The following is a 55,948-nucleotide window of genomic DNA, read 5'->3' as shown; positions in this document are numbered from 1 at the left end:
AGGCCCTCGCCCTGCCGGTCCGGGGAGACCGCGATGAGCAGCAGATACTCGTGCTCCCTGTCGTGCGGATGGATCTCGCCGGTCAGCCGGCCGATGAGCTCGGTGCGCTCGTTGTCCGGGTCCGCGATCTCCCGCATCCGGGCCGGGGTGTCGTCCTCCTCGTCGGGCGCACCGGCGGGCACATGGAGCCAGAGCGCCGCGGCCGTGCCGTCCTCGGCCATGTCGACCCGGCCCTCGGCGAGCGCGATGTCGAGAAAGACGCCCATGAAGATGCCGTGCACCTTGCGGCGATGCCCCTCGTCGGGGAAGACCCAACTGCTCACCGGGTCGTCCATGAACGCCTCGTCGAGCAGCCGCGCCACCGTGTCGCGGTCGTCCGCCCCCGCCTGCCGTATTTGTACGCCCATGCCCGGACCTCTCTCGGATCTCGCCAACTGGTCGTGGTGATCCTAGAGTTGGGTCCTGGGCTGTCGCTCCACGGGGCGTGCTGCTGCTTCGGGCGCCGGGCGCACCTGCGGTCACACGCTCAGCGCGTCCGGCGTGTGACGAACTCCGCCAAGGACAGCAGGTCCCCGGCCGCCGTCAGATCCGGCACCGCGAGGGACAGCTGCTGGACCGCCCGCGCCATCCGGTCCGCCGCCTGGAGCTGTGCCCAGTCCCGGCCGCCCGCGCGGTCGACGGCCTCGGCCGCGCGGCGGACGGTGTGGGCGTCCATCGGCCGTGCGTACAGCTCGGCCAGCTCCGCCCCTGCGGCGGTGCCCGAGCTCAGCGCCGCGACGACCGGGAGCGACTTCTTGTGCGCGACCAGATCGGCACCGGCCGGCTTGCCCGTACGGTCCGGGTCGCCCCAGATCCCGATCAGATCGTCGATGAGCTGGAAGGCCAGTCCGGCCTCCCGCCCGAAGGCGTCCATCGCGGCGACCTCGTCCTCGCCCGCGCCCGCGTAGAGCGCGCCGAGGGCGCAGGCGCACCCGAGGAGTGCGCCGGTCTTCGCCGTCGCCATGGCGACGCACTCGTCGAGCGTGACCTCGTGAGGGTCGCGCTGCTCGAAGGAGCAGTCCGCCTGCTGCCCGGCGCAGAGCTCGATGACGCAGGCGGCGAGCCGGGCGGAGGCTGCGGCGGACACCGGATGGCGGTCCTCGGCGATCAGCCGGAGGGCGAGGGCGAGCATGGCGTCGCCCGCGATGATTGCTGCCGGGGTGCCGAACACCGTCCACGCGGTGGGCCGGTGCCTGCGCGTCGGATCCTCGTCGATCACATCGTCGTGCAGCAGCGTGAAGTTGTGCGCCAGCTCGACCGCGGCCGCGGCGCGCACGGCCTGCTGCGGATCCCCGCCCAGCGCCCGGGCGGTCGCGAGCACCAGGGCGGGCCGGATCGCCTTGCCCGCCGACCCGGCGGCCGGGGTGCCGTCGGCGTGCTCCCAGCCGAAGTGGTACATGGCGACACGGCGTATGGAACCGGGCAGCGACTCGACGGTGTCTCGCAGCCGGGGGTTGACGGCGGTACGGGTGCGCTCCAGGAGTGCCGCGGCCTCGTGGCCGTCGGGGGCGGCATCCGTGCTGGTCATGGTCACGGTCTCTTCCTCTGCGGAGGGATGGGGCGGGGGCGGGCGGCACGAGCGGCGCCGCCCCCGCCGGTTCAGAGGGTCGGTACGCCTGTCGGCCGACCGGTCAGCGCCAGCGGCTCACTTCGACGTTCTCCAGCACACCGAGCGCGTCGGGGACGAGAACCGCCGCCGAGTAGTAGGCCGTGACCAGGTACGAGATGATCGCCTGCTCGTCGATGCCCATGAAGCGGACCGACAGGCTGGGCTCGATCTCGTCGGGGATACCGCTCTGCCGCAGTCCGATGACGCCCTGGTCGTCCTCGCCCGTACGCATGCACAGGATGGACGTGGTCCTGGCCTCCGAGATCGGGATCTTGTTGCAGGGGAAGATCGGCACTCCGCGCCAGGTGGGGATGCGGTTCCCGCCGATGTCCACACTCTCCGGGACGAGGCCGCGCCGATTGCACTCGCGCCCGAATGCGGCGATGGCGCGCGGATGGGCGAGGAAGAGCCTGGAGCCGCGCCGCCGGGAGAGCAGCTCGTCCATGTCGTCCGGACTGGGCACACCGTCGTGCGGCTGCAGCCGCTGCCCGTAGTCGCAGTTGGCCAGGAGCCCGAACTCCCGGTTGTTGATCAGCTCGTCCTCCTGGCGCTCGCGCAGCGCCTCGACCGTGAGCCGCAACTGCTGCTCGGTCTGGTTCATCGGCTGGTTGTAGAGGTCCGCCACCCGGCTGTGGACCTTCAGCACGGTCTGGGCAACGCTCAGTTCGTACTCCCGCGGAGCCGCTTCGTAGTCCACGTACGTGTGCGGAACGATCGCTTCGCCGACATGTCCGGCGGAGAGATCGATGGCGGCCTCGCCGTACTTGTTGGTCCGCTGATGGGGGATCGACAGCACCGAGAGGAGATGGGCACCGAGCGACTCCGCCCGCTCGGCGAGGTTCAGCACGTCCTGCCGGGTCAGCTCCAGCACGACGCAGCCCGTGGCCGCGCGGGCCGTCGAGTCCCATACGGCGTCTCCGTCGATCAGCGAGCGGTCCCCGAAGTACGCCCCGTCGGCGAGGACTCCGAGCACGGCCTCGTCGCCGTAGGGACCCGTGCCGATCTGCTCCACACGGCCGTGCGCGAGCAGGAAGACCCGGTCCGCCGCCTCGCCCTCGGCGGCCAGCACATCGCCGGGGGCGAACTCCCGCTGCCGGCAGCGCTGAGCCAGCTCGGCCAGCACCGCCTCGTCGTCGAAGCCCCGCAGCGGAGGCAGTTCTCCGAGCTCCGCCGGGATGACCTGGACCTGGCCCGCGGTCTGGACGAAGGTGACGCGCCCGTCGCCCACCGAATAGCTGAGCCGTCGGTTCACCCGGTACGTACCACCCTGTACCTGGACCCACGGCAGCATCCGCAGCAGCCACCTGGAGGTGATCTCCTGCATCTGCGGCGCCGACTTGGTGGTGGTCGCCAGGTTCCGCGCGGCGGCAGTACCGAGACTCTGCTGCGGCACCGTCTGGTCCTGGCCGCCCTCGCGCAGCTCGTCACCAACCGAGCCAACCGAACCAACCGACATGAGACTCCCTCGCAATCATGGGTTGACCTGCGAGGAAGAGCCTTCCATCACGGAGAGTCGACTCGCCATTACACAAATGAGTGGGACTAGGCGGAGACGGGCGGGGCATGCCGCACGCTTTCCACCAGCCCGGCCCAACCACCGGATCGGCCGCCGGACCCCGTCGTCCGGACCGGCTGTCCGGATCGGCTCGTCTGCCGTGCGAATCGCGTACCCCACCAACAGCGTTGGGGTAATGGCACGTTGCAAGCGCGGTACGAGTGACTCGTTCCGCTCACCCTCGCTCCCCCACGAAAAGGAGGCGGCCATGGCCCCACCCATGTCCGCGAGCAGCTTCCTCGACGCCCTGCGCGACGAGGGCCTCACGGTCGTCCAGGTCGGCGACTGGCGTCACCACAACCGCAACCACAAGGGCCCCTGGGGACCCGTGCACGGCGTGATGATCCATCACACGGTCACCAAGGGCACCGCGAACACGGTCCGCATCTGCCGTGACGGCTACGAGTCCCTCCCCGGGCCGCTCTGCCACGGCGTCATCGCCAAGGACGGCAAGGTCCATCTGGTCGGCTACGGCCGTGCCAACCACGCCGGGCTCGGCGACGACGACGTCCTGCGCGCCGTCATCGCCGAGAGGGCGCTGCCGCCGGACAACGAGGCCAACACCGACGGGAACCGGCACTTCTACGGATTCGAGTGCGAGAACCTCGGCGACGGCAAGGACCCGTGGCCCGCGGTCCAGCTGGAGGCCATGGAGAAGGCCGCTGCAGCCGTCTGCCGCCGTCACGGCTGGACGGCCCGTTCGGTGATCGGCCATCTGGAGTGGCAGCCGGGCAAGGTCGATCCGCGTGGCTTCACCATGAAGTCGATGCGCGCCCGTATCGAGGAACGGCTGAAGTGAGAACCCCGTACGGCCGCCCTTGAGCGGCCGGAGTGACGCGGGCGGCCGCCGCCGGAGAGCGCCCTGCCTGACCTCGCGCGTGACAATGGCCGGGTGAACGCGTTCGACCTCAGTGCCCTGCACCCCCGGCTCCCCTCCCCCCTGGAGCCGGTCGAGGACGAGCGCTTCACCCGGCACGGCGTCCGGCTGCTTCTGAAGCGCGACGATCTCATCCACCCCGATCTGCCCGGCAACAAATGGCGCAAGCTCGCCCCGAACGTGCTCGCGGCAGCCGGCAGGCCGGTCCTGACGTTCGGCGGGGCCTACTCCAACCATCTGCGCGCCACCGCCGCTGCGGGCCGGCTGCTGGGCTTTCGCACCATCGGAGTCGTCCGGGGCGACGAACTCGCGGGCCGCCCTCTCAACCCCTCGCTGGCGCAGTGCGCCGCGGACGGGATGCGGCTCCACTTCGTGGACCGCACGACATACCGCCGCAAGACCGAGCCGGAGGTGCTGGCCGCCCTCCTGACCGAGTACGGCGACTGCTGTGTGGTCCCGGAAGGGGGCAGCAACGCCCTTGCCGCGCACGGCTGTACGGACCTCGGGCGCGAGCTGCGCGGCGTGGCCGACGTGGCCGTCGTGGCGTGCGGGACGGGCGGGACGCTCGCGGGACTGGCCGCCGGGCTCGCACCGGGGCAGCGGGCGCTCGGCATCCCTGTGCTCAAAGGGGGCTTCCTCGGCGACGGAACGCGCGCCCTGCAGAAAGACGCCTTCGGCGGCCCCGCGGGCGACTGGACGCTGGACGAGCGCTTCCACTTCGGCGGTTACGCCCGGACCACCCCGGCGCTGGTCGCCTTTGCCGAGGACTTCGAGGCACGGCACGAACTGCCCGTCGAACGTCTCTATGTCGCCAAGATGCTGTACGCGCTCGTCGCTCTCGCCGAAGAGGGCGCCTTCGCTCCGGGAACGACCGTTGCGGCCGTGATCACAGGCAGCCCTCAGTCCTCCGCGCCCTCCCGGTAGGCGGCCGCCTCCTCCAGATCCAGCCGCCGCAGCAGCGTACGCATCATCTCGTCGTCGATCCGCCGCTCGTCACGCAGCCGGACGAAGACCTCCCGCTCGGCCTCGATGGCCTCGCGCGTGAGCCGCCGGTAGGTGTCGTCCGCGGACTCCCCGGTGATGGGATTGGCCGCCCCCAGTCGTTCCCAGACGGCGTTCCTCCGCCGCTCCACCACCCTGCGCAGCCGGTCGGCGAGCGGTCCCGGCAGAGCATTGCGCTCGTCCGCGAGCAGCGCTTCCAGAAGCTCCTCCGCCGCCCGGGACGCCTCGCTCTGGGCCTGTGCCTCGGCCAGGGTTTCCGCCTGCGCGTCGGGCTGCGGCAGCTTCAGCACCCGGATCAGCATGGGCAGGGTCAGCCCCTGCACGACGAGCGTCCCGATCACGGTGGTGAAGGTCAGGAACAGCACCAGGTTGCGGGCCGGGAAGGGCTCCCCTCCCTCCATCGTGAGCGGGATGGAGAAGGCGATCGCCAGCGAGACGACACCGCGTATTCCGGCCCAGCCGACGATCAGGGGGGTCCTCCACGTCACACCCGGCTCGCGTTCCCTGATCCGGCGCGACAGCACTCGTGGCAGGAAGGCGGAGGGGAAGACCCAGACGAAGCGCACCACGACGACGGCGACGAAGACTCCGAGGGCGTACAGCGCCGACTCCCGCACCCCGTAGGCGCCGAGCCCCTGGACGACGTACGGCAGCTGCAGCCCGATCAGCGCGAAGACGGACGACTCCAGAATGAAGGCGACCATCCTCCAGACGGCCGCCTCCTGGAGGCGGGTCGCGAAATCGACCTGCCAGGCACGGTGGCCGAGGAAGAGGGCGACGACGACGACCGCCAGAACACCGGAGGCGTGGAAACGCTCGGCGGCCGCGTAGGCGACGAAGGGGATGAGCAGGGACAGGGTGTTCTGCAGCAGCGCTTCCTTCAGATGTGTGCGCAGCCAGTGGATCGGCACCATCAGGACCAGCCCGACGGCGACACCGCCCACCGCCGCCAGGGCGAACTCCCCGATGCTGCCCGCCCAGGTCACCCCCTCGCCGAGGGCCGCGGCCACCGCCACCCGGTAGGCGGTGATCGCCGTGGCGTCGTTCACCAGGGACTCGCCCTGGAGGATCGTGGTGATGCGGTGCGGCAGACCGAGTCGGCGGGCGATGGCGGTGGCCGCCACGGCGTCCGGCGGAGCGACGACGGCGCCGAGCACCAGCGCGGCGGTCAGCGGCAGGTCCGGCACCAGCTGGTACGCGATCCAGCCGACGGCGAAGGTCGCGAAGAGCACGTAGCCGACAGAGAGCAGCGCGACGGGCCGGATGTTGGCCCTCAGGTCGAGGTACGAGCTGTCGAGGGCGGCCGTGTGCAGCAGCGGGGGCAGGATCAGGGGGAGCACGATGTGCGGGTCGAGGGCATAGTCGGGCATGCCCGGTACGTACGAGGCGATCAGCCCCGCGGCCACCAGCATCAGCGGCGCCGGAACCGGCGTCCTGCGGGCAACCCCGGCGATCGCGGCGCTCGCCGCGATCAGCGCAACCACCTGCAGCACGTCCATGCCTCATCGCCCTCACGTGCGTCGGCCTCGTCGTAACCTGGCAATCATGAGCGAGTGCCCGCATGTTCTCGACCTGCCGCACCCCGAGCCCGCACCATTGAGTCATACGTGTCCCGAATGTCTGACGGACGGGACCCATCCGGTGCAGCTCCGGATCTGCCTGAGCTGCGGGCACGTGGGATGTTGCGACTCTTCGGCGGGTCGGCACGCCTTCCAGCACTCCGAGGAGACGGGGCACCCGGTGATGCGGACCATGGAACCCGGAGAGAGCTGGCGGTGGTGCTTCGCGGACGGTTCGATCGTCTGACTCCTGGGTACGTCAACCCTCCGCCGGTTTCTCTCAATTGGGCCCCGCACACCCCTAGCCACTGTGCGTGCCCATGGGCTTACCATGAGTGACAGCGCCGGGTAGGGGTCCCGGCGACACGGCACCATGGATCGCGATAGCGTCGCCAGTCCAGGTACCGGCTGCGCACCGATGCGCAGCACTCGGCTCCGGGATCGTCCTCCTGGGGCCTCGATCGACCTTGTGCCACCTTGGAGGTGAGGGTGTCCCAGATCGCAGGCGAGCCCGGGACTCAGGACTTCGTGGAAGTCCGGCTGCCCGCTGCGGGTGCCTACCTGTCCGTGCTGCGTACGGCCACGGCCGGACTCGCGGCGCGCTTGGACTTCACCCTCGACGAGATCGAGGACCTGCGCATCGCGGTCGACGAGGCCTGCGCGATCCTGCTGCAGCAGGCCGTCCCGGGATCCGTCCTCAGCTGCGTCTTCCGGCTCGTCGACGACTCCCTGGAGGTCACGGTCTCGGCTCCGACGACCGACGGACGTGCGCCGGAGCGTGACACCTTCGCCTGGACGGTGCTCTCGGCACTGGCCGGCAAGGTCGACTCCTCCGTCGCCGACGACCGTACGGTCGCCATCAGTCTGTACAAACAGCGCGGCGCGGGACCCGGGCCGGCGTGAGGGACGAGGACGGTCCGGTGCGGGACGAGGAGCGCGGGCGTGCTGCTCCGGCGGAGCCGGTGTACGCACCGGCGGGCATCCCGGAGCAGCAGGCCAGGCCGCATCCGGTGGTGGATGGACGTGATGGCCTATCGGCCTCGGCGGAGCAGGCGCAGGCAGAGCGGGCGGCCCATATGAGCGAGCAGCACGAGCACCACGATGCGAATGACCGGAGCGAGGCGCGGTCGATGTTCATCGAGCTGCGCAAACTCCCGGAGGGGTCGCCGGAGCGCGCCGAGCTGCGCAATCGGCTGGTGCGGATGCATCTGCCGCTGGTCGAGCACCTGGCGCGGCGGTTCCGGAACCGCGGGGAGCCGCTGGACGACCTCACGCAGGTCGCGACGATCGGTCTGATCAAGTCGGTGGACCGGTTCGACCCGGAGCGCGGCGTCGAGTTCTCGACGTATGCGACGCCCACGGTCGTCGGCGAGATCAAGCGCCACTTCCGCGACAAGGGCTGGGCGGTGCGGGTGCCGCGGCGGCTCCAGGAGCTGCGGCTCGCGCTGACGACGGCGACGGCGGAGCTCTCCCAGCAGCACGGCCGCTCACCGACGGTGCACGAGCTGGCGGAGCGCCTCGGGATCTCCGAGGAGGAGGTCCTGGAGGGCCTGGAGTCGGCGAACGCGTATTCGACGCTCTCGCTGGACGTCCCCGACACTGACGACGAGTCCCCCGCGGTCGCGGACACGCTGGGCGCGGAGGACGAGGCCCTGGAGGGCGTCGAGTACCGGGAGTCGCTGAAGCCGCTGCTGGAGGACCTCCCGCCGCGGGAGAAACGGATCCTGCTGCTGCGCTTCTTCGGGAACATGACCCAGTCGCAGATCGCACAGGAGGTCGGCATCTCCCAGATGCACGTCTCCCGCCTCCTGGCCCGCACCCTGGCACAGCTCCGCGAGAAGCTGCTGGTGGAGGAGTAGGGGCGGTGCGGATGCCCCAGCAGGCTACTGGCGGGTGCGGATGCCCAGCGCCCGGGTCGTCGCCGGGTTGAGCAGGAGCACGAGGCCCGTCACCGCCACCACCGCGAGGGCGATCCCGGCCGGGATCAGGAGGGCGCCGGAGGAGCGCAGGAGGGTCCAGGCGACCGGGACGGCCATGATCTGGGTGATGATCGCCGGCCCCCGGCTCCAGCCGCGGCGCAGGAGCAGCCCGCGCGCCGCCAGCAGCGGGATGACACCGAGCGCGATGAGCGTGACGCCGCCCGTTTCGGCCTGGGAGGTGCTCTCCGGGTTGCCCGTGAGACCGCTCACCAGCATGTAGATGCCACCGGCGACCAGGGCCAGCGCCTCCAGCCCGCAGACGGCCGCCGCCGCGGTCAGACGAGCCGGACGGGACTGCGGGGACTCAGGGGTCTGCTCAGCACTGCTCACCCCAGCAGGGTAGCCGCGGCCGAGGTCCGCACTCCGGCCCGGGGCTGGGCGCGGTACTTCCCGGTAGGTACGCTGGCGCCCATGCGCGCACTCCTCGTGGTCAACCCGGCAGCAACCACCACCAGTGCTCGCACCCGGGACGTCCTCATCCACGCCCTCGCCAGCGAGATGAAGCTGGAGGCCGTGACGACCGAGTACCGCGGCCACGCCCGCGACCTCGCCCGGCGCGCGGCCGATTCCGACGAGATAGACCTCGTCGTCGCCCTCGGCGGCGACGGCACCGTCAACGAGGTCGTGAACGGCCTGCTGCACACGGGCCCTGCCCCCGAGGCCCTCCCCCGCCTCGCGGTCGTCCCCGGCGGCTCCACGAATGTCTTCGCCCGCGCGCTCGGGCTCCCGAACGACGCGGTGGAGGCGACCGGCGCGATCCTGGACGCGCTGAGCCAGCGCACCGAACGGACGGTCAGTCTTGGACTGGCGTCCGGCACGCCAGGCACGGACGACGAGGCGGCCCCGCCCCGCTGGTTCACCTTCTGCGCCGGATTCGGTTTCGACGCGGGCGTGGTCGGCCGGGTCGAACAGCAGCGGGAGCGCGGCAGGAGATCGACACACTCCCTTTACATACGCCAGGCGGCCCGTCAGTTCCTCGACGACCCGAACCGCCGGCGCGGCGCGATCACGCTGGAGCGCCCCGGCGCGGAGCCGGTCAAGGATCTTGTGATGTCGATCGTCTGCAACACCTCTCCCTGGACCTACCTGGGCAATCGTCCGATGTACGCGTCCCCCGACGCCTCCTTCGACACCGCCCTGGACGTCATGGCCCTGAGCCGGCTCTCGACGCCCGCACTGGTCCGTTACGCGACCCAGCTGCTCACCTCGACCCCCGAGCGCGGCCCGCGCGGCAAGCACGTCGCGTCGCTTCACGACCTGACGGACTTCACCTTGCATTCGAAGGTCCCACTGCCGTTCCAGATGGACGGAGACCACCTCGGACTGCGTACGAGCGTGACGTTCACAGGCGTACGCCGTGCACTGCGTGTGATTGTGTGAGCGGAACGGGCAAAAGTCCTTCCACTCGAACGTTTAGGCGCGGGTCCACCCCATGGAAGTACGGCTGTGACCTAGTCGACACCGAGGAATCAAAAAAAACTTTCCGGAAGGGGTTGTATCCGCCGCCGAGGTTTGCGAATCTCTACATGGCGATCGGGACGGCCCGCAGAACCGGCATCCCTGAGAGCCAGAACCCCTCCTCAATCTTGGACCGCAGCCAGTTCGTCTGGGCGTTGGCCCTTCCCTTGCGGGGGGATTCGTGAAAGCGTTCACATTCACAAGCAACCTGCACGTAATACCAAGAGAGGTAGCAGCCATGGACTGGCGTCACAACGCCGTTTGCCGCGAGGAAGACCCCGAGCTGTTCTTCCCCATCGGCAACACCGGTCCTGCGCTGCTGCAGATCGAGGAAGCCAAGGCCGTCTGCCGCCGCTGCCCCGTCATGGAGCAGTGTCTGCAGTGGGCGCTCGAGTCCGGCCAGGACTCCGGCGTCTGGGGTGGCCTCAGCGAGGACGAGCGCCGCGCCATGAAGCGTCGCGCCGCTCGCAACCGGGCGCGCAACGCCAGCGCCTGACGCCACCTGTTACGAGCCTGAGCCCGGCGGCGCGTACGGCGAGTACGCACTCACCGCCCCCGAGCCGCAGCGCGCAGCAGTAACTCACAGCGTTCGAGCCCCGGACCGTGTCGAAACGGTCCGGGGCTCGCTGCTGTGTCCGGCTTCCGGCCGCGCCCTCGGGACCGACCGGGGGCTGCTCAAGGGGTGCTCGTGGGCTACTTCTGGCTTTGCACGGGGATGTCGAGAACGACCCGCGTGCCGCGCTCGACACCCGGCACCATGTCGAAGGTGCCGCCCAACTCCCCCTCGACGAGCGTCCTGACGATCTGAAGACCCAGATTGCCGGCCCGCTGCGGATCGAAGCCTTCCGGCAGACCGCGGCCGTCGTCCTGGACCGTGATCAGCAGCCGCTCCTGGCCACGCGGCCCGCCACGCATCGCCGCGACCTCGACCGTGCCGTGCTCCCCCGGGGCGAAGGCATGCTCCAGGGCATTCTGCAGGATCTCGGTCAGGACCATCGAGAGCGGGGTCGCAACCTCGGCGTCCAGGATTCCGCAGCGCCCGGTACGGCGGCACACGACCTTGCCCGGCGAGATCTCCGCGACCATCGCGACAACCCGGTCGGCGATCTCGTCGAACTCCACGCGCTCGTCGAGGTTCTGAGAGAGCGTCTCGTGGACGATCGCGATGGAGCCGACGCGGCGTACGGCCTCGTTGAGCGCCTCGCGGCCGCGTACCGAATCCATCCGGCGGGCCTGCAGCCGCAGGAGCGCGGCGACCGTCTGGAGATTGTTCTTCACTCGGTGGTGGATCTCCCGGATGGTGGCGTCCTTGGTGATCAACTCGCGTTCGCGGCGCCGGAGTTCGGTGACGTCCCGGAGCAGGATGAGCGAGCCGATCCGGGTGCCCTTGGGCTTGAGCGGGATGGCGCGCAGCTGGATCACCCCGCCGCTGCCCTCCACCTCGGTCTCGCGGGGCGCGTATCCGCTGGCGAGCTTGACCAGGGCCTCGTCGACCGGGCCACGGGACGGGGCGAGTTCCGCGGTGATCTGGCCGAGGTGCTGTCCGACGAGGTCGGCGGCGAGGCCGAGACGGTGGTACGCGGAGAGCGCGTTCGGGGACGCGTACTGGACGATTCCGTCGGCGTCGAGGCGGATCAGTCCGTCGCCGGCGCGCGGGGACGCGTCCATGTCGACCTGCTGCCCGGGGAAGGGGAAGGCTCCGGCGGCGATCATCTGCGCGAGATCCGATGCCGACTGGAGGTACGTGAGCTCCAGCCGGCTGGGGGTGCGCACGGTCAGCAGATTGGTGTTGCGGGCGATGACTCCGAGGACGCGGCCCTCGCGGCGTACGGGGATGGACTCGACCCGCACCGGCACCTCCTCGCGCCACTCGGGGTCGCCCTCGCGCACGATCCGGCCCTCGTCCAGTGCCGCGTCGAGCAGCGGGCGGCGGCCACGGGGAACCAAATGGCCGACCATGTCGTCCTGATAGGAGGTGGGGCCGGTGTTCGGCCGCATCTGGGCGACGGAGACATAGCGCGTGCCGTCGAGGGTGGGGACCCAGAGGACGAGGTCGGCGAAGGAGAGGTCGGAGAGCAGCTGCCACTCCGAGACCAGCAGGTGCAGCCACTCGAGGTCGGACTCACTCAGAGCGGTGTGCTGGCGTACGAGGTCGTTCATGGAGGGCACGCTGCGAGCGTACCTTCGGTATGAACCTGACGGGACGGGGCTCCGTGGTGGAGGATGGTCCCCAAAGCGGTCCGAACGTATGGATGGACAGACAAGAATGGTCTAGTCCACAATGACTCAACAACTTCCGCCCTCCCCGCACAGGAGGACGGACCGAGGCACCCGGCGCTCTCTGCCCTGACTGCGCCGCTGCCTCCCCACGGCCGCGTGGGACCGCACACCCACCGGCCGAGCAACTCCGGGCTGCGGTGCCGGACGGGCTGAGGGTCCCGTCCCGGCGCCGCGGCCCGTGGGTTTTTCCGAGGGTGGTGCCGCCGGACCGGCCGGATCAGCGGGTCTCGGTGACCTTGGCGAGAGCGCGCGGCGCGTCCGGGTCCTGGCCGCGGGCGATGGTGACCTCGTACGCCAGCAGCTGGAGGGGGAGGATCTCCAGAACGGGCTGGACCTCCTCCGCCACGCCCTCCGTGGGCAGCACGAAGCCCGCGGACGCGGCATCGACCTGGCGCTTGGGACCGACCACGAAGAGGTCGGCCCCACGGCCGCGGAGGCGGTCGAGGACCGGCTGGAGCGCCTCACCGCCGCGGCCGTCCGTGACGACGGCGATCACCGGCGAGATGTTGTCGACCATGGCCAGCGGACCGTGCAGCAGATCGGCCCCGGAGTAGGACAGAGCCGGGATGTAGCTCGTCTCCATCAGCTTGAGGGCCGCCTCCTTGGCGGTCGGATAGCCGTAACCCCGGGACGTGATCACCATGCGCTCGGCGAAGCGGTAGCGCGCGGCCAGGGACCTGACCTCGTCCTGGCGGGCGAGGATCTGCTCGGCGAGCCCCGGCAGGACCCGCGCCGCCGAGCCGTCCCCACCCCGCAGCCCCTCGACGAAGAGGTACAGGGACAGCAGGGACGCGGTGTACGTCTTGGTCGCGGGGAGCGCCTTCTCCGGGCCGGCGAGGATGTCGACGTGGTACTCGGAGACCGCGGCGAGCGGCGAGTCCGGGTTGTTCGTCACCGCCAGGGTGACCGCACCCGCGTTCCTGGCGGCCTGCGTGGAGGCCACCAGGTCGGGCGAGCCGCCGGACTGGCTGACGGTGATGACGAGGACGTCGGTGAGGTTCGGCTTCGCGCCGTACGCCGTCGTCGTCGACATGGACGTGAGCCCGCAGGGCAACCCGAGCTGGATCTCCAGCAGGTACTTGGCGTAGAGGGCGGCGTTGTCGGATGTGCCGCGTGCGGTGAGGAGCACGAAACGGGGCTTGCGCTCGGCGATCGCGGCGGCGACCTCGCGGATCCGCGGCGCCCCCTGGTCGAGGATCCGGCGCAGCACCGCGGGCTGCTCCGCCATCTCCCCGGACATGATCCGTCCCGGCTGCTCGCTGTGTTCGGCGGACGTCGTGGCGGACATGCTGGGTGCCTCCCAAACGTGTGATGGCCGGCGTCGCCGTCAGGCTCAGTCGACCACGGAGGACCTCACCCCCGCCAGCCGGCATCCACCGTGGCGCCACCCGATTCTGCTAGATTGGTCTATACCACATACCATCGACCGATCGGCAGGCCCAGCGTGGAAGTTGTCATCGTCCCGGACGCCCATGCCGGCGGGGAACTCATCGCCGAGGGCATCGCCCACCTGCTCCGCCGCAAGCCCGACGCGCTGCTCGGCGTGGCCACCGGATCGACCCCGCTGCCGGTCTACGAAGCCCTCTCGGCGAAGGTCCGGTCGGGCGAGGTGGACGCGTCGCACGCGCGGATCGCCCAGCTGGACGAGTACGTGGGCCTGCCCCCCGGGCACCCCGAGTCGTACCGCTCGGTCGTCCTGCGCGAGGTCGTCGAGCCGCTCGGGCTCGACGCGGAGGCGTTCCTGGGCCCTGACGGGTCCGCGGAGGACGTGCAGGGCGCGTGCGAGGCCTACGACGCCGCGCTGGCCGCGGCGGGCGGGGTGGACCTCCAGCTGCTCGGCATCGGGACGGACGGGCACATCGGGTTCAACGAGCCGTGCTCGTCGCTCGCCTCGCGCACGCGGATCAAGACGCTGACCGAGCAGACGCGGGTGGACAACGCCCGCTTCTTCGACGGCGACATCGGCCAGGTGCCGCATCACGTGATCACTCAGGGGATCGGGACGATCCTGGACGCCCGGCACCTGGTGCTGCTGGCCACGGGCGAGGGCAAGGCGGAGGCGGTCGCGGCCACCGTCGAGGGGCCGGTTGCGGCCGTGTGCCCCGCCTCGGCGCTGCAACTGCATCGGCATGCGACGGTGGTCGTGGACGAGGCCGCCGCGTCGAAGCTGAAGCTTGCGGACTACTTCCGGCACACGTACGCGAACAAGCCGGTCTGGCAGGGCCTGTAGGCCTCTGCCGCGCCGCGTACCCCGGACGACGGAAGCCGGGCCGCCCCCGCGAGGGGACGGCCCGGCTTCTGTGGCTGTACGGCCGCGGGCCGCCCGCCGTCCCCCGAGCTTCACCTGGAGGGGACCCCCCATCGCCCTAGGGGAGCGAACGCCCACAGACCACTTCGGCGGCCGCGATGCCGCAGACCCGTGCCGCGCCCAGGGTGGCGACGTGGAGTGCGCCCCGCGGTGGGGCCTGGTTGAGGCCCATCTCGACGACGATCGTGTCGGGGCGGGCCGCGAGGAGGGCGTCCAGGGACTGGGCCATCCACGTGTGCCGGTGGGCGTCGCGCACGACCGCGACGATCCGGCGGTCCCCCGCGGCCAGGAGGACGTCGTCGACCGCGGCGCCCGCGTACTTTCCCGTCTCCGTGCCCGGGAGCAGTCGGGCCAGTTCCGCCGCGACGCCCCAAGGGGTCTCGTCGCCGACGGCGATGTTGGCGACCGCGGTGAACGCGGCGACGTACGGCGCCGAGGTCAGGGGCTCGAAGGGCCGCTTCCCCGCGGTGACCCGCACCGCCCGCCGCGCCGCGACGAGGCCGATGTCGGTGCTGGTGCCGGTGCTGCCGGTGCCGGGCGCGGTCCCCTCCTGTGAAGCCGCGCCCGGCTCCGATGCCGCCCCCCTGGCCCCCCGGGTCCAGTCCGCGAGCGCGCGCACGCGTGCGGCCGCGTCGGCCAGTCGTTCCTCGGGCAGCTCGCCCTCGCGCACCGCGGTGACCAGCGCATCGCGCAGCCGCAGCACGGTGTCCTCGTCGGCCAGGCCGCCACCGACACAGATCGCGTCGGCACCGGCGGCGATCGCGAGGACACTGCCGCGCTCGATTCCGTGTGTCGCGGCGATGGCCTGCATCTCCATGCCATCCGTGACGATGAGTCCGTCGAAGCCCAACTCCTTGCGCAGCAGACCGGTGAGGATCTGCGGGCTCAGGGTCGCCGGGCGGTCCGGGTCGAGCGCAGGCAGCAGGATATGCGCGCTCATGACCGACTTGGAACCCGCTGCGATGGCTGCGCGGAAAGGCAGCAGCTCACGGGCGTGCAAAGTGGCCAAGTCCACATCGATGCGGGGCATTGCGTCATGCGAGTCGACGGCGGTGTCGCCGTGCCCCGGGAAGTGCTTGGCGCATGCAGCCACTCCCGCGGACTGCATTCCCTCGACGTATGCGGCGGTGTGCCGGGCCACCAGCAGGGGATCGGCCCCGAAGGAACGCACGCCGATGACGGGATTGTTCGGATTCGAGTTCACATCAGCAGAAGGGGCCCAGTTCAGATCGACCCCGCATGCGGCGAGCCGGCGGCCCAGCTCCGCGGCCACGCCCCGGGTCAGCTCGACATCGTCGACGGACCCGAGGGCGAGGTTGCCGGGGAAGGAGGAGCCGGTACGGACTTCCAGGCGGGTGACGTCCCCGCCCTCCTCGTCGATGGCGACGAGTACGTCGTCCCGCTCGGCCCGCAACTGCGCGGTGAGGGCGGTGAGCTGCTCGGGCGAGGCGATGTTGCGGCCGAACAGGCCCACGGACGAGAGCCCTTCGCCGATCCGGCGCAGCAGCCACTCGGGCGCGGCGATGCCGACGAAGCCGGGCTGGAGGACGGCGAGTGCGTCACGCGTGAGCGTGTCGGTGCGGTGTGCGAGCGTCGTCACGGTGGCGTTATCCCTTCACCGCGCCGGCGGTCATGCCGCCGACGGCCCTGCGCTGGAGGAAGACGAAGACGATGAGCACGGGCAGGGCGAAGAGCGTGGAAGCGGCCATGGTGGCGCCCCAGTCGTCGCCGAAGGCGGTCTGGAACTGCGTCAGCCACAGCGTCAGGGTCTGTGCCTCCTTCTCCTTGTTGAGGATCAGGACCATGGCGAACTCGTTCCATGCGGTGATGAAGCCGAAGAGCGAGGTCGCCATCAGACCGGGGGCGAGGAGCGGGAAGATCACCTTGACGAAGGCCTGGCCGCGGTTGCAGCCGTCGATGAGCGCGGCCTCCTCGAGTTCCACCGGCACGGCGGCGATGAAGCCGCGCAGCGTCCAGATGGTGAAGGGCAGCACCATGACGAAGTAGATCGCCGTGAGCAGCGGGATGCTGTTCAGCATGTCCTGGTCGCGGGCGATCATGTACATCACGATGACCATGACCTCCCACGGCGCCATCTGGGCCATCATCACGGCGAGGACCAGGCCCCTTCGGCCCCGGAACCTCATCCGGGCGATCGCGAAGCTCGCGGCCAGGGCGATGACCAGGGCGATCAGCACGGCGCCGACGGTCACGGTGAGGCTGTTGACGACGTACGTCCAGAACAGGTCGACGCCGGTGGCGGTCGTGTAGTTCTCGGTCGTCGGGGTGAAGACGAAGACCGGGTCCTTGCTGAGGATCTCGCTCTGCGGCTTCAGCGAGGAGGCGACCATCCAGTAGACGGGGAAGGCGAACAGGGCGGCGATGGCGAGCGCGGCCGCGTTCTTGGCGATCACGGCGGGCCGGATCGGCTTCCTGCGGCGCACGGATGCGGTCGGGGAGGTGGCGGTCACTGCTGCTCCTCCTGCTTCAGGATCAGACGGAAGTAGAAGGACATGACGGCGATCAGCATGACGATGGTGAGCACCGAGATCGCCGCGGCGAGACCGTAGTGCCCCTGGCCGGGGCCGGTGATGTACGCGTAGACGGGGAGGGTCTCGGACGCCCGGTCGGGGCCGCCGGCGTTCATGGCGTAGACCTGGGTGAACGCCTTGAAGACCCAGATGATCTCCAGAAACGTGGTGACCATGAAGAAGGGCTTCAGGTTCGGGAAGACCACCGACCAGAAGGTCCGCCAGCCGCCCGCGCCGTCCATCCGCGCCGCCTCGTAGAGCTCGGTCCCGATCGTGGTGAGACCGGCGTACATGTTCAGTGCGACGAACGGGATCGAGCCCCAGGCCACCAGGACCGTCACGATGACGAGGGTGGACAGACCGGTCTCGAACCAGTTGTGCTGCTCGTAGCCGGCGAAGCCGAGTGTGCGCATCAGCCAGTTCATGACGCCGAACTGCTCGTCGAACAGCCAGCGGAAGACGGTGACGGACGCGACGATCGGCATCGCCCAGGCGAGGATCAGTGCCAGCGAGAGCACCAGTCGCATCTTCTTGCCGAGCCGGTTCAGGAGCAGGCCGATGAGCGTGCCGATGCCCATGATGAGGACGACGTTGGCGGCGGTGAACGCGACGCTCCGCAGGGCGACGGTCCAGAAGTCCGGATCCCCCAGCAGCTCGGTGAAGTTGTCGAACCCGATCCACTCGGGCTTGCGGGTGATCAGCTCTTTCCGGTTGACCTGCTGGAAGGAGAGGATCACGTTCCGGATCAGCGGATAGAGCAGCAGCACCGCCATGCTGAGGACCGCCGGTGCGACCAGCAGATACGGCAGCAGTCCGCCGGGCAGCGCGCGTCTGCCGCGAGGAGGCTGAAGAACCTCCTTCGTTCCGGAAGGCGGTGGCGGGGTGTTCGCCGTCCCTGCCGCCCCCCGGGGCGCGTCCGGAGGAGCGGAGGCCACCGCTCCCTGGGAGTCCACGGTCATGGTCCTCTTCCTCGCGGTTCTGGGGCTCCCGTGCCCATCGGGCGCGGCCCGCGACGAAGCGGGCCGCTGGTCGGTGCGAAGGCCGGTGGTGCGGTCGGTGCGCGCGGCGCCGACCGCACCATCGGGCGGCTGCGACTACTCCTGGTTGACGCGCTCGGTGATCACCTTGTCGGCCGCCTCGCCGGCCTTCTTGGCGTCCTCACCCTTGAGCACCTTGGTCATGAACTCCTTGATCGGGTTGGGCGCGGTCTCGACGTTCGCCCAGCCCGGGGTGACCGGGGTGATCTTGCCGACCGGCGCGGACAGCGCCATCGCCTCGGCGAAGGAACCGGCCGGCGGCGTGAACTGCGCGGCGTCGTTGTTCGGCAGCAGGCCGCCCTCGGTCGCCTGGGCGTACTTGGCCATGTGGTCCTTGCCGGCCGCCAGGGCCAGCCACTCCTTGGCCAGGTCCTTGTTGGCGGAGCGCTCGGCGACGGCGAGGTTCGAGCCGCCGAAGAAGACGGAGCCCGGCTTGTCGGCGGTCTTGCCCGGGATCGGGAAGTAGCCGAAGTCGGCGGTCTTGCCTGCCGTCTTCATCGCGTCGATCGCGCCGCCGGCCTCCCAGCCGAGACCGATCCAGGACGCGACCCCGCCCTTGGGGACGACGTCCGTGGACTGCTGCGGCGTCGCCTCGTCCTTGTCCTTCGGGGCGGTCGAGTAGGACTGCAGCTCCTTGTAGAAGTTCATCGCCGCGACCGCCTCGGGGGAGGACAGGTTGCCCTTCCACTTGTCGCCGTCCTTGACCGCGAGGTCACCGCCCTCGTCCCAGACGAAACCGGCGTACACGTACCAGCTCTGGCCGGGCAGGTAGATCGGCTGGACCTTGGAGTCCGACGCCTTGATCTTCTTCAGACCGGCGATCCACTCGTCGCGGGTCTTCGGCGGGTTCACGCCGGCCTTCTTGAAGAGGGCCTTGTCGTAGACGACGACACGGTTCGCGGCGTACCACGGTGCGGAGTAGAGCTTTCCGTCCAGCTCGGCCGAGGCGAGCATGCCCTTGTTCCAACCGTCGTAGCCGAGCTCGGCCTTGTCCTCGGTGAGGTCGGCGAGGCCACCGGTGACGGCGTAGCCGGCGGTCTGGGTGTTGCCGAGCTCAAGGACGTCCGGCGGGGTGTCCTCGGAGAGGGCCGTGGTGACCTTCTCCTGGATTCCGTTCCACTGCTGGGTCTCGACCTTGACCTTGACGCCCTTGTGCTTGGCCTCGAACTCCTTGTTGACCTCCGCGATCCAGGCCTCCGGAGCGGACCCGTCCATGACCCAGACGGTGAGAGTCTTGTTGCCCCCGGCGTCGCTCTTGCCCTCGCCGCCCTTGTCGCTGTCGGAGCCACATGCGGCAATGCTGACCATCATGCCCGCGACGCCGATCGCCGCGATGAGCTTGCGCTTCACGCCACCCTCCTCAGGGATGCTGCAACCCCCCGCCCACCGCGAAGACATACGGAGGCATACGCCGAGTACTGCTCGTGGGGCTGGGACTTGGTCTTTAATGGTTTAGACCAGTACTCGGGAGCTTGGCCTAGACCTTTAGGGGTGTCAAGGGTGTATAAGAAGGGCTGTCGCGTCCGTTATCGGACCGACACCTGAGGGAGGGCGACGACCCGTGACCGGAGCGTGCCACCATGTGAGCCGCAACAGACGGAGGTGCCGGTGACGGCAGCAGCACACGAGTCGGGAAGGCAGGCCATGGCCACGGACGGGGGCGGCACCGAGGCCGAGAACGGGACGGGAACCCGTACCGCGCGCGTGCCCAAGTACTACCGGCTCAAGAGGCACTTGCTCGACATGACGGAGACGCTGCCGCCCGGCACGCCCGTACCGCCCGAACGCACGCTCGCCGCCGAGTTCGACACCTCGCGCACGACGGTCCGGCAGGCCCTCCAGGAGCTGGTCGTCGAGGGCCGGCTGGAGCGGATCCAGGGCAAGGGCACGTTCGTCGCGAAGCCCAAGGTGTCACAGGCCCTCCAACTCACCTCCTACACCGAGGACATGAAGGCGCAGGGCCTGGAGCCCACCTCTCAACTACTGGACATCGGATACGTCACGGCCGACGACACACTGGCCGGCCTGCTGGACATCTCGCCGGGCGGCCGGGTGCTGCGGATCGAGCGGCTGCGGCTGGCGAGCGGCGAGCCGATGGCGATCGAGACGACCCATCTGTCGGCAAAGCGCTTCCCCGCGCTGCGGCGGTCGCTGGTCAAGTACACGTCGCTGTACACGGCGCTGGCCGAGGTGTACGACGTCCATCTGGCGGAGGCCGAGGAGACGATCGAGACCTCGCTGGCCACGCCCCGCGAGGCGGGACTGCTCGGTACGGACGTGGGCCTGCCGATGCTGATGCTGTCCCGGCACTCCCTGGACAGGAACGGCGAGCCGGTGGAGTGGGTGCGGTCGGTGTACCGCGGCGACCGGTACAAGTTCGTCGCGAGGCTGAAGCGGCCCGAGTCGGACTGAGGGCCGGGGAGTCCGGGGGCCGGCCTCCGGAAACAGCACAGCGCCGCGCGGCCGCGGCGGCCGGAGACGGACCGGCCGGGCCCCGGGTCCCCCGGGAGGCGGCCGAACGGTCCGGATGAGCGGTTGAGCGGTCGGAATCAGCCGCCGAGCGGTTGAATTCGGCCGCTGAGCGGCCGCCCCGTGCCGCTGGGCGATTACTGCGTCCGTTATTCGGACAAGGGTTCCATCAAGCGGAACCGTCGCCTAGATTTCGTGCGCGTTACATCAGCGCAGCTGATCAGCGACGGGACGGAGCCGCTCATGCCCGAAGTACCCGAACACAGAAAACCGATCGTCACGCCGGTACGGACGGTCGTGGCCCTCTGCCTGATCGCGCCGTTCGTCGCGATGCTCTGGGTCGGCTCGTACGCGAAGGTCGAACCCACGTTCGCCGGGATGCCGTTCTTCTACTGGTACCAGATGCTCTGGGTCGTCGTCTCGACGGCGCTGACGATGGTGGCCTACGTGCTGTGGCAGCGTGACCAGCGCGCCCGCAAGGAAGGTGCGTCGAAGTGAACGACGGCGTGAACGGCGTCGCACTCGCCGTCTTCATCTTCTTCTTCCTGGCCGTCACGGTCATGGGCTTCCTCGCGTCGCGCTGGCGCAGGGCCGAGAACGAGAACAGCCTGGACGAATGGGGCCTCGGCGGCCGCTCGTTCGGCACCTGGGTGACCTGGTTCCTGCTGGGCGGTGACCTCTACACCGCGTACACCTTCGTCGCCGTACCCGCGGCGATCTACGCGGCGGGCGCGGCGGGCTTCTTCGCGGTGCCGTACACGATCCTCGTCTACCCGCTGATCTTCACCTTCCTGCCGCGGCTGTGGTCCGTGTCGCACAAGCACGGCTATGTGACGACGTCCGACTTCGTGCGCGGGCGCTTCGGCTCGAAGGGGCTGTCGCTGGCGGTCGCGGTGACCGGCATCCTCGCGACGATGCCGTACATCGCGCTGCAGCTCGTCGGCATCCAGGCCGTGCTGGACGTCATGGGCGTCGGCGGCGGCGAGAACACGAACTGGTTCATCAAGGACCTGCCGCTGCTGATCGCCTTCGGTGTGCTGGCGGCGTACACGTACTCGTCCGGGCTGCGGGCGCCGGCGCTGATCGCCTTCGTCAAGGACACGCTGATCTACATCGTGATCGCGGTCGCGATCATCTACATCCCGATCAAGCTCGGCGGTTTCGACGACATCTTCGCCAAGGCGGGCGACGCGTACGCGCAGATCAACCCTGCGACGGACAAGCCGCGAGGCGCGCTGGTGCCCGGGGAGCTGGGCCAGTGGGGTTACGCCACGCTGGCGCTCGGCTCGGCGCTCGCGCTCTTCATGTATCCGCACTCGATCACGGCGACGCTGTCCTCGCGCAGCCGTGAGGTGATCAGGCGCAACACGACGATCCTGCCGCTGTACTCGCTGATGCTGGGGCTGCTGGCGCTGCTCGGCTTCATGGCGATCGCTGCCGGGGTGAAGGTGACCAACGGTCAGCTCGCCATCCCGCAGCTGTTCGAGAACATGTTCCCCGACTGGTTCGCGGGTGTGGCCTTCGCGGCCATCGGCATCGGCGCGCTGGTGCCGGCAGCGATCATGTCGATCGCCGCGGCGAATCTCTTCACGCGGAACATCTACAAGGACTTCCTGAAGCCGGACGCGACACCTGCGCAGGAGACCAAGGTGTCGAAGCTGGTGTCGCTGCTGGTGAAGGTGGGTGCGCTGGCCTTCGTCCTGACAATGGACAAGACGGTCGCCATCAACTTCCAGCTGCTGGGCGGCATCTGGATCCTGCAGACCTTCCCGGCGCTGGTCGGCGGCCTCTTCACACGGTGGTTCCACCGCTGGGCGCTGATCGCGGGCTGGGCGGCCGGCATGCTGTACGGCACGATGGCGGCGTACGGGGTCGCGAGCCCCACGCAGAAGCACTTCGGTGGGTCGTCGGCGGAGATTCCCGGGATCGGGGAGATCGGCTACATCGGTCTGACGGCCTTTGTGCTGAACGTGGTGGTCACGGTCGTCCTGACGTTCGTGCTGCGTGCGGTGAAGGCGCCAGACGGGGTCGACGAGACGTCCCCGGAGGACTACACGGCGGACGCGGGGGACGCGGGTGTGAAGGCGGAGCTCCCCACGGTCGGCGCGAGCACGCACTGACCCACGGAAAGCTCTCGTCCGCGATCGGCGCAGGCTCGGTGAGCCTGCGCCGATCGCCGTCTCACGGCGGGGGCCTCTACGCGCGCCCGTGCGCGCCCGGGCCGACGTCGTCGCCGTGAGGAAGACTGCCGGCATGGACTTCATCATCAGGCGCGCGGAGCCCGCCGAGTACGAGACGCTCGGGGCGATCACGGCGGAGGCGTACCTCGGGGACGGGCTGCTCGACTTCGGGGAGGACGACGAGTACCTGCACACCTTGCGGGACGTGGCGGCGCGCGTCGAGGACGCCGAGGTACTGGTCGCCGTTGAGGCGCAGGGACGGGTGCTGGGCGGGGTGACCTTCGTCGTGTCCGGCGGCCCGTGGGCCGACATCGCCCGCGAGGGCGAGGCCGAGTTCCGGATGCTCGCCGTGGCCAGGGAGGGCCGCGGCAAGGGCGCCGGCGAGGCGCTCGTCCGGGCGTGCGTCGACCGGGCACTGGTCACCGACGGGTGCGTGCGGCTCGTCCTGTCCACGCAGCCCTCGATGCACACCGCGCACCGCATCTACGAGCGCCTGGGCTTCGTACGGACCCCCGAGCGGGACTGGGAGCCGGTCCCCGGGCTGGCCCTGCTGACGTACGCCCTGGAGCTCCGTCCGACGCCGTGACACAACATGTGGTGGGTGACGCAACTCCCCGCCCCCACATGTATGCTCATGCTCGCTGTCGCCGCAGGGGAATCCGGTGCGAACCCGGAACTGTCCCGCAATGGTGTGCCGGCGCGCATGTGTGCGCGCCTGCGAGTCCAAGGACCTGCCGACGGTGCGCCCGGACCGTCCGGCCCGGGTGCCCAAACGTCCGGGCCTCGCGGAAAAGGCCGGTGGACGCGGCGCACCTGCCCCCACAGGCGTGCGCCCGTGCCCCGAGCGCCCCGCCGGCCCCGAGCCGAGCGAGGGAGAGCACCCCGTGACCATCGCGCCGCCCGATCCTGCTTCAGTGCAGCGTGCAGACAAAGCCGATGGGCCAGGCACCGCGCTGCTGCGGACCCTGACCGGCCTCACCGCCGACCTCCCCGACACCGACCCGGGCCGGGTCGCCGCCGCCGCGCTCCGCGGCCGGCAGGCGGGCTCGGACGAGGCCGAGCTGCGGGATCTCGCGACCGAGGCGGCCGCGGGGCTGATCTCCGAGGACCCGGCGTACTCGCGGCTCGCGGCCCGGCTGCTGAGCCTCACCATCACGGAGGAGGCGACCTCACAGGGGGCGACCGCCTTCTCCGACTCCATCGCCGTGGGCCACCGCGAGGGCCTGATCGCAGACCGGACCGCCGCGTTCGTACGCACCCACTCCGCCCGGCTCGACGCGCTGATCGACGGCGCCGCGGACGACCGCTTCGGCTACTTCGGTCTGCGCACTCTCTACAGCCGCTACCTCCTGCGGCACCCGATCGCACGCAAGGTCATCGAGACGCCGCAGCAGTTCATGCTGCGCGTGGCCACCGGGCTCGCCGAGGACGACTCGGTCCGCGCCCTCGACGAAGTCGCCGCGCTCTACGGGCTGATGAGCCGGCTCGACTATCTGCCCTCGTCCCCCACGCTCTTCAACTCCGGCACCCGCCACCCGCAGATGTCGTCGTGCTATCTGCTGGATTCCCCGCTCGACGAGCTCGACTCCATCTACGACCGCTACCACCAGGTCGCGCGGCTCTCGAAGCACGCGGGCGGCATCGGCCTCTCGTACTCCCGTATCCGCTCCCGCGGTTCGCTGATCCGCGGCACCAACGGCCACTCCAACGGCATCGTGCCGTTCCTGCGGACCCTCGACTCGTCGGTCGCCGCCGTGAACCAGGGCGGCCGCCGCAAGGGCGCGGCCTGCGTCTACCTGGAGACCTGGCACGCGGACATCGAGGAGTTCCTGGAACTGCGCGACAACACGGGCGAGGAGGCGCGCCGTACGCACAACCTCAACCTCGCGCACTGGATCCCCGACGAGTTCATGCGCCGGGTGAACGGGGACGCCGACTGGTCCCTCTTCTCCCCGGCCGATGTGCCCGACCTCGTGGACCTGTGGGGCGACGACTTCGACGCCGCGTACCGGAAGGCGGAGTCGGCAGGCCTCGCCCGCAGGACCATTCCGGCACGCGACCTCTACGGCCGCATGATGCGCACCCTCGCGCAGACCGGCAACGGCTGGATGACCTTCAAGGACGCCTCCAACCGGACCGCCAACCAGACCGCCGAGCCCGGCACGGTCGTGCACTCCTCCAACCTCTGCACCGAGATCATCGAGGTCACGAACGACGGCGAGACGGCCGTCTGCAACCTCGGCTCGGTCAACCTGGGCGCCTTCGTCACCCCGGCCGGTGACATCGACTGGGAGCGGCTCGACGAGACCGTCCGCACGGCCGTGACCTTCCTCGATCGGGTCGTCGACATCAACTTCTACCCGACCGAGCAGGCGGGCCGCTCCAACGCCAGGTGGCGCCCGGTGGGCCTCGGCGCGATGGGCCTCCAGGACGTCTTCTTCAAGCTCCGGCTGCCCTTCGACTCGGCGGAGGCGAGGGCCCTCTCCACGCGCCTCTCCGAGCGGATCATGCTGGCGGCGTACGAGGCGTCGTGCGAACTCGCCGAGCGCAACGGCCCGCTGCCCGCCTGGGAGCGGACGCGCGCCGCGCGCGGAGTGCTGCACCCCGACCACTACGACGTCGAGCTCACCTGGCCCGAGCGCTGGGCGGCGCTGCGCGGGCGGATCGCGACCAGCGGCATGCGCAACTCCCTCCTCCTCGCGATCGCGCCGACCGCGACCATCGCTTCGATCGCGGGCGTGTACGAGTGCATCGAGCCCCAGGTCTCCAATCTCTTCAAGCGCGAGACGCTGTCCGGTGAGTTCCTGCAGGTCAACTCCTATCTGGTGGACGACCTGAAGAAGCTCGGCGTCTGGGACGCGCAGACCCGGGAGGCGCTGCGCGACTCCAGCGGCTCGGTGCAGGGCCTCAACTGGATCCCGGCGGACGTGCGGGAGCTGTACCGCACGGCGTGGGAGATCCCGCAGCGCGGCCTGATCGACATGGCCGCGGCCCGCACCCCGTTCCTGGACCAGTCGCAGTCGCTGAACCTCTTCATGGAGACGCCGACCATCGGCAAGCTCAGCTCGATGTACGCGTACGCCTGGAAGCAGGGCCTGAAGACGACGTACTACCTGCGCTCCCGCCCGGCGACCCGCATCGCCCGCGCCGCATCCGGCGCGAAGCCGGTGGCCACCACCGTCCCCCAGCAGCAGGCCGCCCCCGACGCCGACGCGATCGCCTGCTCCCTTGAGAACCCCGAGTCCTGCGAGGCCTGCCAGTAATGTCCCACCCGTCGCCCGCCCCCCACCCCTCGACGACGGCGCTTCGCGCCGACACCTCCCGGATTCCGAAGAATCTGCTGGACCCGGGCTTCGAACTGACGCTCCGTCCGATGCGCTACCCGGACTTCTACGAGCGCTACCGGGACGCCATCAAGAACACCTGGACCGTGGAGGAGGTCGACCTCCACTCCGACGTCGCCGACCTCGCCAAGCTCTCGCCCGGCGAGCAGCACATGATCGGCCGGCTCGTGGCCTTCTTCGCGACCGGCGACTCGATCGTCGCGAACAACCTCGTGCTGACGCTCTACAAGCACATCAACTCCCCCGAGGCGCGGTTGTATCTCTCCCGCCAGCTCTTCGAGGAGGCCGTGCACGTCCAGTTCTATCTGACGCTGCTGGACACCTACCTTCCCGACCCGGAGGACCGCACGGCAGCTTTCGCCGCCGTCGAGAACATCCCTTCGATCCGCGAGAAGGCGCAGTTCTGCTTCCGGTGGATGGACTCGGTCGAGACGATCGACCGCCTGGAGACCAGGGCCGACCGCCGCCGCTTCCTGCTGAACCTGATCTGCTTCGCGGCGTGCATCGAGGGGCTGTTCTTCTACGGCGCCTTCGCCTACGTGTACTGGTTCCGCTCCCGCGGCCTGCTGCACGGTCTCGCCACCGGAACGAACTGGGTGTTCCGGGACGAGACGATGCACATGAACTTCGCCTTCGAGGTCGTGGACACGGTCCGCAAGGAGGAGCCGGAGCTCTTCGACGACGAACTCCGGCAGCAGGTCACCGACATGCTGAAGGAGGCGGTGGAGGCGGAGCTGCAGTTCGGGCGCGATCTGTGCGGTGACGGCCTGCCGGGCATGAACACCGAGTCGATGCGCGAGTACCTGGAGTGCGTCGCCGACCAGCGGCTCACCCGGCTCGGCTTCGCCCCGGTCTACGGCTCGCAGAATCCGTTCTCCTTCATGGAGCTCCAGGGCGTCCAGGAGCTGACGAACTTCTTCGAGCGCCGGCCGTCCGCGTATCAGGTGGCGGTCGAGGGCTCCGTCGACCTGGACGCGGACTTCTGACGGTTCTGCCGGACACATGCGGGCGGGGGCCCGGACCGGGTGACGGTCCGGGCCCCCGCCCGCTCCGCGTCCCGGTGCTCCGCCTCACGCAGCCCGCGGTCGATGGCGCGGTCCCTTGCGTACCCGATGAGCGACGGAAGGCCGACGAACACGAGCATCCCGACGATGACGAGGTAGGTGAGGAATGTGTTCATGCCCTCCACTCTCGCCTTCGGGCTCCCGGAATATCAGTGGCAGGACTGTCGGCAACCATCGAATTACTGCCACACTGGATCCATGCTGAAGAACGTGGCAGCCGTCCTGCTCGACGGCGTACACCCCTTCGAGCTCGGAGTCCTCTGTGAGGTCTTCGGCCTCGACCGCAGCGACGACGGACTCCCGGTCCACGACTTCGCCGTGGCCTCGGCGGAGGGGCCGCAACTGCGAACCCACGCCGGTTTCACGCTGGCCGTGGAGCACGGGCTCGACCGGCTGGCGGAGGCCGATCTGATCGCCGTGCCGACCGGGAGCAACTACACGGAGCGTGAGTACCCGCAGGAGCTGCTGGAGGCGCTGCGCGCGGCCGTCGACCGGGGTGCGCGGGTGCTCTCCGTGTGCACCGGGGCCTTCGTGCTGGGGGCCGCGGGGCTGCTCGACGGCCGGCACTGCACCACTCACTGGCGCCATGCGGCCGCACTGGCCGACCGCTGTCCGCGGGCGCTCGTCGACCCCGATGTGCTGTACGTCGACGAAGGGCCGGTGATCACGTCGGCCGGCACCGCGGCCGCGATCGACGCCTGCCTGCATCTCGTGCGCAGTGAGTACGGCCCGGAGGTCGCCAACAAGATCGCCCGCAGGATGGTGGTGCCGCCGCATCGCGACGGCGGGCAGGCGCAGTACATCGACCGGCCGCTGCCGCGCACCCGGTGCGACACGGTGGGCGAGGTGCTCGCCTGGATGGAGCGGCACCTCGACCGTGAGCTGACCGTGGAGCAGTTGGCGGAGCGGGCCCACATGTCACCGCGGACCTTCGCGCGCCGGTTCCACCAGGAGACGGGGACGACGCCGTACCGCTGGCTCCTGCGCCAGCGGGTGCTGCTGGCGCAGGAGTTGCTGGAGGCCACGGACGACACGGTGGACGCGATCGCGGGCCGCGCGGGCTTCGGCAACGCGGCCGCGCTGCGCCACCACTTCCTCCGTACGCTCGGGACGACGCCCAACACGTACCGGCGCACGTTCCGCGGGCCGGTACGTGCGGCCTGAGCGGGCCCGGCGGGCCTGAGCGGGCGGCGGGCCCGGGCGGGTTCGGCCGGACCCGGGCGAACTCAGATTCCGCAGCTCGACGCGGACCAGAAGCGGCTCCCGCGGTGATCGACGTGCGCGTGGTCGCCGTGGCCCGGGTAGCCGGGGCCGAGGATGCCGTTGAAGCCGTGGTTACGGGCCTGCTGGGCGAGCTTGCACAGGGAGTGCGGGCCCGCGCCGAGGTCGGCGGCGTCACCGTACAGATGGCGGCTGTCGGAGGCTCCGCCGACCGCGCTGTTGCAGGCGTACGAACGGAAGCCGCTGGTCACGGTGATGGGCTGGTCACCGAGGGCGTGCCGCATGGCCTCCAGCTTCCACATCGTGCGCAGTGCGTTGGACTTCGCGGTGGCCGCGCTCACCGCACCGCCCGCCCAGGTGGAGTTGCAGTCGTTGAGCTCGGCGTAGCTGAAGTGGATCGGGGTGCAGTCGTCGTCCTGGAGGGCGTAGAGCTTGCTGAAGGTGGCGGGGCCCGCGATGCCGTCGGCGACGAGTCCGTACGCCGACTGGAAGCGCTTGACCGCGGCGGCGGTCGCCGGGCCGAAGTCGCCGTCGATGGCGAGGACGCCACCGTAGCCCGGGTAGCCCGCGACCCGGATCTGCAGCTGGGTGACGTCGGCGCCGGAGGTCCCCTGGGAGAGGGTGCGGGACCAGGTGTAGCAGCCGTCGGCGTGGGCGGTACCGGCCGTGGCCATCACCCCGCCCACACTGGCAACCATGAGCATGACAAAGGACAGCAGGAGTCGTGCGGTACGTCTGGGCATCGGCCCTCCAGGGCAAGTCCACCGGATGAGAGACGTGCGAGTGCACGCATGAGACTGGCGGGACGGTCGACGCGCGTCAACAGGGCATGGACAGCCGTCATTTGTCCGCCCATTGGCAGTCCACCGGCGGCAAGGCGAGGGCCCCGCACCGGTCACCGGAACGGGGCCCTCACCACGCGGACACGACGTCGGTCGTTTCAGTCGTTCGGCACGGTCTCGTAGCGCGGCGTGCCCTCCGCCATCTGCCGCAGCGCGTCCTTGCGGTCGCGCTTCGAGAGCCGGTCGATGTAGAGGTAGCCGTAGAGGTGGTCCGTCTCGTGCTGCAGGCAGCGCGCGAAGTAGCCGGTGCCGCGCACCTTGATCGGCCTGCCCTCGGCGTCCTGTCCGTGCACCTCGGCGTAGTCCGGGCGGGGCAGCGAGGCGTACGCCGTCGGGACGGACAGGCAGCCCTCGTTCGAGTCGTCGAGCACACGGCGCTCCGGCGGCAGCTCCTGCAGCACCGGATTGCAGACGACGCCGGTGTGACGTACGCCTTCGTCGTCCGGGCAGTCGTAGACGAAGACCTTCAGGTCCACACCGATCTGGTTGGCGGCCAGGCCCACGCCCTCCGCCGCCCGCTGGCTGGCGAACATGTCGTCGATCAGCGCCGCGAGCTTGTCGTCGAACTCGGTGACGTCCTTGCACTCCTTGTGGAGCACGGGGTTGCCGACGACGGTGATGGGACGGGCCGTACCGCGCTCGCGGTGCGCCCGCTCGCGCTCCTCACAGTCCTCCGTGTCCACGACGAAACCATCGTTGACCTGCTGGTCCGTCTGCTGGTCCGTCTCCTGCTGCGCCATTGTCCGCCGTACGCCTTCCTCGGTGCCCGCTGATTGCTCCGTACAGCCTACGGCCCTGCGTCAGCAGACTTCCTCGAGATCCCGCCACTCACGGCTGTCCGGACTGTCCGCGACCCAGCCGTCCAGCAGCCCGCGCACCAGGCCGGCGGGCGCCGCGATCCCGCACTCGCGCTCCGGTACCCACAGGTCCCCGGCCGTACGGTGGCCGAGCGGCCCGGGGTGGCCCGGCTCGCTGTGGTCGTGCGGGTCCAGGTGCTCGCCGTCGCCCTCGGCGCTCGGCATCCGGCTCTCGGAGCAGGCCCGGCAGAGCAGCCGGACGGAGGACGACCAGTCCTCGGCGGCGAAACCGGCGTCGGCGGCGAGCTGCTCCAGCGCGTCCCGGTCCTCCTCGGTGGCGGCCTCCAGCAGCACCACCCAGGTCGGGACGGGCGAGGGCGCCCAGAGCTCGATCTCGTCGAAGACGGGGAAACTGTGGCCGGCGGCCGTCGTGCGCTCGCCGTGCGGTACGCCGTCGTGCAGGACGACCTCGCCCCAGCGGCGGCCGGACGACGGCAGCGGGATGGACAGCACCTCTATCCGGGCCGGGTCGAGCCTGCGGCCCCACACGACCTCGGCCTCGCCCTCGGGAGACAGCCGCACGGCAGCGCTGCCCAGGTCCATGCCGACGGGTTCGCCGCTCGCGGCGGCCTCGCCCGGCACCCTCAGCCCGTAGGCCTGCCAGGAGCGCCGGGCCAGCGGCCAGTCCTGCAGGGCCGTCGCGGCGATGCCGACGTTCCACCAGTCGGGGGCGCCGGTCTCCTTGTCGAGCAGCGCGACGGCACGCAGGCCCGCGGCGCGCGCCTGCTCCCAGTCGTGCCGGAACTTGTGCAGCAGCGCCAGATTGAACCAGGACTCCGAGAGCCAGGGTTCCAGGTCCGCAGCGCGGGTCAGCAGCGCGCCCGCGTCCTCGTACCGGCCGTCGCCGATCAGCGTGAACGCGCGGTCGGTGGCCTGCCGCCAAGAGGCGGAGGGCCGATGCCGTACCTTCCCGAAGATCCTCACGATTCCCGCCTGCCGGTCGCTCGGGTCACTTCCCCCGGACACATGGCCGCCTGTGTCTTCGTAGCCGTGTCTCCTGTATCTGCCTTCATTCGCATCCAACCATGCCCGGTCGGACGCCCGCTCATTACCCATGGGTTACCCAGGCCGGGCAGGGGCCAGACCGCCTGCCCTTCCCCCACCACCGCCCTCAGCGGAGGCCCTGCGGGCCCCACGCTTCACGGGACAGGACGCGGGCGAGGGACTCCACGACTTCCGGCTGGTAGTCGCGCGCGGTCCCGAGGCGGAGCTCCTCCAGCGCGCCGAGAGCGCCTTTGGCACTTTCACCGGTGAGATCGTCGTACGCGTTGACGGCACGGACGATTCGGGCGGGAAGCGGCTGTTCGCGATACGGATCCGCCTGCCGCTCGACGACCACGGCGACGGCCGCGGGTACGCCGGTCTGGCGGACCACGGCGCCGCCCAGCAGCGCGATACGGCGCTGCTCGGCGGCAGGAAGGCGGGCGGTGGCCCCTTCCGGTACGGGGTCGACGAGGGAGAGCTGCCCGATGTCGTGCATGAGCGCCGCGTACTCGAGAACGGTCAGCTCGGGCCCGGACAGCCCCAGCTCGCGACCGACGGCGGTGCTGAGGGCGGCGACGCGGTGGGCATGGCCGTGGGAGGTGTAGCCGGCGATCTCGGTGGCCCGGGCGAGCGACGCGATCGTCTGGCGGTAGGTGGTCCGCACCGCCGCGTACCGACGGAAGGACAGCTGGGTCAGCAGCAGCGGTACGCAGAAGACCGGGAGCGCCCAGAGTCCGGCGACGGCGACGCCGAGCGCCATGACGGCCCCGGTGGCGCAGACGGCGGAGCCGATGCCGAGGAGCGAGCGCAGCTCGTCGCGGAGCAGCGGACCGTAGGGGTAGCGGGTGCGTGCGCGCAGCATCAGGGCGGCGAGCACGGCGTCGCAGAGCGCGGTGAGCAGCAGGAGCAGCAGCAGGTAGAGCGCGTAGTACGGGCCCTTGCCGACGTGGTCGGCCAACTCGCCCGAGTGGTGGAGCGGTTGGAAGCAGACCGCGGCGAACGTGACGGTGAGCACGCGGCGGGCCACCTGGTCGAGCGCGGGGCCGCGGCCGCGTGCGATGTGCGGGACGACCCCGGCGAGGGCGCCCGCGACGACGACCGCGACGACCTGGAGGACGCCGTGGGTGCTGCTCGTGCCGGCGCTCTCGTCGAGCAGCGCGTACGCGAGCGCCCCGGCCGACCCCAGGGGCGCGGGCTCGCGCTCCCCCGGCAGCGCGCCCCGGCGGGCCAGCTCCCCGACGGCGATGAGCACGCCGAACGCGAGCGCGATCCCAGGGTCCTCGATCCCGGTCCACAGCGTCCATCCCAGCCCGGCCACGGTCAGCACCGCCGCCGCCCCGTACACACACGCGACGGTCGGCGGGACGCGCCGTCTCATCCGCCCCGCCGTCTGTCGGCCATGTCCCGAGCGGCCCGCGCTGCGACCACGGCGTCGACCACCCGGCGTACCCGTTCGCCCGGGGTGCCCGGGGTGCCGGCGGGCGGGGGCCCGGTGGGGCCGGGGTCGGGCGCCGGGGCCGGGTCGGGGACGTCGGCCACGACGGACGCGGGGCCCACGGCGGGGCCACGCGGGGTGGGCGGCGCGCCCGGCGTGCGTGCCGCACTCGGAGCCGCGGCCGGAACGGCCGCCGACGGGGCCCTGACTGCAGCGGCATCGGGCGGCGGGGGACCACCGGGGCCGCCCACGGCGCCCGGCAGCGGCTCGTCCGCGGTGACCGCGATCTGCCAGCCGTGGCGGGACAGGGCCCGCACCAGGGCACGGACCATCTGGGGGTCGAACTGGGTGCCCGAGCAGCGCTTCAGCTCCTCGACGGCCGACGCGACGGGGCGGGCCCGCCGGTAGGAGCGGGTGGAGGTCATCGCGTCGAAGGCGTCGGCGACGGCCACGACCCGGGCGAACTCGGGGATCTGGCGGCCGGCCAGTCCGTACGGGTAGCCGCTGCCGTCGACGCGTTCGTGGTGGTGCAGGATGGCCGCCCTCGCCTCGTCGAGGAAGCCGATCCCGCGCACGATCTCGTGTCCGTACTCCGGGTGCAGCTCGATGACCCGGCGCTCGTCGGGGGTGAGCGGTCCGTCCTTGCGCAGCACCCGTGTGGGCACGCCGAGCTTGCCGACGTCGTGGAGGATGCCGGCGAAGCGGAGCACCTCCAGCCGTTCCTCGTCCATGCCCAGCTCGCGCGCGATCAGTACGGACGCCTGCCCCACGCGCTCGCTGTGCCCCCTCGTGTACTTGTCCTTGATGTCGACGGCCTGCACCAGGGCCCGGATGGTGGAGCGGTGGGCGCTCCGCTCGCGGTGGTACTGCGCGAAGGCCCAGCAGGAGATGTACATCGGCAGCAGGACGAACAGCGCGGAGACGGGGCCGTACGGGCTGCGCCACAGCACGGCCATCATGAGACCGGCCAGGCCGTGGACGGTGTGCGGGGCGAGCGAGCCCGGAAGAATCCCGCGCCACGCCGCCCGTAACGGCAGCCGCTCGGCGGTGGCCAGGACCGCGCCGTCGAGCGCGCTGAGGACGAGGCAGAACGCCACCGCCGCGGCCCCCGCCGGCAGCAGCGCACCCGGAAAGGCGGGCGCGGTGCCGATCCCTCCGCACAGCAGGGCCGCCCAGGACGCGGCCCAGGCGGCCAGGGCGAGTTGGGCGGCACGCCACACCCGCCGTACGGCCGCGGGTCGCTGTTCGACATGGGCGACGAGCGCGCCCGGCACCGCCGACAGCGCCGCCGCGGCGGGCGGCAGCAGCAGCGCGGCCGCCAGCAGCACGGGAAAGAACGATCCGGCGCCCATCGGCACCGACCCGCCGGGGAACCGTCCGAGGAACGGGCGGCCGGCGGGCATTTCACACATCGCGTAGACCCCGGCCAGCAGCGCGACCGCGCCCCAGGCGACATCGGCTCCGGAGAACACCGAGGGGAGCACACATGCGCCGGCGCACGCCACGGCGCAGAGAATCAATGCACGCGCCCCACCCGGGATACCTCTCACCCGCGCTCAGCCCTCCTCGGCCGCCCCCGAACAGAGCGTCAGGCTAGCGAGTGGACCGATCCCCGGCGGCGGAAAACGACCGATTAGCACCATCGGGTGACACGAGCGATCTCCGCAGCCCCTCCACAGGCCCGGCGGCGGGAGCACGTCCGCGGCCGGCCCGGGGCAGGCACCCCGTGTACACCCGCGGCTCCCCCGGCCAAGCGCTCCGCGTGCGCCCGCGCACGCGAGAAGGGGCGCACCTTTCCGGTGCGCCCCTTCTTCCGTCGCTGGTGCGGCAGCGGCTACTCCGCCGTCGCGGTCGGCAGATCCGCCCCCGCCACCGTCACATCGTGCTCCGGCACGGCCTCGCCCGACCGGATCAGCTCGATCCGGCCCATGACCTTGGCGCGCAGATCGACCGGCACGTCGTCATGGCCGCAGCAGCGCTTGACGAGCTTCTTGACCGCCCGCTCCAGGCCGTACTTCTCCAGGCACGGCGAGCACTCATCGAAGTGGACCTCGAACTTGGTGCAGTCGGCGTCGGGCATCTCACGGTCGAGAAACTCGTAGAGATGATCGAGAATCTCCGCGCAATCCGTCTCGTGCGGCTCTCCGCAGCTCATGAGCCCGAGCCTTTCCGATCGTTCGTCGACTCCCCGGCGCCTGCGGGAACCAGCCCGCGGTCACGGGCGTAGTCCTCGAGCATTCCGCGCAACTGGCGGCGGCCCCGGTGCAGTCGGGACATCACCGTACCGATGGGTGTTCCCATGATGTCCGCGATCTCCTTGTAGGCAAAGCCCTCGACGTCCGCCAGATAGACGGCGATGCGGAACTCCTCGGGGATCGCCTGCAGCGCTTCCTTCACGTCGGAGTCCGGCAGGTGGTCGAGCGCCTGCGACTCGGCGGAGCGCAGGCCCGTCGACATGTGGGACTCGGCGCGTGCGAGCTGCCAGTCCTCGATCTCCTCGGCGGCACTGCGCTGCGGCTCACGCTGCTTCTTGCGGTACGAGTTGATGAAGGTGTTGGTGAGGATGCGGTACAGCCAGGCCTTGAGGTTCGTGCCCTCCCGGAACTGGTGGAACGAGCCGTACGCCTTCGCGTACGTCTCCTGTACGAGATCCTCGGCGTCGGCCGGGTTCCGCGTCATGCGAAGCGCGGCCGAGTACATCTGGTCGAGAAAACCGAGAGCGTCCCGCTCGAATCGTGCGTTGCGCTCGGCGGTCGTCTCTTCCGCACGGCCGTCGTCGGTCCCAGTGACCGGACCCACCTCCTCCAACGCTGTGGCGAGTCCGAAACCGGACACGCTCGAATCGGAGGATAGACGACCAACCGCTCCGCCCGCCGCCCGAGTGGCGCCGGTCCCGACCGTCGGCAGAACCGTCCACTCCAGGTCAGAGGCGCGCGAACGACTGGGGCAGATGGTCGAACCCATGCGACGGACTCCCTCTCCGAGCTCCTGAACTGACGTCCGGCACAACAGAGACCCGGCCCTCGGCTATTCCCGTGCGTGGACGACCGTCAGGATCAAGCACGATCCGGGTCGGATCACGCCAGAGCGGTGATCCACTTCCGTACGCCGTCGACGACCTCGGCCAGCGCCTCCTCCTGCGTCAGCGCCGCCCGCTTGGGCACGGACAGCCCATGATCGGCGGAGTCCACCTCGATCAGCTCGTACTCCCCCTCGGGGAACTCCCCCGGCGTCCCGAACGGGTCGTTGCCGCCCTGGACGACGAGCACGGGCACGCCGGCGCCCAGCAGCTCGTCCGCCCGGGACTTCTCCGGCCTGCCCGGCGGATGCAGGGGGAAGCTCAGCGCGAGTACGGCACGGGCGCCCAGCTCACTCGCCGTGCGGCAGGCCACGCGCGCCCCGGCGCTGCGCCCGCCCGCGACGATCGGCAGCCCTTGCTTCTCCAGCGCGGGCCACAGCCCCCGCCAGCCGGTGTCCAGGGTCTTCGGCGCCGGTGCGACCTGCTTCCCCGCCACCCGCCAGGGCTGCTCCACGAGGGCCACGGTCACCCCGGCTGCGGGCAGCTCGGCGGCGAGTGCCTGCAGGTCACGGGCCCCGATGCCGCCGCCCGCGCCATGGCTCGCCGCCAGCACGAGCCGGGCCTTGCCGATGGCGGGGTGCCAGGTGATGCGGGCGTCCCCTGCGGGCGTCCCGACAGTCTCGCTCTCGATCTCGCTCTGTGTCACGTAAGCAGTGTCACACCGTCTGCCCCGGAGATCTCAGAAGAGGGTGCCCACCTCGGGAGCCTCCAGCTCCTCCAGCAGCTCCGGCCCGTTGTTGCGGACGTTGCTGACCGCCGTCGTCACCGGATACGCCCGCATCAGTCCGGGCGGCGGCGGCGCCAGCAGCGCGCGCAGCTCGTCCACGTCCGTGCGCGCCGGGTCGAGCCATGCGTCCCAGCGGTCCTCGGTCAGCATCAGCGGCATCCGCGGATGGATGTCGGACAACGAGTGCGGGCCGTCCGCGGGCGCGACCGCCAGCGGGCTCGTCTCCGCCTCGGTCGTGATCACCGAGCAGGTCACCCACCAGGACTGGGGATGGTCGTCGGGCAGGGTCCGGTCGCGCCAGAACTCGTAGAGCCCGGCCATCGCGAAGACCGAGCCGTCGGCCGGGGTGACGAAGTACGGCTGCTTGCGGGGCCGCTTCTTCTTGCCCTGCACCTCCAGCTCCCGCTCGTCCGTCCCGGTGACCCACTCGTAGTAGCCGTCGGCCGGCAGGATGCAGCGGCGGGCGACGAAGGGCCGGCGGTACGAGGGCTTCTCGTGGACGGTCTCCGCGCGGGCGTTGATCATCCGGGCCGCGCCCTCGGGGTTCTTGGCGAAGGACGGGACGAGTCCCCACTTGAGCTTCCGCAGCTGGCGAACCGGACGTCGCTCGTCCGCGTCCTTCAGAGGACGTTCGAGTACCGCGTAGACCTCTTTCGTCGGGGCCACGTTCCAGTCGGGGGCCAGGGTCTCCGCCGGTTCCCACTTCTCGATCTGGAAGAGTCCCGTCAGGTCCTCGGGCCTGCGACTCGCTGCATACCGTCCGCACATAAGTGCCACACTGCCACGATCCCCAGCGTCCCGAGGAGCCACCCCGGAAATGGCCACCACCGCCGCCGTCGCCGCCGTCGAAGTATTCGGCACCCAGCCCGCGCCCGACCAGTGGCTGGTCATAGGCACGGCCGCGCTCGCCCTCGTCGCCGTCGTCCCGCACGCGCTGTGGCGGCTGTCCCGCAATGCGATCACCATTGCCCACGAGGGCGGTCACGGCCTGATCGCCCTGGTCACCGGCCGCCGGCTGCAGGGCATCCGGCTGCACTCCGACACCAGCGGCCTCACCGTCAGCCGCGGCAAGCCGACCGGGCTCGGCATGATCCTGACCGCGGCCGCGGGCTACACCGCGCCGCCGCTGCTCGGCCTCGGCGGCGCCTGGCTGCTCGCCGCGCACCGCATCACGCTGCTGCTGTGGGTGGCGACGGCGCTGCTGATCGCCATGCTGCTGATGATCCGCAACGCGTACGGGGCACTCACCGTGATCCTCACCGGCGCGGCCTTTCTCCTGGTGTCCTGGCTGACCGAGCCCGCCGTACAGGCGGCGTTCGCCTACGCAGCGGTGTGGTTCCTGCTGCTCGGCGGCGTACGGCCGGCCTTCGAGCTGCAGGCGAAGCGGCGGCACGGTGGCGCGTCCGACTCGGACGCGGACCAGCTGGCCCGGCTGACGCATGTGCCGCCCGCGATGTGGTTCTTCCTGTTCCACGCCGTGTCGCTGTGCTCGCTGATCGGTGGCGGTCGCTGGCTGCTCGGTCTGTGACCGGTCGTGGAACACCCGGGGTGGTTGCGGCCCACTAAAGTGAAGGCCATGACCGACAGCCCCGTGCACGTGCACCCCGAGCACCTTGACCTCTGGCCCGCCCCTCATGCGAGCGGGCCTGTCGATGCGACGGTCACCGTGCCCGGATCCAAGTCGGTCACCAACCGCGGACTGGTCCTCGCGGCGCTGGCCGCCGAGCCCGGCTGGCTGCGCCGCCCGCTGCGGTCCCGCGACACCCTGCTGATGGCCGAGGCCCTGCGGGCCATGGGCGTCGGCATCGAGGAGCAGGTCTCCTCCAGCTCCACCGCCACCGGCGGCCCGGACTGCGGCGAGGCCTGGCGGGTCATTCCCGCCGGGCTGCACGGCCCCGCCACCGTCGACGTCGGCAACGCCGGCACCGTGATGCGCTTCCTGCCTCCGGTCGCCGCCCTCGCCGACGGCCCGATCCGCTTCAACGGCGACCCGCGCTCGTACGAGCGTCCGCTGGGCGGCGTGATCAACGGGCTGCGTGCCCTGGGCGCCCGGATCGACGACGACGGGCGCGGAGCGCTCCCGCTGACCGTGCACGGCGGTGGAGCGCTGGACGGCGGCCCGGTGGAGATCGACGCCTCCTCGTCCTCGCAGTTCGTGTCCGCCCTGCTCCTCTCGGCACCCCGCTTCAACCAGGGCGTCGAGGTGCGGCACGTGGGCTCCACACTTCCGTCGATGCCACACATCCGGATGACGGTCGACATGCTCCGCACCGTCGGTGCGCAGGTCGACGAGCCGGAGACCGGCGGCGAGCCGAACGTCTGGCGGGTGCGCAGCGGCGCCCTGCTCGGCCGGGATCTGACCGTGGAGCCGGATCTGTCGAACGCCCAGCCGTTCCTGGCGGCCGCACTGGTGACGGGCGGCCGCGTCACCGTCCGCGACTGGCCCGAGCACACCACCCAGCCCGGTGACGCTCTGCGGGAGATCTTCACCGAAATGGGCGGTTCCTGCGAGCTGACCGACGCCGGGCTGACGTTCACCGGCACCGGCCGGATCCACGGCATCGACGTCGACCTGAGCGAGGTCGGCGAGCTGACCCCGGGCATCGCCGCGGTCGCGGCGCTCGCCGACTCCCCCTCGACGCTGCGCGGTGTCGCGCATCTGCGCCTCCACGAGACGGACCGCCTGGCCGCGCTCACCAAGGAGATCAACGAGCTCGGCGGCGATGTCACCGAGACCGAGGACGGGCTGCACATCCGCCCGCGCCCGCTGCACGGCGGGGTGTTCCACACCTACGACGACCACCGGATGGCGACGGCCGGCTCGATCATCGGTCTCGCTGTCGAGGGAGTGGAGATCGAGAACGTGGCGACGACAGCCAAGACACTGCCCGACTTCCCGAGGATGTGGACCGACATGCTCGCGGGCAACTGAGCGGGGACGGCAAGAAATGCGCCGCTACGGCAAGCACACCGACGAGGACGACATCCGTCAGCGCCCGAACCCCAAGGGCAACCGTCCCCGGACGTCCATCCGCCCCAAGCACGAGGACGCGGCGGAGGGCATGGTCCTGACCGTCGACCGCGGCCGTCTCACCTGCCTGGTCGAGGACCGTACGGTCATGGCGATGAAGGCCCGCGAGCTGGGCCGCAAGGCCGCCGTGGTGGGCGACCGCGTCGAGCTGGTCGGTGATCTGTCCGGCAGGAAGGACACCCTGGCCCGCATCGTCCGCATCGGCGAGCGCGCCTCGGTGCTGCGGCGCACGGCCGACGACGACGATCCGTACGAGCGCGTCGTCGTCGCCAACGCCGACCAGCTGGCGATCGTGACGGCCCTCGCCGACCCCGAACCGCGCCCGCGGCTGATCGACCGCTGTCTGGTCGCCGCGTTCGACGGCGGGCTGGAGCCGCTGCTGGTGCTGACCAAGTCGGATCTGGCCTCGCCCGACGAACTGCTGGAGCTGTACGGCGCGCTGGGTGTTCCCCATGTCGTCACCACCCGCGACGAGTTCGTGGGCGGCGTCGCGGCCGAGCGTGTCTACGAGCACCTCAGGGGCCGGACCACCGCGTTCGTCGGCCACTCCGGTGTCGGCAAGACGACCCTGGTCAACGCGCTCGTCCCGATGGATCGGTGGCGCAGCACCGGCGTGGTGAACGCGGTCACGGGCCGCGGTCGGCACACCACCACGTCGGCGCTCGCACTCCCCCTCGCGGGCAAGGACAACGGCTGGGTGATCGACACCCCCGGCGTGCGGTCCTTCGGGCTGCACCATGTCGATCCCTCGCGGGTGATCCTGGCCTTTCCCGATCTCGTACCGGGCACGGAGGGGTGTCCGCGCGCCTGTTCGCACGACGAGCCGGACTGTGCACTCGACGAGTGGGTCGCTCAGGGAAACGCCGATCCCGCGCGTCTGTACTCACTGAGGCGGCTGCTGGCCACGCGTGAACGACGCGAAGGCGACTGAGCCGCGCACGTTTGCGAGCGCCCGCCGCTGGTAAGTGCATAATCGCACCAAGTGAGACGAAGCAGTCACTGAGCGTGGGACTGGGACGCGGGAGGCACTGACGATGGCGTGGCTGCTGGTAGTCGTCGCCGGACTCCTGGAGACGGGGTTCGCGATCTGTCTCAAGCTGTCGCACGGCTTCACGCGTCTCTGGCCGACCATCGCGTTCGCCATCTTCGCCATGAGCAGCTTCGGCCTGCTGACGCTGTCGCTGCGCAAGCTCGACGTCGGCCCCGCCTACGCGGTGTGGACGGGGATCGGCGCGTCGGGCACCGCGATCTACGGAATGATCTTCCTCGGGGAGGTGGCCTCCACTCTGAAGATCGTCTCGATCGTCCTGGTGATCTGCGGCGTCATCGGCCTGCAGCTCTCCAGCCCGGCCCACTGACGGCCGTACGGACGAGCTGACCGACGCCATCGGGGGCGGGCGCGACGACGCACGAGAGCGCGAGCCGCACGGCCAGTTCGCAGCGGTGGGCGACCTCGGCGGCCTCCTCCTTGGTACGGCTCCGGGCGGCATGTTCCAGGGCGGCGAACGAGCGGTCCCGTACGGCCGTGGCCAGCTCGGACGGCGCGGGATGCCCGGCGTCCGCGCGGCGCTGCGCGGGCACGCCGGAGAGTGCGGCGGTCCGCACGGCGCGCGGCGCCGGCAGGCGCTCGCCCCAGCAGCCGGTGAGCAGGGCACGCAGCAGCGGCCTGGCGCGGGCCTCGCCGACGGTCCACTCGGCGACGGCCACGAGCTGCTCGACGCCGCCCGCGCCACGCTCCAGGAGCAGTGACCGGTCCACTCCGTGGAGATACGCGTCGGCCTCGCGCCGCACGAGCGCGCGGGCAAGGCCCTCCTTGCTGCCGAACTCGTTGTAGAGGGTCTGACGGGAGACCCCCGCGACGGAGGCGACATCGACCATCCGAATCCCCGACCAGGGCAGATGGTAGAGAGCGGTGAGAGCGGCGTTCAGCAGTGCTTCTCGCGCTGATGGCATCGTGGCCTCCCGGGCGGGCCCCGGGGCCCTGCGGCTCTGCGCTCAGAGTTGACGCGTGGACACGCGCTGTCAAGAGCGCGTGCGGTTCCCTGCCTCGCCCGACGGGGAGTCGGAGGGGCCGGAGTTGGGTTGCTCCTGCGGGGATAGAGTTCGACCATGGCCGACTACCACGATGATCTGCGTCTCGCCCATGTCCTCGCGGACGCCGCCGACGCGGCGACGATGGCCCGGTTCAAGGCGCTCGACCTCAAGGTCGAGACCAAGCCGGACATGACTCCGGTGAGCGAGGCCGACAAGGCGGCCGAGGAGCTGATCCGCTCCCAGCTCCAGCGCGCCAGGCCACGCGACGCGATCCTCGGCGAGGAGTACGGCATCGAGGGCACCGGCCCGCGGCGCTGGGTCATCGACCCGATCGACGGCACGAAGAACTACGTCCGCGGGGTTCCCGTGTGGGCGACGCTGATCTCCCTGATGGAGGCCGGTGAGGGCGGCTACCAGCCCGTCGTCGGTGTGGTGTCGGCACCGGCGCTCGGCCGCCGGTGGTGGGCGGCGAAGGGCACGGGCGCGTACACCGGCCGCAGCCTGTCCTCCGCGACCCGCCTCCACGTCTCGAAGGTGTCCCGGCTCTCGGACGCGTCGTTCGCGTACTCCTCGCTCGGCGGCTGGGAGGAGTACGGGCGGCTGGACGGCTTCCTCGATCTGACCCGGGCGGTGTGGCGCACGCGGGCGTACGGCGACTTCTGGCCGTACATGATGGTGGCCGAGGGTTCGGTGGAAATCTGCGCGGAGCCGGAGCTCTCGCTGTGGGACATGGCGGCGACCGCGATCGTGGTCCAGGAAGCGGGCGGCACGTTCACCGGCCTGGACGGGCTACGCGGCCCGCACAGCGGCAACGCGGCGGCGTCGAACGGGCTGCTGCACGAGGAGCTGCTGGGCTATCTCAACCAGCGCTACTGACGCGCGCACGGCTTGTCGGTGCCGGGTATCAGGGGGACGGCCGCCGACGCCCGGACGGCACAGGGCCGTCCAGCAGCACCGAACCCACCCCTCCACCGGCCGCGCGCCATTCGCGCCCCCACTCGGCCGCGCACGCCCCCTTGTTGGTATCGCACATCGCTGCCACGCTGAGAGTCCCCCCACTTGTGAACTTGTGAATCAGTTCTCGTTGAACGGTTCACCAAGGAGGTGGCTCCGTCCATGCTCGTCCGTGACGCCATGAGCACGGTGGTCCTCACCATCGGCCCCGCACACACCCTCCGCCAGGCAGCCCGGCTGATGTCCGCGCGCCGCGTCGGGGCGGCCGTCGTCCTCGACCCCGACACCAGTGGTCTCGGCATCCTCACCGAGCGGGACATCCTGAACTCGCTCGGCGCCGGTCAGGACCCCGACCGCGAAATCGCAGGCACCCACACCACCACCGACGTCGTCTTCGCCGCCCCCGCCTGGACGCTGGAGGAGGCCGCGGAGGCCATGACGCACGGCGGCTTCCGCCATCTCATCGTGCTCGACGCCCACGGTCCCGTCGGCATCGTCTCCGTACGCGACATCATCCGCTGCTGGACGCCGGCCGCCCGGCGGCGTGCGACGGCAGCCGCACTCAGCGGCTAGGGAGGCCGCGGAGCACACAAGAGGGCCGGACCCCTGAACGGGGATCCGGCCCTCTCTCCACGACAAGCGGCCCAGTACTGGTGTGTCAGCCGCGCAGGGCCTGGACCGCGGCCTCCAACCGCTTGCCGAAGTCGCCGTCAGCCTGACGGAAGTTGTCGATCGCACGCGCGGCGATCTCGTCGCGGGAGACCTTGGCGATGAAGCCCGACAGGTTCTCGATCAGACGGCCCTTCTCGTCCTCGGACATCAGGCGGTAAAGGTTGCCCGCCTGGACGAAGTCGCTGTCCTCGGCGTGCGACGGGGCCACGTGGTTGCCCGTGCCGCCGGAGACGGCGGTCGCCTGCCACAGCGGACGGTCCGTCTGGAAGGGGCCGCCGAAGCTGTTCGGCTCGTAGTTCTTGGCACCCTTGTGGCGACCGTCGTACAGGAAGCCGTCACGGGAGTTGGTGCGCGCCTCGGTGGCGTGCGGGCGGTTCACCGGCAGGTGGTCGGCGTTGATGCCGACGCGGTAGCGGTGGGCGTCGCCGTACGCGAAGAGACGGCCCTGGAGCATCTTGTCCGGGGACGGACCGATGCCCGGCACGAAGTTCGCAGGGCTGAAGATGGACTGCTCGACCTCCGCGAAGATGTTCTCCGGGTTGCGGTTGAGCTCCAGCTTGCCGATCTCGATCGGCGGGTAGTCCTCGTGCGGCCACACCTTGGTGAGGTCGAACGGGTTGAAGCGGTAGGTCGCCGCATCGGCCGCCGGCATGATCTGGACCTGCACGGTCCAGGACGGGAAGTCGCCGCGCTCGATGGACTCGCGCAGGTCGCGCTGGTGGCTGTCCGGGTCCTCACCCGCGAGCTTGTTGGCCTCGGCCTGCGTGAGGTTCCTGATGCCCTGGTCGGTCTTGAAGTGGTACTTGACCCAGAAGACCTCGCCGGCCTCGTTGTTCCACTGGTACGTGTGCGAGCCGTAGCCGTTCATGTGGCGGTACGAGGCGGGGATGCCGCGGTCACCGAAGAGCCAAGTCACCTGGTGCGTCGACTCGGGGCTGAGGCCCCAGAAGTCCCAGACGTTGTCCGCTTCCTGGCTGCCCGTGTACGGGTCGCGCTTCTGCGTGTGGATGAAGTCGGGGAACTTGATGGCGTCCTTGACGAAGAACACCGGGGTGTTGTTGCCGACGAGGTCGTAGTTGCCCTCTTCGGTGTAGAACTTCAGCGCGAAGCCGCGCGGGTCACGGACCGCGTCGGCCGCGCCGAGGTTGCCCGCGACGGTGGAGAAGCGCAGGAAGGTCTCGGTCTGCTTGCCGACCTCGGAGAGGAACTTCGCGCGGGTGTACCGGCTGACGTCGGCCGTCACGGTGAACGTGCCATAGGCGCCGGCACCACGCGCGTGGACGACCCGCTCCGGGATGCGCTCACGGTTGAAGTGCGCGAGCTTCTCGAGCAGCAGCTGGTCCTGGACCAGAACCGGACCGCCAACGCCCGCGGTCTCACTGTTCTGGTTGTCGGCGACCGGCGCGCCGGCCTCCGTGGTGAGCGGTCCCTGAATCACGTGCGCCTCCTGCGTGTCCTGCGTCATTCGAAGCAAGTCCTGCCCCTTGGCCAATGCCGAATACGATCCTATGATGGACATCGTCTAAGTCAAGTAGACATCCAAAGTCACACCCGTTCAGGACGCGCCTCCCCAGACTGTTAGGCTGATACGTATGAGTGACCTGTTGGAACGACTGCGCGGACGCGGCTGGCGGATGACCGCGCAGCGTCGCGTCGTGGCCGAGGTCCTCGACGGTGAGCACGTTCACCTGACCGCCGACGAGGTGCACGCACGTGCCGTCGAGCGGCTGCCGGAGATCTCCCGCGCGACGGTGTACAACACGCTGGGGGAGCTGGTGTCGCTGGGCGAAATCCTGGAGGTGTCCACGGACCGCCGCGCCAAGCGGTACGACCCGAACGCGCACCGTCCGCACCAGCACCTGGTCTGCGCCCGCTGCGGCGCCATCCGCGACGTCCACCCGACGGGCAACCCTCTGTCGGACCTCCCGGCTGCCGAGCGCTTCGGCTTCACGATCTCCGACGTCGAGGTCACTTACCGGGGCATCTGCCCGAACTGCGCGAACGTCTAGCTCCGGTCATCGCCCGGCCTCGGTCGCCGGCTGCTCTCTCTTGCCGTGTCTCGTGGGCGGTCGTTCCACCGGGGCTCTCCGGGAACGAGCCGCCGGGGCTTTCGGGCGCCGACGCTCCGGGGGAGAACCAGTGTGCACGGGACCATCCACCGGCCCGCAGCCTCGAACACGCCGAAGGCCCGGATCCTCAAGGATCCGGGCCTTCGGTTTCAGTAGCGGGGACAGGATTTGAACCTGCGACCTCTGGGTTATGAGCCCAGCGAGCTACCGAGCTGCTCCACCCCGCGTCGGTGAGCCCAACAGTACGTCACCCCACGGACCAGAGCAAATCGATAATCGTTCGCCTGTTCGTCACGGCATGATGCCGAGCGATCACGCCGTCAGCTCCTGATGCAGCGCCTCCCGCAACGCCTCCGCGCGCTTCGCGACCTCCTCCGGCCCCAGGTCCACGGCCCGCGCACACCACCGCTGGCCTTCCGCGAGCTCGCCCCGCCGCGCCGCGAGCAGCGCCATCCGCAGCGCCGCACGTCCGTGCCCGGCCCGGGCGGCGCGCGCCCACCACAGGGCCGCCTCGCGCTCGTTGCCCTCACGGGCGAGCAGCAGCCCGAGGTTGAACGCCCCGTTGCGGCTGCCCGACTCCGCGGCCTCCCGGTACCACCGCGCCGCATCCTCGAGGTCACCGCGCGCCGCTGCGAGCATGCCGACCCGTACCTGCGCACGCCGGTGCCCCTGCTCGGCGGCCCGCTCGTACCACTCCTCGCACTCCGTCTTCTCGGTCACCGGCTCACCGAGTGCCGGCGGTCCGGGCGGCACCTGGCGTGCATCGAGCACGGTCGCGAGCCGGAACGCCGCCTCGGCGCTGCCACCACCGGCCGCGCACCGCAGGTGTCGCTCCGCCTCCCGCTCCTCGCCGTCGCGCAGGCGCGCCATGCCGACCTGGAGGGCGGCCTCGGTGTGCCCCGCGGCGGCTGCCCGCTCGTACCAGCGCAGCGCCGTACGGTCGTCGTCCCGGCCGGCGTACAGGATGCCGAGGTTGAACGCGGCGTCCACGCTGCCGGCCTCCGCGGCCTTGGAGAACCACGGCTCCGCCCCGGCCGCGTCACCGGCCTGGAGAAGCAGCACGGCGAGCGCGTTGGCGGCCTCGCGGTGGCCCGCATAGGCGGCGCGGCGGTACCACTGCTCCGCCTGGACGGTGCGGTCCTGGGCGGCGCAGAGCAGGCCGAGGTTGTAGGCACCGTTGACGTCGCCCGCGTCCATGGCCGCGCGGTACCAGCGCTCGGCTGTCTGCTGCTCACCGCGGGCGGCGTGCAGTGCGCCCAGGGCGTTGGCGGCGTTGCCGTCTCCGTCCTGCGCGGCACGCAGCCACCACACGGCGGCGCTCTCCTCGTCGCCGGCGTCGCGCAGCAGGAACCCGAGCGCGCAGGCGGCACGGGCCTCGCCGTCCTTCGCGGAGGTGAGGTACCACCGCCCGGCCTCCTTCAGCTCGCCCCGCCGCTCCAGGATCGCCCCCAGATGCAGCGCGGCCCGCCGGTGCCCTCGCGCGGCGGCCTGCCGGTACCACTGCTCGGCCTCCCGCCACAGCGCCCGCGTCCCTGCGGCGTCCGTCTCGGCCCGCCCGGGCGCACGGTCGCCCGCGCCCGGCACACGCGCACCACGGCTCCCGCGCTCGGCCGCACGGCTGCCGTTGTCGAGCCGGACACCCTGCGGGCGGTCCGGGCGCACGTCCGCGGTCACGGCGTGGCGCTCCAGCGCACGCGCCAGCCGGTAGGCCGCCTCCCGGTGGCCCTGCTCCGCGGCCGCGCGGAGCCAGCGCTCCGCGCCGGGCTCGCTGCGGTGCTCCAGCAGGTCGGCCAGTGCGTAAGCGCCGAGCGCATGGCCCTGCTCGGCCGACTGCCGCAGCCAGTACTCGGCGGCGGGCTCGTCGCCGCGCTCGCGGTAGTGCCGGCCCAGGGCGTGCGCGGCCGCCGCGGAGCCCGCGACAGCGGCGATGCGCCACCAGCCGGCCGCCTCGTCGGCGTAGCCGCGCTGGTGGAGCAGCACACCCAGGTTGTTCGCGGCGGCGCGGTCGCCCTCGGCGGTCGCGCCGCGCAGAAACGGCTCCGCGCCGTCCAGGTCGCCGCGGCGCAGCAGCATCGCCCCGAGCACGCTCATGGAGGGGATGTCCCCGGCCTCGGCCGCACGACGGTGGCGCGCCTCGATCTCGGTCTCGGCCGACTCGACGGCGTCGACGGCGTCCATGGGTTCGACGGAGCCGGCGGACCCGGCGAAATCGAGGGATTCACCGGACTCGAGGGAGTCCATGGACTCGAGGGGTTCCACGTGGTCGGTGGACGCGGCCGGCCCCGCGAGGCCGGCGGGCGCCAGGGCGTCGAAGGGCTCGGTGAGATCCAGGGCGCCTGCCGCCTCCACGGCATCGATACCGACCGCGCTCATCGCGGTTCCGGTATGCCGCTGCGCAAACCGCCCTGTAGTCAACAGAGTTGCCCTGTCCCCCATAAATCCCATCGTCGCACCACCCGCAACCCGCGTACACCTGGTATACCGCAGCCAGTGAGGTCACTTCAGCGTTTTGTCGACATGCCCACAGAGAGATAAGTCAAACACGTCTCACCCCAACCCGCCCCGACCAACTCGCCACACCCGCCACCCACTTCCCCCGAACGCCCCCGGCGCATGACAAGGGCCCGGATCCTTGATGGATCCGGGCCCTCGACTTCAGTAGCGGGGACAGGATTTGAACCTGCGACCTCTGGGTTATGAGCCCAGCGAGCTACCGAGCTGCTCCACCCCGCGTCGTTGTGCACCAACCGTACCACGGTGCGTGGCGGCCACTGCCCGGCGGCCCTTCGGCCACCGGGCAGCCACCTGCCACCGCCCGGCCTTGCGGTCAGTCTCCCTGCGGCTGCGACTGCGGCTGCTGGGACTGTGCCGCGGCCGCGCGTTCCAGCGCTGCCTGCAGGTCCGCCTGGGCCTTGCCGTACGCCGCCCAGTCGTTCTTCTTGAGTGCGGCCTGGCCCTCCTCGTACGCCTTCTGCGCGTCCGCGATGGCCTGCTTCAGTGCCACCTCACCGGTGACCGGCGGCTTCGTCGTGTCACTCGGCGGCGGTGGCGTCGTGGGCGGCTGCTCGGCGCCGTCGACCCCGAAGACCGCGTTCAGCGCCTCCGCCAGGCTGTCCTTGAAGACGGGCTTGCCGCCGTACGAGACGGCCACCTTCTTCAGCAGCGGGTAGTTCGCGGCGCCGCCTCGGGCGTACACCGGCTCGACGTACAGGAACCCGCCGTCCAGCGGAACCGTGAGCAGGTTGCCGTAGTCGATCTCCGAATCCGTACCCCTGAGGTCACGCACGAACGTCGCGACCTCGGGCACGCTGTTGAGCTCGCTCTGCACCTGCGAGGGCCCTTGGACGGTCGACGTGACTCTCAGCAGCCTTATCGAGCCGTAGTTCTTGCTGTTCGCATCGGCGTCGACGGCCATGTAGGCACCGAGGTTGGGGCGCCCGTTGGGTGTGAACGTCGTCGTCAGGGAGAACTTCTGCTCGCTGTCGCCAGGCATCTTGAGGCTCAGGTAGTACGGCGGGACCGCGCTGGTGTCCTGGTTCGTCGGGTCGTCCGGCACCTGCCAGGCGTCACTGCCGCTGTAGAACTGCTCGGGGTCGGTGACGTGGTAGCGGGTGAGCAGCTCGCGCTGGACCTTGAAGATGTCCTGCGGGTAGCGCAGATGGGCCAGCAGGGCCGGATCGATGTCGCCCTTCGGCTTCACCGTGTCCGGGAAGGCCTTCATCCAGGTCTTGAGAACCGGGTCCGCGGTGTCCCACTGGTACAGCTCGACCGAGCCGTCGTACGCGTCGACGGTGGCCTTCACCGAATTGCGGATGTAGTTGACCTGGTTCTGCTGCGCAACGACGGCCCGTTGGGTGTCGGTCAGTGAGTCGGCCGTCGTCTCGCCCAGCGTCGTACGCGAGGCGTAGGGGTAGCCGTTCGTCGTGGTGTACGCGTCGACGATCCACTTGATACGGCCGTCGACCACCGCCGGGTAGGCGTCGCCGTCGATGGTGAGCCAGGGGGCCACCGCCTCGACGCGCTCCTTGGGCGTGCGGTTGTAGAGGATCCGCGAGCCCTCGCCGATCGCCCCTGAGTAGAGGATCTGCGGCTCGTTGAACGACACGGCGTACGCCGCTCGGTTGAACCCGTTGGAGAGGTTGACCCCGCTCTTACCCTTGTAGCTGGTGGTCTCCTCACCGTTCTTCTCGTAGTCGAGCTCCTTCTGGGGGCCGCCCACGATCGAGTACTGCTCGGTCTTCTCGCCGTAGTAGATCCGCTGCTCGTACTTGCCGAGCTGACCGGTCGTCGGCAGACCGGACTCGGTGAAGTCGGGCGCGCCCACCGTGCCCTCGTCCGGATCCGTGACCGCGCTCGTCCCCTTGGCCGCGATCGCGCCGTAGCCGTGGGTGTAGGTGAAGTGGTCGTTGATCCAGTTGCGCTTGGGGATGCCCTTGATGTTGAGCTCGCGCAGACCGATGACCGTGTCCTGCGGCTTTCCGTCCGGGCCGGTGTACCGGTCGACGTCCAGGGTCGCGGGGAACTGGTAGTACTTCCGCTCCTGCTGGAGCTGCTGGAAGGCGGGCGACACGATGTTGGAATCGACGAGCCGGTAGCTGGCGGCGGACGTCGACTGCTCGCGCTGCTCCGCCTTGCGCTTCGGGTCGCCCTTGCCTGCGTAGTCCTCGGCCTTGGCCGTGTCGATGCCGTACGCCATGCGCGTGGCATCGATGTTCTTCTGGATGTACGGCGCTTCCTTGGCCTGCTCGTTCGGCTGGACCTGGAACTTCTGCACAATGGCCGGGTACAGGCCGCCGATCAGGATCGCCGACAGCACCATCAGGCCGAAGCCGATCACCGGCAGCTGCCAGGTGCGGCGCCAAAGCGTCGCGAAGAACAGCACCGCGCAGATCACGGCGATGCAGAAGAGGATCGTCTTGGCCGGCAGATACGCGTTGGCGTCGACGTACCGCAGGCCCGTCCAGTTGCCGGCCGCCTTGAAGTCGCTGGACTTCACCGCCAGGCCGTACCGATCCAGCCAGTAGGCCACGGCCTTGAGTGCGACGAAGAGCCCGAGCAGCACCGAGAGATGGCCGGTGGCGGCGGCGGTCGCCCGCGCGCCGGGGCTGGTGATGCGCAGCCCCCCGTACAGATAGTGCGTGAGCGCGGCGGCGATCAGCGAGAGCACGGCCGCGGCGAAGCCGAAGCCGAGCAGGAAGCGGTACCAGGGCAGATCGAACGCGTAGAACGACACGTCCATCTGGAACTGGGGGTCCTTCTGCCCGAACGCCACACCGTTGACCCACATGAGCCAGGTGCGCCACTGGGAGGAGGCGGAGGCTCCGGCGATCAGCCCGACGAGTGCGGTGATCGCGAGGAGCACCCACTTCTTGTACGGGGCGACACTCATCCGGTAGCGGTCGAGGCTCTGCTGCTCCATCGACATCGCGCTCAGGGGCGGGCGCAGGCGGTGCGCCAGCCAGATGTTCACCCCGACCGCGGCGGCCATCAGCAGGCCGAAGACGGCGAACAGGCCGACCTTGGTCCAGAGGGTGGTGGTGAACACCGACGAGTACTTCACCGAGCGGTACCACAGCCAGTCGGTCCAGAACCCGGCGAACATGACAAAGGCCATGGCCAGGACGGCCAGCACCCCCAGAGTCATGAGCAGGGTGCGGACCCGCCGGGACGGCCGACCGACTCTGATCCGTGGCCCGGTAGGGCCTCCGCCGCGGTCCGGCATCTGGAAAGCCAACGTGCGCCCCTCGAGTTCGCGGTCGTGTAATTCGTGTAAGCCCTGTGCAAAGCAGGCTCAGCGATCGTAGAGCCCACTCATGCAACTTACTGAAGCTTTACCTAGTTCCCGACTCCGGGTCCGAAGGAGGCAGGATATTGACCATGTCCAACGTTTCCCCCTCAGGCCCCCCGATGGCCGCGAGCCCGCTCACGCGAGCGGTGCTCGAAATCGACGAGTACACCTCCGGCCTCGGCTGGGACCAGCCGGCGAGGCTCTTCGCCCTCGTCGACACCGCGCAGCTGCGCACACAGGAGCCGGGCCTCGCCGCCCAGCTCGGTCTCGACGACGGAGAGCCGGCCGCTCCGCTGACCCCGGTCGAGCAGGACGAGATCCCCTCGGGCACCGCTCTCGACGAGTTCCTCGCCACGATCGCCTGGCCCGACGCGGTGGCGGGCTGCGCCCTGACGGTGGAGCGGCTGATGCTGCCGCCGTCCGCCGAGGCGTCCGTACCGGAGGGCCTCGACGAGGCCGGCCTGGCGAAGTGGGTCGCAGGACACCCGGACCGTCAGGAGGTCCGGATGACAGTGGCGGTGCTCCGCGACGGCGCGCGCGAGTCGGCGCTGCGGCTGCGGGAGAAGGACTCCCCCACGGAGGTCCTGACCGGTTCCGACCTGGTGCCGGGGCTGGCCGAGGCGCTGTCCGCGACCTTCGAGGCGTAGCTGCGGGGTGGCGCCGGGGCGCCCGGCCGGCGGTCGACGGCCGGCCGCGCGAGGGGGCGTGCTCGGTCCAGGGCGCGCCCCCGTGGCCCGGCCGACCCGGTCAGCCGGTGGAGCAGCTGGGCAGACCGGTCGTGTCGCCGGTGCGGATCTTCTCCAGGGACTTCACGGCGTCGTCGATGGTCTTGACCCGGACCAGGGTGAGGCCGTCGGGGATGTCGGAGGCGGCGGACCTGCAGTTGTCGCTGGGCGTCAGGAAGTACTCCGCGCCCGCGTTCCGCGCGCCCACCAGCTTCATCTCGATGCCGCCGATCGGGCCGACCGCACCCCTCTCGTCGATCGTGCCGGTGCCGGCGACGAACTTGCCGCCGGTCAGATCGGACGGAGTGAGCTTGTCGACGAGGCCGAGCGCGAACATCAGTCCCGCGCTCGGTCCGCCCACATCGGCGAGCTTGATGTCGATGGTGAACGGGAACGTGTGGTCCGTGCCGGCGGTGATGCCGACGATGGCCCGGTCGCCCTCGTCCGACTTCACGGTGCTCACGGACACGTCCTGCGCGGCGGTCGGCTCCTTGCCGGCCTTCTCCGCGGCGGCCGCCTCCTTCGCCGGGACGATGGAGAAGACCACCGCGCCGCCGGGTTCGTGCTTGGTGACGGCCTTCGCGACATCGTCCGGCGCCTTGACCGGCGTACCGTCCACGGCCTTGATCACATCGCCGGCGTGCAGCACGCCCTGCGCGGGGCTGTCCTTGCGGACGGAGGAGACGACCACACGCGTCTTCACCGGGATCTTCAGCTCCCGCAGCGCCGCGACCTTGGCGCTCTCCTGCGACTGGGTGAACTCCTCGGCGTTCTCCTGGGTGGACTGCTCCTCCGTCTTGCCGTCCGGATAGAGGGTCTCGTGCGGCACCACCACGTTGTCGTGAGCAAGCCAGCCGTAGACCACCTCGGCGAGGTTCATCTTGTAGTCGGCGCCGGTGACCCGCACCGTCGTCATGTTGAGGTTTCCGGAGGTCGGGTACGTCTTGCGGCCGGAAACGTGCAGCACCGGCTCGCCACCGGACTCGCCGAGCGTGTTCACCGTGGGCCCGGGCGTCATCTCGGAGTAGGGCGGCGTCATGAACACGCCCACACAGAGCAGCACAATGAGGACGAGGGTGGAGGCGAGCATCGTCGCAGTGCGGCGTGGCATGGAACGACAGTACGGGACTGGTCCGTCAGTACACCCGTCGGGCCGGTCCGTACGGGGCCCTGGGCAGAGGGCTCGCGGCAGGCCTCAGGCGGCGTCCGAACCGGAGTGGGACTTCTCCATGGCATCACGGAAGCGGGCATAGCCGGCGAGCTCGGCCACGTCCCCGGTGGTTCGATCGCGCGAGGCCCAGCTTCCCCATATCGCTGCACCGATGGCAGCGATCAGCGGAATCAGCAACCAGGCAAGTGCCGCCATCCCGACCTCCCAACCCCATGCGCTGGAGCAACTGCTGCAACAGCTACCTGATCAGCAGATTAACCATCCGTCGGTTCAACGCTCGGGCCAGGGGGGCGGTTACGCAAATCGACTCGCGGTAACAGCCGGGAGGGGTGCCCGTCATTCATCCCGACAGCGCGGTCAGCAGGCCCCCACCCACTCCTCCGTACCGTCCGAGAAGCGCTGGTGCTTCCAGATCGGGACCTCGTGCTTCAGGTCGTCGATCAACTTGCGGCAGGCCTCGAACGCCTCACCGCGGTGCGGGCACGAGACGGCGACGACAACCGCGAGATCCCCGATCTTCAGATCACCCACACGGTGGATGGCGGCGAGGGCGCGAACCGGGTATTCCGCGGCCACCTTCTCCGCGACGCGGCGCATCTCCGCCTCTGCGGTGGGATGGCAGGAATAGCCGAGCGTGTCGACGTCGGCGCCGCCGTCGTGGTTGCGCACGGTGCCGACAAACAGCGCCGCGCCGCCGGCCGCGTCGTCACCGACGGCGCGGAAGACCTCGTCGACGGAGAGCGGGGTGTCACGGATCTCCAGGAGGCGGATGGGGTCCGCTGCCGCCTGCTCTCCGGGGTGCTCGTTCGTGCGTGCCATGGCCCCATCGTGCCGTACGCCCCTGGCATCGCGGAATAGCGCTTTCCCCCGGGCGACCTCGGCTGTGCTTGGAGCCTCCTGCAGAGAGGTACAGACAGGTACGGCCACATGGGGTACGGGCCACAGCGAGATACGGGCGCGGGCCGCGCCGCTACAGGCCGCGCCGCTTGCGGGCACGCCGCACCAGCGCGGCCGTACCGAGCAGCGCTACGGTCGCGCCCGCGGCACCGGCGGCGGCCGTGGCGTCCTTGCGACCGAGGCGGCGGCCCGCGACGGTGTGCCGGCCCTCGACCTCCTCCAGGAGCGCGGCGAGAACCTCCTCGTTCGTCCAGTGCGGTCGCCACCCGGCGTCGTGCAGCCGTCCGACACTGACCACCCAGGGGTGCATCGTGTACGCCAGGTCCCCGGCGGGGGACGGGGTGAGGCCGATCCGGTGCAGCCGGGCCGCCGCGCCCAGCGCGACCGCGGACGGCAGCTCCATGCGCCGGATGCCGCTGAGCTCCTCGACCTCCTCCTGCTCAAGCCAGCCGTCGCAGCCGACCGCGAACTCCCCGTCGACCTTCTCCAGAGCCGCGTACTCCAGCGCGCTCACCAGGTCCTCCACGTGGCAGAACTGCCAGGTGGGACGGGATCCGGCGACCACGAGCAGCCGCGGGGACTCGAAGTAGCGGGTGAGCGCCGTGTCCGTGCCGCCCACCAGGACGGCCGGCCTCACCACCGTGACGTTCAGTCCCGGGTGGGCGCGGGGCGCGCGCCGGCCCAGGCGTTCGATCTCCAGCAGGTCGCCGACGCCGGTCGCCTCCGCCGTGGCGCGCAGCTCCGCGTCCTCGGAGAGCGGGATGTCGTTGTCGGGCAGCGCCCCGTAGACCATCGCCGACGTGCACAGGACGGCCCGGTGGACGCCTGCGGCCGCGGCGGCGGTGAGCACGGTCTGGGTGCCGCGCACGTTGTACGCGGTACGCGCCGCCGGATCCGTCTCCAGGTCCAGGTCCAGCGCGAGGTGGACGACGACGTCGGCCCCGCGCAGCTTCTCGGCGATCGCCGGGTCGCGGACGTCGAGAATGTGCCAGTGCGCCTCGGGAACGTCGCCGCGCCGCTCGTCGATGGCGATGACCTGCTTGATCTCGTCGGATGCGACGAGGCGCCTGGTCAGCAGGTCTCCGACGCCCGATGCGGCGCCGGTGACCGCGACCACGGGGCCGCGCCCCATGGCCGGGGTTGAGTGGTTTCGCGCTGCGCGAACCTGCGGATCTGGGGAACTCACCGGGCGTCTCCAGCGGTTGTCTTCAGTAAGTGCGCGAATGACGCGTACGTACCAGGTGGCGTCCATCCTGCCGCAGGCCATGAGTCGACGGAGCATCGAGCCCTTGTCCGGCCCGGATGTCTAGGCTGGTGGTGTTGTCGGGCATTCGCCGCCGGCAGGAAGCCGGCGGCCCTACGAGCCGAGGAAACCCGTGAGTGACACCCCATTCGGATTCGGCCTTCCGCCGGAGGAGCCGGAGAACGGCGACGAGGGCAAGAAGAAGGACCCCGCCGGAGGTGGGCAGGGGCCCGGCGGCCAGGGCGGCGGCCCGGACAACCCCTTCGCGTTCGGATTCCCAGGTGCCGGCGCGGGCGGTGCGGAGAATCCGTTCGCGGCGATGTTCGGTTCGCTGAACCCTACCGACCTCGGCGCCGCCTTCCAGCAGCTCGGCCAGATGCTGAGCTATGAGGGCGGCCCGGTGAACTGGGACATGGCGAAGCAGATCGCCCGCCAGACGGTCTCCCAGGGCACCCAGGACGGCACGAAAGACGCGAGCATCGGCCCAGCCGAGCGCGCCGCGGTCGAGGAGGCCGTCCGTCTCGCCGACCTGTGGCTCGACGGCGTGACCTCGCTGCCCTCGGGTGCGGGCACCGCCGTGGCGTGGAGCCGCGCCGAGTGGGTCGAGGCGACCCTTCCGGCGTGGCAGCAGCTCGTCGACCCGGTCGCCGAGCGCGTGGGCCTCGCGATGGGCGATGTGCTGCCCGAGGAGATGCAGGCGATGGCGGGCCCGCTGATCGGCATGATGCGCTCCATGGGCGGCGCCATGTTCGGCCAGCAGATCGGTCAGGCCATCGGCGTGCTGGCGGGCGAGGTCGTCGGCTCCACGGACATCGGGCTGCCGCTCGGACCGGCCGGCAAGGCCGCACTGCTCCCGCTGAACGTGGAGGCGTTCGGCAAGGACCTCGGCGTGACCAAGGACGAGGTGCGGCTGTATCTCGCCCTGCGC

General features: G+C 70.5%; 52 protein-coding genes, 2 tRNA genes, 1 pseudogene and 1 riboswitch (1 of these 56 cut by a window edge). Of the genes and pseudogenes, 24 read left to right on the top strand and 31 right to left on the bottom strand.

What is annotated here, in order from left to right:
* The 3 genes from ABT078_RS28290 to ABT078_RS28280 all read right to left on the bottom strand — a co-directional run.
* Positions 1-407 carry the 5' portion of a GNAT family N-acetyltransferase gene (locus tag ABT078_RS28290; RefSeq protein WP_351232518.1) on the bottom strand. The gene continues 196 nt to the left of window position 1, outside the view, so the window shows 407 of its 603 coding nt (coding positions 1-407); it begins with the start codon at positions 405-407; the stop codon falls past the left edge of the window.
* Positions 408-526: 119 nt separating this feature from the next.
* Positions 527-1,567 (bottom strand): family 2 encapsulin nanocompartment cargo protein polyprenyl transferase, encoded by a 1,041-nt coding sequence (locus ABT078_RS28285; protein WP_351232516.1) that lies wholly within the window; start codon positions 1,565-1,567, stop codon positions 527-529.
* 103 nt (positions 1,568-1,670) lie between these two features.
* The gene (locus ABT078_RS28280) at positions 1,671-3,104 is read right to left on the bottom strand and encodes a family 2B encapsulin nanocompartment shell protein (protein WP_351232513.1); all 1,434 of its coding nucleotides are present in this window, start codon (positions 3,102-3,104) and stop codon (positions 1,671-1,673) included.
* A gap of 307 nt (positions 3,105-3,411) precedes the next feature.
* Between ABT078_RS28280 and ABT078_RS28275 the strand changes: the two genes are divergently transcribed.
* Both ABT078_RS28275 and ABT078_RS28270 read left to right on the top strand, forming a co-directional pair.
* Positions 3,412-4,002 carry an N-acetylmuramoyl-L-alanine amidase gene (locus tag ABT078_RS28275; protein ID WP_351232511.1) on the top strand — a complete coding sequence of 197 codons (591 nt, stop codon included), beginning with the start codon at positions 3,412-3,414 and terminating at the stop codon, positions 4,000-4,002.
* Between the two features lie 93 nt (positions 4,003-4,095).
* Positions 4,096-5,004, top strand: a complete 909-nt coding sequence (locus ABT078_RS28270; RefSeq protein ID WP_351232509.1) for a 1-aminocyclopropane-1-carboxylate deaminase/D-cysteine desulfhydrase — start codon at positions 4,096-4,098, stop codon at positions 5,002-5,004.
* Here the strand turns inward: ABT078_RS28270 and ABT078_RS28265 are convergent.
* Positions 4,980-6,581: a Na+/H+ antiporter gene (locus ABT078_RS28265; RefSeq protein WP_351232507.1), complete on the bottom strand. Its 1,602-nt coding sequence runs from the start codon at positions 6,579-6,581 to the stop codon at positions 4,980-4,982. The genes ABT078_RS28270 and ABT078_RS28265 overlap by 25 nt on opposite strands.
* A gap of 46 nt (positions 6,582-6,627) precedes the next feature.
* Here ABT078_RS28265 and ABT078_RS28260 point away from each other — a divergent pair, with 46 nt between their 5' ends.
* From ABT078_RS28260 to ABT078_RS28250, 3 genes are all read left to right on the top strand, one after another.
* Entirely contained in the window at positions 6,628-6,888 is a 261-nt protein-coding gene (locus ABT078_RS28260; RefSeq protein ID WP_351232505.1) for a UBP-type zinc finger domain-containing protein, read from the top strand.
* Positions 6,889-7,130: 242 nt separating this feature from the next.
* Positions 7,131-7,544: an ATP-binding protein gene (locus tag ABT078_RS28255; RefSeq protein WP_100111349.1), complete on the top strand. Its 414-nt coding sequence runs from the start codon at positions 7,131-7,133 to the stop codon at positions 7,542-7,544.
* Between the two features lie 17 nt (positions 7,545-7,561).
* Positions 7,562-8,500 (top strand): RNA polymerase sigma factor SigF, encoded by a 939-nt coding sequence (locus ABT078_RS28250; RefSeq protein WP_351232575.1) that lies wholly within the window; start codon positions 7,562-7,564, stop codon positions 8,498-8,500.
* Positions 8,501-8,524: 24 nt separating this feature from the next.
* Here the strand turns inward: ABT078_RS28250 and ABT078_RS28245 are convergent, their stop codons facing one another.
* Positions 8,525-8,950, bottom strand: coding sequence for a hypothetical protein (locus tag ABT078_RS28245; protein ID WP_351232502.1), 426 nt, complete (start codon positions 8,948-8,950; stop codon positions 8,525-8,527).
* An 81-nt stretch (positions 8,951-9,031) separates the two neighbouring features.
* On the opposite strand from ABT078_RS28245, the gene ABT078_RS28240 reads away from it, so the two are divergent.
* On the top strand, positions 9,032-10,000 hold the full coding sequence (locus ABT078_RS28240; protein WP_351232500.1) for a diacylglycerol/lipid kinase family protein: 969 nt from the start codon (positions 9,032-9,034) through the stop codon (positions 9,998-10,000).
* Between the two features lie 316 nt (positions 10,001-10,316).
* The gene (locus tag ABT078_RS28235; protein ID WP_003953983.1) at positions 10,317-10,574 is read left to right on the top strand and encodes a WhiB family transcriptional regulator; all 258 of its coding nucleotides are present in this window, start codon (positions 10,317-10,319) and stop codon (positions 10,572-10,574) included.
* A 197-nt stretch (positions 10,575-10,771) separates the two neighbouring features.
* Here the strand turns inward: ABT078_RS28235 and ABT078_RS28230 are convergent, their stop codons facing one another.
* Together ABT078_RS28230 and ABT078_RS28225 are read right to left on the bottom strand one after the other, a co-directional pair.
* Complete coding sequence (locus ABT078_RS28230; protein WP_351232573.1) at positions 10,772-12,238, bottom strand: sensor histidine kinase; 1,467 nt, start codon at positions 12,236-12,238, stop codon at positions 10,772-10,774.
* 337 nt (positions 12,239-12,575) lie between these two features.
* Positions 12,576-13,646: an SIS domain-containing protein gene (locus ABT078_RS28225; RefSeq protein ID WP_351232498.1), complete on the bottom strand. Its 1,071-nt coding sequence runs from the start codon at positions 13,644-13,646 to the stop codon at positions 12,576-12,578.
* A 156-nt stretch (positions 13,647-13,802) separates the two neighbouring features.
* Here ABT078_RS28225 and nagB point away from each other — a divergent pair, with 156 nt between their 5' ends.
* On the top strand, positions 13,803-14,588 hold the full coding sequence (gene nagB / locus ABT078_RS28220) for a glucosamine-6-phosphate deaminase (protein ID WP_351232496.1): 786 nt from the start codon (positions 13,803-13,805) through the stop codon (positions 14,586-14,588).
* Between the two features lie 136 nt (positions 14,589-14,724).
* Here nagB and ABT078_RS28215 read toward each other — a convergent pair whose 3' ends face one another.
* The 4 genes from ABT078_RS28215 to ABT078_RS28200 all read right to left on the bottom strand — a co-directional run bounded on the left by ABT078_RS28215 (position 14,725) and on the right by ABT078_RS28200 (position 19,584).
* Positions 14,725-16,266, bottom strand: a complete 1,542-nt coding sequence (locus ABT078_RS28215) for a glycoside hydrolase family 3 protein (RefSeq protein ID WP_351232494.1) — start codon at positions 16,264-16,266, stop codon at positions 14,725-14,727.
* A 7-nt stretch (positions 16,267-16,273) separates the two neighbouring features.
* Entirely contained in the window at positions 16,274-17,110 is an 837-nt protein-coding gene (locus ABT078_RS28210; protein WP_502981368.1) for a carbohydrate ABC transporter permease, read from the bottom strand.
* Between the two features lie 23 nt (positions 17,111-17,133).
* Complete coding sequence (locus ABT078_RS28205; RefSeq protein WP_351232492.1) at positions 17,134-18,156, bottom strand: carbohydrate ABC transporter permease; 1,023 nt, start codon at positions 18,154-18,156, stop codon at positions 17,134-17,136.
* A 135-nt stretch (positions 18,157-18,291) separates the two neighbouring features.
* Positions 18,292-19,584, bottom strand: coding sequence for an extracellular solute-binding protein (locus ABT078_RS28200; RefSeq protein ID WP_351232490.1), 1,293 nt, complete (start codon positions 19,582-19,584; stop codon positions 18,292-18,294).
* A 294-nt stretch (positions 19,585-19,878) separates the two neighbouring features.
* On the opposite strand from ABT078_RS28200, the gene ABT078_RS28195 reads away from it, so the two are divergent.
* The 6 genes from ABT078_RS28195 to ABT078_RS28170 all read left to right on the top strand — a co-directional run bounded on the left by ABT078_RS28195 (position 19,879) and on the right by ABT078_RS28170 (position 27,213).
* On the top strand, positions 19,879-20,646 hold the full coding sequence (locus ABT078_RS28195) for a GntR family transcriptional regulator (protein WP_351232569.1): 768 nt from the start codon (positions 19,879-19,881) through the stop codon (positions 20,644-20,646).
* Between the two features lie 300 nt (positions 20,647-20,946).
* Positions 20,947-21,201 (top strand): DUF3311 domain-containing protein, encoded by a 255-nt coding sequence (locus tag ABT078_RS28190; RefSeq protein WP_351232488.1) that lies wholly within the window; start codon positions 20,947-20,949, stop codon positions 21,199-21,201.
* Positions 21,198-22,823, top strand: a complete 1,626-nt coding sequence (gene mctP / locus ABT078_RS28185; protein WP_351232486.1) for a monocarboxylate uptake permease MctP — start codon at positions 21,198-21,200, stop codon at positions 22,821-22,823. The genes ABT078_RS28190 and mctP overlap by 4 nt, the downstream gene beginning before the upstream one ends.
* A gap of 133 nt (positions 22,824-22,956) precedes the next feature.
* Positions 22,957-23,469 (top strand): GNAT family N-acetyltransferase, encoded by a 513-nt coding sequence (locus ABT078_RS28180; RefSeq protein ID WP_351232484.1) that lies wholly within the window; start codon positions 22,957-22,959, stop codon positions 23,467-23,469.
* 42 nt (positions 23,470-23,511) lie between these two features.
* Positions 23,512-23,636, top strand: a riboswitch (cobalamin riboswitch).
* Between the two features lie 131 nt (positions 23,637-23,767).
* Positions 23,768-26,146 carry a ribonucleoside-diphosphate reductase subunit alpha gene (locus tag ABT078_RS28175; protein ID WP_351232482.1) on the top strand — a complete coding sequence of 793 codons (2,379 nt, stop codon included), beginning with the start codon at positions 23,768-23,770 and terminating at the stop codon, positions 26,144-26,146.
* Positions 26,146-27,213: a ribonucleotide-diphosphate reductase subunit beta gene (locus ABT078_RS28170; protein WP_351232480.1), complete on the top strand. Its 1,068-nt coding sequence runs from the start codon at positions 26,146-26,148 to the stop codon at positions 27,211-27,213. The genes ABT078_RS28175 and ABT078_RS28170 overlap by 1 nt, the downstream gene beginning before the upstream one ends.
* Here the strand turns inward: ABT078_RS28170 and ABT078_RS28165 are convergent.
* The gene (locus ABT078_RS28165) at positions 27,168-27,407 is read right to left on the bottom strand and encodes a hypothetical protein (RefSeq protein ID WP_351232478.1); all 240 of its coding nucleotides are present in this window, start codon (positions 27,405-27,407) and stop codon (positions 27,168-27,170) included. The two genes, ABT078_RS28170 and ABT078_RS28165, sit on opposite strands and share 46 nt — an antisense overlap.
* 82 nt (positions 27,408-27,489) lie before the next feature.
* Between ABT078_RS28165 and ABT078_RS28160 the strand changes: the two genes are divergently transcribed.
* A complete protein-coding gene (locus ABT078_RS28160) occupies positions 27,490-28,455 on the top strand; it encodes a helix-turn-helix domain-containing protein (protein ID WP_351232476.1) in 966 nt (321 codons plus the stop codon).
* A gap of 62 nt (positions 28,456-28,517) precedes the next feature.
* Here the strand turns inward: ABT078_RS28160 and ABT078_RS28155 are convergent, their stop codons facing one another.
* The 9 genes and pseudogenes from ABT078_RS28155 to ABT078_RS28115 all read right to left on the bottom strand — a co-directional run bounded on the left by ABT078_RS28155 (position 28,518) and on the right by ABT078_RS28115 (position 37,204).
* The gene (locus ABT078_RS28155) at positions 28,518-29,255 is read right to left on the bottom strand and encodes a D-Ala-D-Ala carboxypeptidase family metallohydrolase (protein WP_351232474.1); all 738 of its coding nucleotides are present in this window, start codon (positions 29,253-29,255) and stop codon (positions 28,518-28,520) included.
* A gap of 197 nt (positions 29,256-29,452) precedes the next feature.
* Complete coding sequence (gene def, locus ABT078_RS28150; protein ID WP_351232472.1) at positions 29,453-30,094, bottom strand: peptide deformylase; 642 nt, start codon at positions 30,092-30,094, stop codon at positions 29,453-29,455.
* Positions 30,095-30,154: 60 nt separating this feature from the next.
* On the bottom strand, positions 30,155-31,135 hold the full coding sequence (locus tag ABT078_RS28145) for a tetratricopeptide repeat protein (RefSeq protein ID WP_351232470.1): 981 nt from the start codon (positions 31,133-31,135) through the stop codon (positions 30,155-30,157).
* 187 nt (positions 31,136-31,322) lie between these two features.
* Entirely contained in the window at positions 31,323-32,573 is a 1,251-nt protein-coding gene (locus ABT078_RS28140) for an HD-GYP domain-containing protein (protein ID WP_351232468.1), read from the bottom strand.
* Between the two features lie 179 nt (positions 32,574-32,752).
* A pseudogene (locus tag ABT078_RS28135) lies at positions 32,753-34,180 on the bottom strand (HD-GYP domain-containing protein); the annotation flags it as partial.
* Between the two features lie 284 nt (positions 34,181-34,464).
* A complete protein-coding gene (gene rsrA, locus ABT078_RS28130; protein ID WP_351232464.1) occupies positions 34,465-34,785 on the bottom strand; it encodes a mycothiol system anti-sigma-R factor in 321 nt (106 codons plus the stop codon).
* Positions 34,782-35,429 carry a sigma-70 family RNA polymerase sigma factor gene (locus ABT078_RS28125; RefSeq protein WP_502981367.1) on the bottom strand — a complete coding sequence of 216 codons (648 nt, stop codon included), beginning with the start codon at positions 35,427-35,429 and terminating at the stop codon, positions 34,782-34,784. Before ABT078_RS28125 ends, rsrA begins: the two co-directional genes overlap by 4 nt.
* A gap of 278 nt (positions 35,430-35,707) precedes the next feature.
* The gene (locus ABT078_RS28120) at positions 35,708-36,355 is read right to left on the bottom strand and encodes an alpha/beta hydrolase family protein (RefSeq protein ID WP_502981361.1); all 648 of its coding nucleotides are present in this window, start codon (positions 36,353-36,355) and stop codon (positions 35,708-35,710) included.
* A gap of 33 nt (positions 36,356-36,388) precedes the next feature.
* Positions 36,389-37,204, bottom strand: a complete 816-nt coding sequence (locus ABT078_RS28115; protein ID WP_351232460.1) for an SOS response-associated peptidase — start codon at positions 37,202-37,204, stop codon at positions 36,389-36,391.
* Between the two features lie 49 nt (positions 37,205-37,253).
* Here ABT078_RS28115 and ABT078_RS28110 point away from each other — a divergent pair, with 49 nt between their 5' ends.
* The 4 genes from ABT078_RS28110 to ABT078_RS28095 all read left to right on the top strand — a co-directional run bounded on the left by ABT078_RS28110 (position 37,254) and on the right by ABT078_RS28095 (position 40,825).
* A complete protein-coding gene (locus ABT078_RS28110; RefSeq protein ID WP_351232458.1) occupies positions 37,254-37,964 on the top strand; it encodes a M50 family metallopeptidase in 711 nt (236 codons plus the stop codon).
* Positions 37,965-38,012: 48 nt separating this feature from the next.
* The gene (gene aroA / locus ABT078_RS28105; protein WP_351232456.1) at positions 38,013-39,368 is read left to right on the top strand and encodes a 3-phosphoshikimate 1-carboxyvinyltransferase; all 1,356 of its coding nucleotides are present in this window, start codon (positions 38,013-38,015) and stop codon (positions 39,366-39,368) included.
* A gap of 16 nt (positions 39,369-39,384) precedes the next feature.
* A complete protein-coding gene (gene rsgA / locus ABT078_RS28100) occupies positions 39,385-40,398 on the top strand; it encodes a ribosome small subunit-dependent GTPase A (RefSeq protein WP_351232454.1) in 1,014 nt (337 codons plus the stop codon).
* A 103-nt stretch (positions 40,399-40,501) separates the two neighbouring features.
* Complete coding sequence (locus tag ABT078_RS28095) at positions 40,502-40,825, top strand: DMT family transporter (RefSeq protein ID WP_351232452.1); 324 nt, start codon at positions 40,502-40,504, stop codon at positions 40,823-40,825.
* On the opposite strand, the gene ABT078_RS28090 is transcribed toward ABT078_RS28095, so the two are convergent.
* A complete protein-coding gene (locus ABT078_RS28090) occupies positions 40,791-41,420 on the bottom strand; it encodes a TetR/AcrR family transcriptional regulator (protein ID WP_351232450.1) in 630 nt (209 codons plus the stop codon). The two genes, ABT078_RS28095 and ABT078_RS28090, sit on opposite strands and share 35 nt — an antisense overlap.
* A gap of 156 nt (positions 41,421-41,576) precedes the next feature.
* On the opposite strand from ABT078_RS28090, the gene hisN reads away from it, so the two are divergent.
* Positions 41,577-42,377 carry a histidinol-phosphatase gene (hisN, locus tag ABT078_RS28085; protein WP_351232448.1) on the top strand — a complete coding sequence of 267 codons (801 nt, stop codon included), beginning with the start codon at positions 41,577-41,579 and terminating at the stop codon, positions 42,375-42,377.
* Positions 42,378-42,617: 240 nt separating this feature from the next.
* Complete coding sequence (locus ABT078_RS28080) at positions 42,618-43,028, top strand: CBS domain-containing protein (RefSeq protein ID WP_351232446.1); 411 nt, start codon at positions 42,618-42,620, stop codon at positions 43,026-43,028.
* An 85-nt stretch (positions 43,029-43,113) separates the two neighbouring features.
* Here the strand turns inward: ABT078_RS28080 and ABT078_RS28075 are convergent, their stop codons facing one another.
* Entirely contained in the window at positions 43,114-44,592 is a 1,479-nt protein-coding gene (locus ABT078_RS28075; RefSeq protein WP_351232444.1) for a catalase, read from the bottom strand.
* 127 nt (positions 44,593-44,719) lie between these two features.
* Between ABT078_RS28075 and ABT078_RS28070 the strand changes: the two genes are divergently transcribed.
* A complete protein-coding gene (locus ABT078_RS28070) occupies positions 44,720-45,136 on the top strand; it encodes a Fur family transcriptional regulator (RefSeq protein WP_351232442.1) in 417 nt (138 codons plus the stop codon).
* A gap of 213 nt (positions 45,137-45,349) precedes the next feature.
* Here the strand turns inward: ABT078_RS28070 and ABT078_RS28065 are convergent.
* The 4 genes from ABT078_RS28065 to ABT078_RS28050 form a co-directional block, all read right to left on the bottom strand.
* A tRNA-Met gene (locus tag ABT078_RS28065) sits at positions 45,350-45,423 on the bottom strand.
* Positions 45,424-45,508: 85 nt separating this feature from the next.
* On the bottom strand, positions 45,509-47,632 hold the full coding sequence (locus tag ABT078_RS28060) for a tetratricopeptide repeat protein (RefSeq protein ID WP_502981360.1): 2,124 nt from the start codon (positions 47,630-47,632) through the stop codon (positions 45,509-45,511).
* Between the two features lie 223 nt (positions 47,633-47,855).
* Positions 47,856-47,929: transfer RNA gene (locus tag ABT078_RS28055), tRNA-Met, on the bottom strand.
* Between the two features lie 94 nt (positions 47,930-48,023).
* Positions 48,024-50,918, bottom strand: coding sequence for a UPF0182 family membrane protein (locus ABT078_RS28050; RefSeq protein ID WP_351232565.1), 2,895 nt, complete (start codon positions 50,916-50,918; stop codon positions 48,024-48,026).
* Positions 50,919-51,073: 155 nt separating this feature from the next.
* On the opposite strand from ABT078_RS28050, the gene ABT078_RS28045 reads away from it, so the two are divergent.
* Positions 51,074-51,631: a PPA1309 family protein gene (locus ABT078_RS28045; RefSeq protein ID WP_351232438.1), complete on the top strand. Its 558-nt coding sequence runs from the start codon at positions 51,074-51,076 to the stop codon at positions 51,629-51,631.
* A gap of 100 nt (positions 51,632-51,731) precedes the next feature.
* Here ABT078_RS28045 and ABT078_RS28040 read toward each other — a convergent pair whose 3' ends face one another.
* The 4 genes from ABT078_RS28040 to ABT078_RS28025 all read right to left on the bottom strand — a co-directional run bounded on the left by ABT078_RS28040 (position 51,732) and on the right by ABT078_RS28025 (position 54,963).
* Positions 51,732-52,820, bottom strand: coding sequence for a YlbL family protein (locus ABT078_RS28040; RefSeq protein WP_351232436.1), 1,089 nt, complete (start codon positions 52,818-52,820; stop codon positions 51,732-51,734).
* A gap of 84 nt (positions 52,821-52,904) precedes the next feature.
* Positions 52,905-53,075: a hypothetical protein gene (locus ABT078_RS28035; protein WP_351232433.1), complete on the bottom strand. Its 171-nt coding sequence runs from the start codon at positions 53,073-53,075 to the stop codon at positions 52,905-52,907.
* A gap of 162 nt (positions 53,076-53,237) precedes the next feature.
* Positions 53,238-53,699, bottom strand: coding sequence for a molybdenum cofactor biosynthesis protein MoaE (locus ABT078_RS28030; RefSeq protein ID WP_351232431.1), 462 nt, complete (start codon positions 53,697-53,699; stop codon positions 53,238-53,240).
* Between the two features lie 151 nt (positions 53,700-53,850).
* Positions 53,851-54,963, bottom strand: coding sequence for an SDR family oxidoreductase (locus tag ABT078_RS28025; protein ID WP_351232429.1), 1,113 nt, complete (start codon positions 54,961-54,963; stop codon positions 53,851-53,853).
* A 190-nt stretch (positions 54,964-55,153) separates the two neighbouring features.
* On the opposite strand from ABT078_RS28025, the gene ABT078_RS28020 reads away from it, so the two are divergent.
* Positions 55,154-55,948: zinc-dependent metalloprotease (locus ABT078_RS28020; RefSeq protein WP_351232427.1), on the top strand; the 795-nt coding region annotated here is incomplete at its 3' end.

Origin of the sequence: Streptomyces sp. NPDC002133 (genome assembly GCF_040296405.1) — a bacterium.
Classification (GTDB): Bacteria; Actinomycetota; Actinomycetes; order Streptomycetales; family Streptomycetaceae; genus Streptomyces.
Note: the sequence above shows the minus strand (reverse complement) of the source record. Positions and strands in the feature narration are given on the sequence as shown.

Coding starts and splice junctions, on each gene's coding strand:
- ABT078_RS28155 (WP_351232474.1), bottom strand. CDS start 29,255: ATGCCCAGACGTACCGCACGACTCCTGCTGTCCTTTGTCATGCTCATG.
- ABT078_RS28140 (WP_351232468.1), bottom strand. CDS start 32,573: ATGAGACGGCGCGTCCCGCCGACCGTCGCGTGTGTGTACGGGGCGGCG.
- ABT078_RS28285 (WP_351232516.1), bottom strand. CDS start 1,567: ATGACCAGCACGGATGCCGCCCCCGACGGCCACGAGGCCGCGGCACTC.
- ABT078_RS28190 (WP_351232488.1), top strand. CDS start 20,947: ATGCCCGAAGTACCCGAACACAGAAAACCGATCGTCACGCCGGTACGG.
- ABT078_RS28225 (WP_351232498.1), bottom strand. CDS start 13,646: ATGTCCGCCACGACGTCCGCCGAACACAGCGAGCAGCCGGGACGGATC.
- ABT078_RS28195 (WP_351232569.1), top strand. CDS start 19,879: ATGGCCACGGACGGGGGCGGCACCGAGGCCGAGAACGGGACGGGAACC.
- aroA (WP_351232456.1), top strand. CDS start 38,013: ATGACCGACAGCCCCGTGCACGTGCACCCCGAGCACCTTGACCTCTGG.
- ABT078_RS28080 (WP_351232446.1), top strand. CDS start 42,618: ATGCTCGTCCGTGACGCCATGAGCACGGTGGTCCTCACCATCGGCCCC.
- ABT078_RS28205 (WP_351232492.1), bottom strand. CDS start 18,156: ATGACCGTGGACTCCCAGGGAGCGGTGGCCTCCGCTCCTCCGGACGCG.
- ABT078_RS28070 (WP_351232442.1), top strand. CDS start 44,720: ATGAGTGACCTGTTGGAACGACTGCGCGGACGCGGCTGGCGGATGACC.
- rsgA (WP_351232454.1), top strand. CDS start 39,385: ATGCGCCGCTACGGCAAGCACACCGACGAGGACGACATCCGTCAGCGC.
- ABT078_RS28265 (WP_351232507.1), bottom strand. CDS start 6,581: ATGGACGTGCTGCAGGTGGTTGCGCTGATCGCGGCGAGCGCCGCGATC.
- ABT078_RS28040 (WP_351232436.1), bottom strand. CDS start 52,820: ATGCCACGCCGCACTGCGACGATGCTCGCCTCCACCCTCGTCCTCATT.
- ABT078_RS28260 (WP_351232505.1), top strand. CDS start 6,628: ATGAGCGAGTGCCCGCATGTTCTCGACCTGCCGCACCCCGAGCCCGCA.
- ABT078_RS28165 (WP_351232478.1), bottom strand. CDS start 27,407: ATGAACACATTCCTCACCTACCTCGTCATCGTCGGGATGCTCGTGTTC.
- ABT078_RS28035 (WP_351232433.1), bottom strand. CDS start 53,075: ATGGCGGCACTTGCCTGGTTGCTGATTCCGCTGATCGCTGCCATCGGT.
- def (WP_351232472.1), bottom strand. CDS start 30,094: ATGGCGCAGCAGGAGACGGACCAGCAGACGGACCAGCAGGTCAACGAT.
- ABT078_RS28275 (WP_351232511.1), top strand. CDS start 3,412: ATGGCCCCACCCATGTCCGCGAGCAGCTTCCTCGACGCCCTGCGCGAC.
- ABT078_RS28030 (WP_351232431.1), bottom strand. CDS start 53,699: ATGGCACGCACGAACGAGCACCCCGGAGAGCAGGCGGCAGCGGACCCC.
- ABT078_RS28110 (WP_351232458.1), top strand. CDS start 37,254: ATGGCCACCACCGCCGCCGTCGCCGCCGTCGAAGTATTCGGCACCCAG.
- ABT078_RS28170 (WP_351232480.1), top strand. CDS start 26,146: ATGTCCCACCCGTCGCCCGCCCCCCACCCCTCGACGACGGCGCTTCGC.
- ABT078_RS28095 (WP_351232452.1), top strand. CDS start 40,502: ATGGCGTGGCTGCTGGTAGTCGTCGCCGGACTCCTGGAGACGGGGTTC.
- ABT078_RS28090 (WP_351232450.1), bottom strand. CDS start 41,420: ATGCCATCAGCGCGAGAAGCACTGCTGAACGCCGCTCTCACCGCTCTC.
- hisN (WP_351232448.1), top strand. CDS start 41,577: ATGGCCGACTACCACGATGATCTGCGTCTCGCCCATGTCCTCGCGGAC.
- ABT078_RS28115 (WP_351232460.1), bottom strand. CDS start 37,204: ATGTGCGGACGGTATGCAGCGAGTCGCAGGCCCGAGGACCTGACGGGA.
- ABT078_RS28075 (WP_351232444.1), bottom strand. CDS start 44,592: ATGACGCAGGACACGCAGGAGGCGCACGTGATTCAGGGACCGCTCACC.
- ABT078_RS28230 (WP_351232573.1), bottom strand. CDS start 12,238: ATGAACGACCTCGTACGCCAGCACACCGCTCTGAGTGAGTCCGACCTC.
- rsrA (WP_351232464.1), bottom strand. CDS start 34,785: ATGAGCTGCGGAGAGCCGCACGAGACGGATTGCGCGGAGATTCTCGAT.
- ABT078_RS28050 (WP_351232565.1), bottom strand. CDS start 50,918: ATGCCGGACCGCGGCGGAGGCCCTACCGGGCCACGGATCAGAGTCGGT.
- ABT078_RS28060 (WP_502981360.1), bottom strand. CDS start 47,632: ATGGGGGACAGGGCAACTCTGTTGACTACAGGGCGGTTTGCGCAGCGG.
- ABT078_RS28045 (WP_351232438.1), top strand. CDS start 51,074: ATGTCCAACGTTTCCCCCTCAGGCCCCCCGATGGCCGCGAGCCCGCTC.
- ABT078_RS28235 (WP_003953983.1), top strand. CDS start 10,317: ATGGACTGGCGTCACAACGCCGTTTGCCGCGAGGAAGACCCCGAGCTG.
- ABT078_RS28240 (WP_351232500.1), top strand. CDS start 9,032: ATGCGCGCACTCCTCGTGGTCAACCCGGCAGCAACCACCACCAGTGCT.
- ABT078_RS28160 (WP_351232476.1), top strand. CDS start 27,490: ATGCTGAAGAACGTGGCAGCCGTCCTGCTCGACGGCGTACACCCCTTC.
- ABT078_RS28280 (WP_351232513.1), bottom strand. CDS start 3,104: ATGTCGGTTGGTTCGGTTGGCTCGGTTGGTGACGAGCTGCGCGAGGGC.
- ABT078_RS28180 (WP_351232484.1), top strand. CDS start 22,957: ATGGACTTCATCATCAGGCGCGCGGAGCCCGCCGAGTACGAGACGCTC.